Below are 57,671 nucleotides of genomic sequence, written 5' to 3' on the forward strand. Positions count from 1 at the left end.
GTGCGCTAATGCTTCTCTAAATTTATAATTTACGATTTTCTCTTCAATCAGGTCGGGATAACCTTTCAATTCATCCAGAATTTCTTGGTCGTAATCAAACCATTCGCCTCTTTCTGGTACTTTTCCATCATAATATTTATGCGTCAATACTACGGCTCTGTTGATGAAATTACCGAAAATAGCCACTAACTCACTATTATTGCGAGTTTGAAAATCTTTCCAAGTGAATTCACTGTCTTTTGTTTCTGGTAGAGTAGCAGCTAAAGCATATCTCAAAACATCCTCTTTGCCTGGGAATGCTTCCAAATACTCATGCAACCAAACCGCCCAGTTTCTACTAGTAGATAATTTATCCCCTTCCAGATTCAAGAACTCATTGGCAGGTACGTTTTCCGGTAAAATATAATCACCATGCGCATGCAAAATCACTGGGAAGATAATGCAGTGAAATACAATATTATCTTTACCAATAAAATGAATTAAGGTGCTGTCATCTTTTGGATCAGCTTGTTTCTTCCAGAATTTCTCCCAATCGTTCCCAGTATCTTTTGCCCATTGTTTTGTGGCAGAAATGTATCCGATTGGAGCATCTAACCAAACATATAATTTCTTTCCTTCAGCTCCTTTAAGTGGTACATCAACTCCCCAGTCCAAATCTCGTGTCATGGCTCTGGCTTGCAAACCTTGATTTAGCCAAGAACTACATTGTCCGTAAACATTTGATTTCCATTTTCCTTTTTTGCCTTCAACCAACCATTTTTCCATCCATTCCTGATATTTGTCTAATGGCAGAAACCAGTGGGTCGTTTTCTTTAATATAGGTGTTTTTCCACTCAGGGTAGAAACCGGATTAATCAAATCGGTAGGGTTCAAAGAACTTCCACATTTTTCACATTGATCGCCATAAGCTCCAGGATTATTACATTTTGGGCAAGTTCCTGTGATATATCTATCAGCTAAAAACTGATTGAATTCTTCATCGTAATATTGTTCACTTTCTCGCTCCTCAAACTCACCTTTCTCATAAAGTTTGGTAAAAAATTCTTGTGAAAGCTCATGATGAGAAGGTTCTGATGTCCTATGATACATATCAAAAGCAATCCCGAATTTTTCAAAAGTCTTTTTATTGAGTTCGTGGTATTTATCAATAATGGCATTGGGCGTAATGCCTTCTTTCTTAGCTCGAATGGTGATGGCAGCACCGTGCTCATCACTTCCACACATAAAAGCCACTTCTTTTTTGCGCAATCTTAAGTAGCGCACGAAAATATCAGCCGGCAAATAAGCGCCTGCTATATGTCCAATATGTAAAGGTCTCATTGGCATAAGGTAATGCCGCAGTAATGGTATATCTATTATTCAATTTTTGCATTGCTTGTAATTTGTGGCAAATATAGGAAAGTTAGGAGGATTTAGAACAACAGAATGAAGGTCTTGAAGGTTAGGCTCATTACTTTTTTGAAATTTAATTTTCAAAATGAACTGATTAAGACTTTTGACTTGCTGCGGGAATATTTTATTAGGAATTACTTCTATATTGACTTAAATACTTAATTTCCCTTCAATTTCTTTCCCTTTTTCAGAATACCTTTTTAAATTCAGCATCCTTAATAAAAAAGCTTAAATAAAGACAATACAAAACATCGATATGACAACGAAATTATTTGAAATAAATAAACTATTAGTAGCGAACAGAGGTGAAATTGCAATACGTGTGCTCCGTGCTGCATCGGAACTTCGAATTCGAACGGTAGCCGTTTATACTTACGAAGATCGCTATTCACTCCATAGATATAAATCAGATGAAGCTTATCAAATTGGGAAAGATGATGATCCGCTTAAACCTTATTTGGATATTGAAGAAATCATCAAACTTGCCAAGCATAAAGGCGTGGATGCCATTCACCCAGGTTATGGATTCCTTTCAGAAAATGTAAAATTAGCCAGAAGATGTAAAGAGGAAGGAATCATTTTCGTAGGTCCTGAGCCTGAGGTAATGAATGCTTTAGGTGATAAAGTAAGAGCTAAAGATATCGCTATAAAAGCCAATGTACCAATCATTGAAGATAGTAAAATTGATTTGGTAGATACGGAAACCGCTTTGCAAGAGGCGGAAAGAATTGGCTATCCGATTATGGTGAAAGCTGCTGCCGGTGGTGGGGGCCGTGGGATGCGGGTTGTCCAAAATAAAGACCAATTAAAAACCGCTTTCTCAGATTCTAAAAGTGAAGCAGGAAATGCTTTTGGTGATGATACTATTTTCTTGGAGAAATATATTGACCATCCTAAGCACATAGAGGTGCAAATCATGGGTGATAATTATGGTAATATTGTTCATTTGTACGAGCGAGATTGCTCGGTACAAAGAAGATTTCAAAAGGTAGTAGAGGTCGCGCCATCTGCAAATCTCTCTGAAGCAACACGAAATAAGCTTTATGAATATGCTTTAGCCATAACACGAGAGGTAAATTACAATAATGTTGGTACAGTTGAATTTTTGGTGGATAAAGACGAGAATATCTTCTTTATTGAGGTAAATCCAAGAATTCAAGTAGAACATACCATTACAGAAGAAATTACAGGAGTTGATATTGTAAGATCTCAAATTTTAATTGCAAAAGGCCATGCATTAGACGACCCTAGAATTTATATTCAAAGTCAGGAAGATGTGACATGCAATGGTTTTGCTATTCAATGTAGAATTACGACTGAGGACCCTGAAAATGGATTTAAACCAGATTATGGAACTATCATAGCCTACAGAAATGCTGGAGGTTTTGGTATCAGAATAGATGAAGGTAGCTCCTATGCAGGAGTTAATATTTCACCTTTCTTTGATTCCATGCTAGTGAAAGTTTCCTCTCATGGTAGGACGTTGAAAGGGGCAGCACAAAGATTAAATAGGGCATTACGTGAATTCCGAATTAGAGGGGTGAAAACCAATATCGGATTCTTAGAAAATGTAATTTCTCATCCTACTTTTTATAATGGGGAATGTACAGTTAAATTTATAGATGAGAATCCAGACTTATTTATCATCACGCAAAAGTTCGATAGAGGGACAAAAACACTTCGGTTTTTAGCGGATGTAAGTGTAAATGGACATCCTGATGTTAAAGTGAAAGAAGCTAATAAAACTTTCCGTCATCCAAGCATCCCTGATTATGATAAATACGGAACCTATCCTAAAGGGACAAAAAATATTCTTACTGAACTTGGTCCAGAGAAATTTGCTGAATGGTTGAAAAAGGAAAAGGCTATCCACTACACGGATACTACTTTTAGAGATGCACATCAGTCTTTATTGGCAACTCGAATGCGTGGTCTGGATATGATGAAAGTAGCAGAAGGCTATGCCAAAAATAATCCTGAAATTTTCTCTATGGAAGTTTGGGGAGGTGCCACATTTGATGTTTGCATGCGCTTTTTACATGAAAATCCGTGGGAGCGTTTAGCGAAGTTCAGAAGGGCAATGCCTAATGTTTTACTGCAAATGTTGCTGAGAGGCTCGAATGCTGTGGGATATAAAGCCTATCCTGACAATTTGATTGAAAGATTTATAGAGAAATCTGCTGAAACGGGAATAGATATTTTCAGGATTTTTGATTCTCTCAACTGGTTGGAGGCAATGAAAGTCAGCATCAAAACAGTAAGGGAAAGAACGAATTCCATTGCGGAAGCAGCCATTTGCTATACTGGTGATATTCTAGATCCTGAGCAAAAGAAATACACACTTGACTACTATATAGACTTTGCAAAGCAACTTGAAGGTGAAGGAGCGCATATTATTGCTATAAAAGATATGGCAGGTTTATTGAAACCTTATGCAGCAAAAGAATTGATTTCCGCATTGAAATCTGAAATCAATTTACCGATTCATTTGCATACCCACGATACATCATCTGTGCAATCGGCTACTTATTTGCAAGCTATTGAAGCTGGAGTAGATGTAGTGGATGTAGCATTGGGCAGCATGTCAGGATTAACTTCTCAGCCTAATTTCAATTCTGTTGCCAGCTACATGCAAGGGCATGAACGCGAGCAGAAATTGAATATCAATTCATTAAATGATTATTCTACTTATTGGGAATATGTAAGAGAATATTATTATCCATTTGAATCTGGCTTAAAAGCCGGAACTGCCGAGATTTACGATAATGAAATCCCTGGTGGACAGTATTCAAATTTACGTCCACAAGCCAATGCTTTAGGCTTGGGCAATAAATTTGAAACGGTTAAGAAAAATTATGCTCTTGTTAACCATATGTTTGGAGATTTGGTAAAAGTAACACCATCTTCTAAAGTAGTAGGAGATATGGCGCTTTATATGACTTCTAATAATTTAACACCTGATGATATTTTTGAAAAAGGGCATACACTTTCATTCCCTGATTCAGTGGTAGATTTATTCCGTGGTGAATTAGGCCAGCCAGTGGGTGGTTTCCCTGAAAAATTAAGTAAAATCATTTTAAAAGGTGAAAAGCCATTTACCGATAAGCCAAATAAGCACCTAGAGCCAATAGATTTCAAAAAGGAAATGGAAGCCTTCAAAAAGAAATTTGACGGGCATGATGATGAAGCTGATTTATTGGCATACTTACTTTACCCAAAAGTATATGAAGATTTCTATAATCATCAACAGAAATTTGGTGAAGTAGGCTACATCCCGACTTTAGCATTTTTCTATGGTATGAAAAATGGGGAAGAGATTTTGGTAGAAATATCCGAAGGAAAAACCATTATCATCAAATTGCTTTATATCTCAGAACCTAATGAAGAAGGGCTGAGAACCGTTTCTTTTGAATTAAATGGGCAAACTAGAAGGATTCAAATAAAGGATAATGCTGCTAAGGTCGATAAAGTAACCAACAAAAAGATTTCAAGTGAAAATGAAATTGGAGCACCGCTTCAAGGAAAATTGGCATCTATCAAAGTGAAGCCTGGAGATGAAGTTACTGAGAACACGGCATTATTTGTAATTGAAGCCATGAAAATGGAGTCTTCCATAACGGCTCCAAGGGCAGGTAAAGTAAAAGAAGTCCACTTAAAATCAGGTGATATGGTGCAACAAGATGATTTGGTGGTGAGCTTGGAGTAACAATTTCTTGAAATATAGGTATAATAGAGGAGGTGGTTTAAAAAAAGCTTCCTCCTTTTTAATTTATACTTTGCTTGCGCAAGCGTCTCGCTTGTGCAACTATATTTAGTATGTGTTTGATATTGAATTGACCTATTTACTAATTACAAAACTAGAACTAAAACTTTTTCACCATGCACAAAGACCCATATAAAATTGTAAAAGAGCTTGACAGTAAGAAAGGAAAGCTTAAATATTATAGCCTTGAGGAATTACAAAAGCAAGGTCATGCTATCGATAAACTACCTTTTTCCATTAGAATTCTATTGGAAAATGCGGTAAGAAACTTTGATGATTTTGCCATCACCAAAGAAAATGTAGAAACCCTGCTCAATTGGAAACCCGAACCCAGTGATAAAGACATCCCTTATAAGCCTGCTCGTGTTTTGATGCAGGATTTTACCGGAGTTCCCGCAGTTGTGGACATTGCTTCCTTAAGAGCAGAGGCAGTTAGAAAAGGAAAAGATCCGAAAAAAATCAATCCATTGATTCCGGTTGATTTGGTGATTGACCATTCAGTTCAAGTGGATTATTTTGGAACCAATTATTCTTATGCAAAAAATGTGGATAAAGAATATGAAAGAAATGGCGAGCGTTATCAATTCTTGAAATGGGCTCAAAAAGCTTTTGATAATTTCTCTGTTGTCCCTCCAGGCATGGGAATTTGCCACCAAGTAAACTTAGAATATCTAGCAAAAGGCGTAATTGACAGGGATGGATACGTATTTCCCGATACATTAGTCGGTACAGATTCTCACACTCCCATGGTCAATGGAATTGGAGTTGTAGGCTGGGGTGTAGGCGGAATTGAAGCAGAAGCAGCAATTTTAGGTCAGCCTATTTATTTCATCATGCCTGAAGTAATCGGTTTGAAGTTAACCGGAGAGTTGCCATTGGGTACTACTGCCACGGATTTGGTTTTAACCATTACGCATTTATTAAGAAGCCATGGAGTGGTAGGGAAGTTTGTGGAGGTATTTGGTCCAGGTCTGGATAAATTAACTATTCCTGATAGAGCTACTATTTCCAATATGTCGCCTGAGTTTGGTTGCACAGTTACTTATTTCCCAATTGACGACCAAACACTTTCCTACATGGATAAAACCAATCGTTCTCAAGAACAAATTGATTTGGTAGAGAAATATGCAAAATCCAATATGCTGTGGAGGGAGAATGAAGATAAAATCAATTACTCAACAGTCCTTGAACTTGATTTAAGTACAGTTGAGCCAACAGTTTCCGGTCCAAAAAGACCACAGGATAAAATATTGGTAAGGGAATTTGAAGATAAATTTAAAGATTTACTTAAAGAGGAGCATGGTCGCCAATACATAGATGTTTTTGAAAGACCAGTAAGCAGATGGTATTCTGAAGGAGGTTCTCAACCCGTTCAGCAACCTGAAAAAGTGGATGATGATGTTGCTATTGAAGAAGGCGATAGCAATGGCTTGAAAACAGTAAAAATTAGGACTCATAATGATGAGTTTAGCTTAAGTGATGGTTCTATTGTGATTGCCGCCATTACGAGTTGTACCAATACTTCTAATCCAAGCGTAATGTTAGGCGCAGGATTGGTTGCCCAAAAAGCTATAGAAAGAGGTGTTGATGTGAAGCCTTGGGTGAAAACTAGTTTAGCACCGGGTTCTAAGGTGGTAACCGATTATCTGGAAGCTGCTGGTTTATTAGATGATTTGGAAGCATTGAAATTCCATGTGGTAGGTTATGGTTGTACTTCTTGTATTGGAAATTCAGGTCCTTTGCCACCGCATATTGCCAAAGCCGTAAAAGAAAATGATTTAGTGGTATCTTCCGTACTTTCAGGAAACAGAAACTTTGAAGCCAGAGTTCACCCAGATGTAAAGATGAATTTCTTGATGTCTCCTATGTTGGTTGTGGCTTATGCCATAGCAGGTAGAGTAGATATAGATTTAAATAATGATCCATTAAGTTATGATGTTAATGGAGAACCAGTTTACCTGAAAGATTTATGGCCATCTCAAGATGAGATTTTTGAAGTGATGCGAAAAGTGCTTTCGCCTGATTCTTATAAAAAGAATTATGGCGAGATTTTCGATGGTAATGAGCAATGGAGAAGCATGACAGCGCCTGAAACTGAAGATTATGAATGGGATGATAAAAGTACTTATATCAAAGAAGCTCCATTTTTCAAAGGGATAAGTGCAGATGCAGAAGACTTTGAAGATATTAAGGAAGCTCATGTTTTATTAAAACTAGGTCATTCCATTACTACTGACCATATTTCACCAGCTGGAGCATTTGCGGAAGATAGCCCTGCCGGTAAATACCTAAAAGGTAGGGGAGTAGAGAAAAAAGACTTTAACTCCTATGGGTCTAGAAGAGGAAATGACGAAGTGATGACACGAGGAACTTTCGCGAATGTGAGAATTAAGAATCAGTTGGCTGAAAAAGAAGGCGGTTATACGAAGCATATCCCAAGTGGCGAGGAAATGACGGTATTTGACGCAGCTGAGAAATACAAAGAAGAGAATACTCAATTAGTTGTTTTAGGAGGTAAGGAATATGGAAGTGGTTCTTCCCGTGACTGGGCCGCTAAAGGTACATACCTCTTGGGAATTAAAGCAGTAATAGCAGAGAGCTATGAACGAATCCACCGAAGCAATTTAGTTGGGATGGGGGTATTGCCATTGCAATATGCTGATGGAGAAACCGCTGAATCCTTAGGTTTGGACGGTTCTGAGAAATTTTCAATTAGTGGAATAAGTGAAGGCTTATCTCCTTCTAAAAAGCTCTCGGCAGTAGCCAAAAAATCAGATGGTACGGAAGTAAAGTTTGAAGTATTGGCTAGACTAGATTCTCAAATTGAGGTGGAATACTATAAAAATAAAGGTATTCTGCAGTATGTATTGAGAGATTTTTTAAGAAAATAATTGAGTTTTAAGTAGTAAGTATTAAGTAAAACCGATTTGATGAGTTATTTATCAAATCGGTTTTTTTTATACAGTAGTTTTTATAAACCATTCCAAACAATGGGACTTCCATTAGGTTTTCCTTTAACCTATGACAAGCCCAAATGAAATCAAGAAACCGATCGCCTTGGTCTGGCTAAAAAGAGATTTAAGGCTGGAAGACCATGCACCACTTCAAAAAGCATCAAATATCGGTTTACCAACTATTATATTTTATGCTTGGGAACCAAGTTTATTAGCATCCTCTGATTTCAGCAATCGGCATTGGAATTTTATCGCTGAATCCTTAATAGAAATGCAAAGTAAATTATCACAACTTGAAATGTCACTTATTCAAGTTCATACTGAAGTCATTGACTTTTTGAAAGCCGTACAAGAAAAGTTTGATATTAACTATTTATTCTCTCATGAGGAAACTGGATTAAAAATAACTTATGAGCGAGATAATGCAGTCAAATTCTTTTGTGAAAATCAAAATATAGAATGGCAAGAATTTCAGCAATTTGGTTTACAAAGGGGTAGGAAAAATAGACAGGATTGGTCAAAATCCTGGTATGAATTTATGTCAAAGCCAATTATCAATATTGATCTTAATGATATAAAAACCATTCATTTAAATGAACTACCTGGAATTAAACTCATTAATGATTCTAAAGAACTAAATATTTATAAAGAAAAAGGTATTGCGCAAACTGGTGGGACTGCCCAAGCCTATAAATATTTAAACAGCTTTTTATCGGACAGGCATTTTGGTTATAATAAAAATATTAGTAAGCCGGCTGAAGCAAGAAAATCCTGCAGTCGCTTATCTCCTTATTTAGCTTATGGAAATATTAGTATGCGAGTGGTTTTTCAATCCATGATTAGTGCAAAAGAACATGGTAACAAAAGTGCTTTAAATAATTTTGGATCTCGCTTGCGATGGCATTGTCATTTCATTCAAAAATTTGAAATGGAAGATCGCTACGAATTTGAAAATATCAATAGGGGATATGATAGCATCCGCCAAAATGAAAATGATATTTTATACGAAGCTTGGGAGAAAGGAGAAACTGGCTTCCCGTTGGTTGATGCCTGCATGCGATGCGTAATCGAAACAGGTTATCTCAATTTCAGGATGCGGGCTATGCTGGTTTCATTTTTAGTGTATCATTTGTGGCAACCCTGGAAAAGAGGCTCATTGCATCTTGGAAAACAATTTCTTGATTTCGAACCAGGAATACATTATCCTCAATTTCAAATGCAGGCTGGTGTGACAGGTATTAATACTATCAGAATGTATAATCCTGTAAAACAATCCATTGAACATGACCCAGACGGTGTATTTACTAAAACTTGGGTGCCAGAATTGAAAAATCTTCCTGCAGCTTTTATACATGAACCCTGGAAATTGAACTTTATAGAGCAGAAGGAATTGAATTTTGAACTAGGGAGAAACTATCCCAGTCCTATAATTGATTTAGAAGATGCAGGAAAGAAGGCTAGAAAAGTCATTTGGGATATGCGTAAAGCTCCAGAGGTAAAAAAAGAATCTAAAAGAATTTTGGCTAAACATACAGTTGCGAACCGAAAACCATAATTTATTGGCAATCCGAACAGCTGGTTACATTCGTTTATTTAACTTTAGGATTTATAACCTCATTCGCTATTGAAAAAATTAGCCAAACAATTTTACGATAACTTTAATGAGAAGGAATTTCGCTTTATGCTTTATGCCGTTTGGCTCATTAGCATTGCTTTTTTTATTGCTCAATTCCCTAAGCTTTCGGTGGCTTTTGAATTTGAAAAATTCTTTGCGGATGATAATGAAGATAAAATTTTCTTTGAAAAGCATGTGGAGAAATTCGGTTATGACAATGATTACTTATTAGTGGCCATTGAACATCAGCCTACTGTTTTTGATACTAATTTCTTAACTAAAATAGAAGAGTGGGAAAATGAGCTCAATACTATTTCTGGATTAGTTAGCACTCAATCAGTTTTTGATTTAAAGCATTTAATCAAATCTCCATATGGAATCACAGCAATTCCTTTACTGCATACTCAAGATTCAGATAAACTCAGCAGTGATAGCTCTAGAATAATGAGGCATCCACTTTACAGCAATTTTATTTCAAAGGATGCAGCCTCACTTATTATTCAGATCAACCATAAACATTTTAAGTCACCTCAAACTGAGCAGGATTTTTTCAATTCTTTAAAAGTGAGTTTGAAGCAATCTGATATAAAGGATTTCCGATTAGTAGGAAAATTAGTTGCACAGAAAAGTTTTATCGATCACATCCGTTCGGATTTCAGTGTGTTTTTAGGGCTAGGAATTGCCGTAACTATCATTTTGCTTCTGTTTATTTTCCGCTCTTTTAACATCATGCTATTGCCTCTTTTGATGAGTATATCATCCTTGATTTATTTGTTGGGATTTATGGCTATGCTGAAGATAGAATTAAGTATTCTAAGTGTATTAATCCCGCCTATTATCCTTTTTGTTTCTACTTCTGATGCCATTCATTTAGTCAATGCCTATCGGCAAAATGAAGAAAGGAATTTCTTAAAAAGATTAAAAGGTGCTATAAAAAAGGTGCTCTCGCCCACCTTTTTGACTTCCATTACCACAGCTTTAGGTTTTTTTAGTTTGTTGATTTTGCCAACTCAACCCATCCAAGAATTAGGTGTTTTTGCAGGCTTAGGAGTTTTGATAGCTTTTTTTGTAAATTTCTTATTTGGCCCACTTTTGATTAGAAGAAATTACAGGAGTCAAAGCATTAAATTGCCTTACAAGCAATGGACCGTAAATTTAATCAAGAATAGACGAGCAGTATTTATAGTTTACTTTGCACTCATAATCGTTTCTATTTTTGGTTTATTACAGCTTAAAACGGATGCCTATCTTCTAAAGGATTTACCAGATGATTCTCAAGTCAGAAATGACTTTGAGTATTTGGATAAATCTTTTGGCGGTTCTAAACCCTGGGAAATGGCAGTTTTAACTATGGAAGAATCGGAAGATATCTTTGATTTTAATTTTCTAAAAGAAGCTTTAAAAATCGAGTTGTATTTGAAAGATTCCTTTGGGATTGAGAAGTTACTTTCGCCTTTAGATATAGTGAAATACGCTAACCAAATTGATAAAGGCGGAGCAAATCAATTTTACGAATTTCCAAATAAGGAGGATTTTGAACTACAAAAATCCATTCGAAATCAATTAATCAATAGGGGAGTAGCAGATGGAGTGATGGATTCTAGTAGAAAATATGGCCGGTTTGCAGGGTTTATTCCAGAGTGGGGATCAGATGATACGCAAAACCGGAATCAAGAATTAGAATCATTTATTGATAATGAGATAAATGAGAATATTTTGAAAGCTCAAATTACGGGGACTACTTTTTTGATAGATAAAAGTAATGAAAGTCTTTCCTTAGAGCTTTTGAAAGGATTGATATTGGCAGTTTTTATGATAGCAATTGCTTTGGCTATTTATTTTAAGTCATTTAAAATGTTGTTGATTAGTCTGTTTCCCAATTTCATTCCATTGCTATTCACAGCTGGAATTATGGGTTTTATGGGAGTCCCTTTAAAATTAACAACTGCTATTATTTTTGTAGTAGCTTTTGGAATTGCAGTAGATGATACTATTCATTTCTTAGGTGCCTATAAAAAGCAAAAGGCCAAAAGTCCAATCTGGCGTATTATCAAAACTTTTAAATCAGCAGGTTTGGCAATTTTGATAACTTCAGTTTTAATAGTTGGAGGGTTTATTCTCTTCACTTTATCTTCCTTTGCAACAACCTTTTACTTAGGTCTATTCTTGTCTTTGGCTATGCTTTTTGCCTTATTAACAGATTTAATTTTGTTGCCTTTGTTGTTAAAGTAACTTTTTCCACTCTATTTATAAACAATTTGTTTATTAGTTGAATATTTTGAATTAAATACCTATTTTTAAAATGCTATCAACTATATATTATTTAGACGAAAATTGTTTTCAATAGAGAATAGTTTGATAGGAGTTATTTTATCAGGAAAATTTAAGCTATTGAAAAAAATTACTATACATCTCTTTCTATTTGCTTTTCTTTTTTGTGCTTTTAATCAATTAAATGCGCAAAAACTTAATGAGGTTAAAATATCTATAACAAAAGATAAAGTTCCTGCCATTGATTTACTTAATGAATTAGAAAAGCAACACGGAATAGAATTTAGGTATAAATATGATTGGTTAAAAGATATAAATCTTACTGTGGATACTAACCAAATGCCAATCAGAGAATTTTTTAAGAACTATTTTTCTGAAATAGGAATTTCTATAATGTTTAGGGAACCAAACTATTTTATTTTTTTGAAAGATAGTCCTAAGAAGATTGAAGTTGATTCTGAATCTTCAAGCGAAAAATTGGAGGTAATTACTTTAGGGAATATTGAAGCTGAAACTACAGAAGCAACTTTGTATGGAACAGTCAAATCTGCTGAGTCTGGTGAATCTCTTCCAGGAATCACTATTTTTTCTGTAGAAGAAAATAAAGGAACAGTATCTAGTAGCAATGGTAAGTATAATTTAAAATTACCTGTTGGTTTTCATACCCTAAAATTCCAATCATTAGAAACTGGTACTTTTGAAATATCCTTAATTTTAAATTCATCGAGTAGCTTAGATGTTAAATTGTATAAAGATTTTGTACAATTAAATGAGGTAGTGGTTACGGCAAAAGCAATGGATGAAAATATTTCTCAAACTGTTACAGGTGTAGAGCGCATGACTTTAGAGGAGATTGAAAGAATGCCAGCCTTTTTGGGAGAATCAGATGTAATTAAAAGTATAACTTCTTTACCTGGAGTAAGTCTTACAGGAGAAGCATCGGCTGGTTTTAATGTGAGAGGTAGTGGTGTTGGGGAAAATTTGGTTTTATTGGATAATGGCACACTTTATAATTCTTCTCATTTATTTGGCGTATTCTCGGCTTTTAGTGCTGATAATTTAGGTTCTATTGAATTATTTAAAGGAGCCGTACCCGCCCGATTTGGAGGTAGAATTTCATCAGTGCTAAATATGGAGATGAAAAGCGGTAGTAAGCAAAAAGTAAGTGGTAACGGTGGCGTAGGAGTCATTTCATCAAGATTTAATATTGAAACACCTATCATAAAAGATAAAAGCTCGATCCTGACAGGTTTTAGAGTTGCTTATCCGAATTATCTAATTAACTCTATTAATAATTTTGATTTAAAACGTAGTAGTACTTTTTTTGGCGATTGGAGTTTGAAATATGATCATTCAATTAATGAGAATAATAAAATACTTTTAACAGCTTATACCAGTAGAGATGAATTTACAGTAAGCAATGACGTGAGTTATGAATACAATAATATTGTGGGTAGTATCCAATGGAATCAAAATATCAACGAAAATTTGAGTTCTAAGCTTAACTACAATTATAGCCAATATAATTATACTCTTAATGAGGAAACAGAAGATCAAATATCTTATGGATTGTATTCTGAAATTGAAAATAATAAGTTGAATTATGAATTTGAATACTTAGGCTTTGATAATAATTTTATAGAATTTGGATTTAATAGTGTGTTGTATAATATTCAGCCAGGGAAATTTAATAATGAGGATATTAATTCTATACTGATAGTTAATGATTTAACTAATGAAGAAGCTATTGAATCAGCCGTTTATTTAAGTGATGAGGTTAAATTTAGTAACGATATTTCAGCCTCTGTTGGAATTCGTTATTCATATTATACAGGTGGAATGGATTCACTATCCACCAACTTCGGAGGTCTTGAACCCAGAGTTTCCTTAAATTATAGAATTAATTCAAAAAGTTCTATAAAAGCTGGTTACAGTAAAATGAGACAATATATTCATTTGATATCTAATACCGCTTCCGTTACCCCAGTGGATATTTGGAAATTAAGTAATCAAGAAATATTGCCAACTGTGGCTGATCAATTTAGCATAGGGTATTTTCGAAATTTTGATTACAATAACTTTGAAACTTCTGCTGAGTTATATTACAGAGATATTGATAATCTTATTGAATATAAAAATGGAGCAAATTTATTTGCTAATGATGAAATTGAGAATGAATTAGTTCAAGGAAAAGGAATAGCATATGGAGCTGAATTCTATGTAAAGAAAAATTCCGGAAAATTAACAGGATGGTTAAGTTATACCTATTCTAGGTCATTGATCATTGTGGATGGCGAAACAAATGATCAGACTATTAATAATGGAAGACCATTTCCGACTAATTTCGACCAACCTCATAACCTTACTTTTTTTGGTAACATTGATTTAAGTAGAAGATTTGATATCTCTGCAAATTTCCAGTACAATACTGGAAGACCAATTACATATCCTGAGTCAACTTTTGATTTTAATGGAATTAGAGTTGCAAATTATTCAGATCGTAATCAATATAGAATTCCTGATTACCATCGATTAGATTTGTCATTTCATATGGCAACTTCTTTGAAAAAGAAAAAGAATGTAGAGGCTGATTGGACACTGACACTTTACAATGTATATAGTAGAAGAAACGCCTATTCAGTGTTTTTCCGAAGTTCAGAGTCCTTAAGGGTACTTAATTCTTACAGGCTTTCCATTATAGGTCAGATTGTACCAGCACTTACATATAATTTTAAATTCTGAATTGATGAATGGAAAGCTATTATTTATAATCTACGTATTTTCTTCTTTGTTAATTTCATGTATTGATCCTTTTGATGTTAAAGTTCAACAACCAAATGCAGATGAATTGATCGTAGTAGATGCTGTTTTAAACCAGGAATCAGCAGTTCATTCTATTATCTTAAACAGGCCTTCTTCCATTAATCAAAATTCAGGTTACAAGAGAGTATCAAAAGCAATTGTTGAGATTATTGACTCAAATAATGCATGTTTTGAATTTACAGAAACTTCAAATGGAAGATATAGTATTGATTCTTCCATGTTTAAACCAATATTAGGTGTTCAATATTCATTGAAAATTGAATTGCCAAATGGTTTGGTATATAAATCAGAAGAAGAGGAACTAAAAGAAGTAGAACCTATTGATTCTGTATGGGTATTGCCTGAAAAAACATCTTTTTTAGCAGGAAGTAATGTAACAGAAGGAGATGTCATAAATATATATACCAATATTACCACCAAAGATGAAAGTATTTTTAATCAATATGAATATGAAGGCACCTTTGGATTTGAGTCTATTTACCAGGGTAGTGAGGTATGTGATGAATTTGGACCAATATTACATTCTGCAAGAGAAGAACTCGTTTGTTTTAGAAGCGAGAAAGTAGATTTACCACTGAATATTCTATCAACAGATAATTTAAAGGATGACAATATATTAACTCAAAATATACTAAGTATTTTGCCCGATAGGAGGTTTTTTATCGGTTATAGTTTATTGATTAAGAAAAAAAGACTATCGGAAAACTATTTCAACTATTTGGACGAAATTAAAACTCAGAATGAAGTAAATGGCAGTTTATTTGATCCTCCTCCGACTCCTATAATTGGAAATATCAGTAATCAACTTGACGATAATGTTAAAGCCTTAGGTTTTTTCACACTCATATCAGAAACAAATAAGAGAATATTTATTTCTAAAGAGATACTTAGAACAGAAATCAATCGATTTAGCTTTGAAAATTGCAGTGATAATTTTGAAGAGTTTTTTAACCCATTTGACCCAGATGCTATTATCCTTGAACAAAATATTAGAAGACCAGATCCCATTTGTTGTGATTGTAGGTTATATCCTGGCGCTACGGATCAGATACCTGAATATTTCCCTCCTTTAAACCAAGATAATTGAAAATATCAATAAGATGAAAATACAAAATTTTACTTACCTTATAATTTCTTTGATATGTTTATCATCAACATTTTCTTTTGCATCTTTTAATCAGCCACAAACTGAAAATCAAAAACATGAAAAAGTCTTTTTGCATTTAGATAAGAATTATTATTTCAGTGGGACAGTGATAAGATATAGTGCTTATGTGGTGGATGAAAAGACACACAAGCCCTCAAATTCTAGTAGTGTGTTAGATGTTCAAATAATTGATTTAGATAATAATGTTGTTGCATCTCAAAAAGTGCTATTAAAGAATGGGAAGTCAGCGGGAAAACTGGAATTGGAAAAATCAATCCCAACAGCTAATTATTTGTTAATAGCTTACACCAGATATAGTGATAACAATAATTATAAAAATTCCTTTAAACAAAAAGTAAGGATTGTAAATCCAAAAGATGAAATTTCATCATCTATTCAAAATAACTTTAAAGCTGATTTTTATCCAGAAGGGGGGCAATTAATTGGCGGCCATCTTAATTCTGTTGCTTTTAAAATTAACAAATTAGATAATGATTGGAAAGGGGTAGTTGTATCTAATTCAGGGGATACAGTAGCCTTAATAGAACCATATAAATTGGGCTATGGGCATTTTTCTTTATTTGTGAATAAGAATTCAAGTTATAGAGCAAAAATTGAAACAAATGAAGGGCAATATGAATTTGGATTACCTAAAGTTCAAAATGATAAGGTAACTGGCAGAATAGTCAATTTTGAATCCGATACTTTGACTCTAATCACTAACATAGGAATAGATTTTTCAGGAAATCAAATAGGAATGTTAGTTTACAATAATGGAGAAGTCATTCTTGGAACAAAGCAAATTGTAAGAGGAAGAAGAATGATTTTTAAAGTTCCTAAAAAGTTGCTAAGAAAAGGATTAAATACATTATATCTCTATAATGAAGACCAAGAAATTCTATCAGAACGTAATTATTATAAAAATGAAAAGAGAAAAAGCAATATTGAACTTAAAATAAACCCTAATGAATTTAAAAAGAACGAAAAAATTTCACTTAAAATAAAATTAGACACATTAAGGACTCAAGCATTAGTTTCCAATGCTTCCTTCAGTATTAAAAATTTAGATTATTTTGATACAACTCAGAATAATGATATGAATATGTATTTTAATATGTTTTCTTTTTTAAATATTCTAGACCCGAGTTCTGAATTAGAAGAATTATCTCAAGATAATCTTTTTACTGATATCTATTTGAAGACAAAATCAACGGGAATTAAAAAAGTTAATGAATTAATGGGGCAAGAGGAAAGTGTTTCCACTTATAATAGTAAAGATTATTTTACAGTTTCGGGGACGGTAACAGATAAAAATTCGAATATCCCTATTCAAGATTCGGTTATTTATTGTTCTGTTCTGGGGCAAATACCTCAATTTTATGCAAGTAAAACAGATGATCAGGGAAGATTTTACTTTCAATTAAGATCTTTTTTCGGAGAATCAGATGTCGTATTGAAAGTAGCGAATGTTGATGAGAAGCAAAATAATCTTAAATATGAACTTGATAATAATATCATCAAGGTTGAGCAATTTGGTTTGGATGATGATTTTTCCATTAATGAGGATAAGTTGGAAGATTATCTAACTTATCATAAACAAAATGAATTGATTTCAAGAGTTTATAATGCTTCATCCACACAGGTATTGGAATTGGAAAATCAGAAAAGAGCAACAGGATTTTTCCCAAATTATTCGGATTCTAAGGATTTGACAGAATATGAATTTCTAAAAAACTTCCAGCAGCTATCTAGAGAACTTTTACCTGGATTAGCAATTAAGAATGAAAAAGGGGTAGAAAAAATCTACTTGAGAGAAATAGATGATTCAGGTCGTAATTCCTTTATAGGTAGATTTGAAAATGAGCCTTTGTTTTTGATAGATGGGTTACCTGTATTCAATAATAATTTTATTCTAAATTATAGTACAGCGAAAATTAAGTTTTTAAGTCTGATTAATAAAAGATACTTTATTAATGGTGTTTTTCAAGATGGAATTCTAGAATTGGGTACTCGTGATTCAGATTATTATAAAATGAATAATACCAATCATCATTGGTTTACTTTGCAGGGATTTTACAAGGAAACAAATAAATTAAATCCTGATTTTACAGAAATTAATGAAAATGATAAGTTGCCCGATTTTCGAGATGTTCTTTATTGGAATAGTAATTATAAAATAATTTCTGATGAAGAAAATGAAATCAATTTTTCTACTTCTGATGATATTGGAAGTTTTTTAATTGAGATGCACGGTATTGATCAATTTGGAAATATTTATCATCATAAAAATACTATTATAGTTGATTAGTGATGTATTACTAAGTTTCTCTTATAAGTATGATAAAAAAGATTCTTGTTTTAGTGTTTGTTTCAACAATCTATTCATGTATTGATCCATTTGAAGTCGATATTTACGATGAAAATGCAGGTGGTCAATTGGTGGTTGAAGGAATTATAACTAATAAACAAAACGTACAAATAATTAGGATAAATAGGTCAGCACCAGTTGGAGGATTCAGTGGTTATGAACAGGTTGAAGGTGCAAGTGTTTCAATTAAGGATGATAAAGGTAACTGTTTTCAATTATTTGAATCGAGAGCAGGAGTTTATATCACTGATACTACCGAATTTGAATCTAAAGTTGGGCGTTCCTATCAATTAACTATTGTTTTAGAGGATGGTGTTGAATATATTTCTGATTATCAAGAATTAAAACCAGTGACTCCAATTGACAGACTTTGGGTTAGAGGTGAAAGAGAACCCTATCTGGCTGGAAGTGTAGTCACTGAAGGAGAGTTACTAAATGTATACACAAATGTCAATGTTGGTGAGCAAGCTGATTATTTAAGTTATGATTATGAAGGAGTGTACGAACTGAGATCTTTTTTGCAAGGTTCATCATCATGTTGGGATAGTATTGAAATGGCTCCTTCTGAAATACTTCCATTGACAGATGAAAGGAGATGTTTCAAAAATCAAGATGTTTCCCTTCCATTAAACATATATTCTAGTGTTGATTTGGAATCTGGGGAAAATATTAACCAGAAAATCTTATCGATTTCCCCTAGTCGAGTATTTTATTTTGGCTACAGTATGGTGGTCAGAAAATATAGTTTAACAGAAAGCTATTTTAATTATTTGGACGACATTAAGGAACAAAACAGTTATGGAGGGGATCTTTTTGCACCACCTCCAACGGCCATAGTGGGTAATATTCATGAAAATGGAAATGATGAGAATCGAGTTCTAGGGTTTTTTACTGCTGTAAATTCCACTAGTAAGAGGATTTTTATTGATAATCAGGTGTTAAGGGATCCAATAAGAGACCCTCTTAATAGAATGGCTTGTGTAAATGCTTTCCCAATTGAAGACCCACCTCCACCACCACCATTTTGTTGTGATTGTTTATTGGTTGAAGGTGCTACAGATACTAAACCAGATTTCTGGCCGTATTAATTGTAAACCAGTACCTTAAATTCTAATAAATGATTTATTAATTTGATTAATTTTAATATGGTGATGAAGTAAGAACAGCCTATTTCTTGTCCTTACTATCCAAAATGATAGTGACAGGACCATCATTCACTAAGCTAACTTTCATATCAGCACCAAATTCCCCGCTTCGTAGTTTGGTAGGAATCTCCATATCTAAAGATCTTAGCATTTTTTCATAAAGCGGAATGGCAATATCTGGTTTTGCAGCTTTGATATATGATGGTCTGTTTCCTTTTTTGGTGCTCGCATGCAAAGTAAATTGGCTTATAAGCAGAATTTCTCCTTCTACATCTAATAAACTTTTATTCATTACGCCATTTTCATCATTAAAAATGCGCATATTAATGATTTTGCGATTTAGCCATTCAATATCTTCCTCATTGTCTGCTTCTTCTATTCCCAGTAAAATCATTAGACCATTTTGGATTTCTCCTTTAACCTCATTTTCAATAGTCACGGAAGCTTCTGATACTCTCTGAAGTACTGCTATCATTGTCCTATCTTTTCTATTTCATCTGATGGAATAACTTTGAATGTGTCTTTGCCATTATTTGCCGTTTCAAGCATTGCATTTGCAATTGTTTTAGCATGAACTGCAGCATATTTCTTTAATCGAACCTGAGAAAATGAAATCAAATTTATCGGCAAACCATAATGCTGCTTTTTCCCCTGCTCTCTTTTCTGCTCTTTCTCCTTCTATAAAAGAAGGTCTGTATATAAAAGCTTTATTTAATTTCATGGCTTTTATAGCCTCCTCAACTTCGCCCTTTACTTTATTATAAAATATGAAGGATTTGGAATCAGCTCCCATAGCAGAAATAATATGATAAGAATTGGCATTATTCTCTCTTGCAATAGCTGCTAAACTAGCAGGATATTCGAAGTCAACCTTTTTGAATGCTGCTTTACTGCCTGCTTTTCTAATGGTGGTGCCCAAGCAACAGAAATAATCATCAGCTCCTAATAAGGAGGTTTCTTTTTCCAGATTGTCGAAATTTTCAATGATAATTTCTTTTAATTTTCCGTCATTACCCCCTAAACTTCTTCTGCTTAATACTTTTACTTCAGTGTAATTTTCATCTTCTAATAACAAATCTAAAAGATGACCTCCAACCAATCCAGTTGCTCCTGCGATAAGTGCTGTTTTTGCCATTATTTTATGTTTTTTATCAACTGCTTAAATTCTTGAGAAATCGTTTGATTTTTATCAACCGCATACCATTTATGGATGCTTTCAATAAATTTAGGTTGGTCAAGATCAGGCTTTTCTTTTGCCTCCATTACCATATTTTGAACTGGTTCTGGCCTTGGTCCCCATGTAGCTATATCATTAAAATTTTCATCCATCATTATGAGAATTGGAATTGAACGGGCACCATTGGTAAGATATTGATCCATAAGTTCTGGGTGCTCATCTCGCATAATAAATTTCAAATCAATTGTTGAATTTTCATTAGCTAATTTTGCAATGAATGGTATGTTTTGGGCAGCATCTCCACACCAAGCTTCTGTGATTACCAGCCAATTCATTTTTGGTATGGAATTTATTAATTTTAGTAGTTCATCGTCAAGATTTATTTTTTTATCCCACCTGTCCATCCTTCTATCATTCATAAAAGTATAATTTATCATTGCTTCTGAATGATTTGAACCTGTTGTCTTATTTTCACCTAGCAGTGATTTAATTAAATTCCTATACGAAGGATAATCAAGTCCTTTAGAGAAGGCATTAATTTTTGTAGAGTCAATCGAAATTTCTGTCATTTATTTGCTTTTCTTCTTGATTACTCTCCCAAGCCATGAATTGTTGCAATTCTTGACCTAAATGATTGTAAAGCCAGAGAATAAGGGAAGCATCATCTAAATAGCCTGAAACAGGTATGAAATCAGGAATAATATCGGTAGGCGTGATGAAATAAATTAAAACACCAACTGTGTAAAGCATGCTTTTAAGTGAAATATCTCTATATTTTCCTTTTGTGTATGCTTTTACTAATCTAATTAAGGTAAATATTTTATTCTTTAGCTGAGAAATCTTTTCAGATGCTTTAGCCCGACTAGTTAATGTTTCTTTAGCCTCAGTTATGAGTTTATTGCTAAGACGCCTATCAGCTAACACTCTGGAAGCTCTCTTAAATGCATTTTTATAGTTCAATCTTTTACTCATCCTCCGATTCTCTCAATTTTTTATTTTTTTGAAGTGGCATCCATATATACGCAAATAAAGTATATAAGGTAAATGCACCAATCAAGATTAAATATAAGTCGTGCAGTAGATTTTTATAAATAAATAAAGACCAAGCAATTACCAGACTTACAATGCCAACCCATAATCTTATATTGTTAGCTTTTATTTGACTACTTTTATGTGGATGAATCATAATACTTTTTGATATTTAAACGTTCGGTAAATTTACATTATTTGAATCGATTTTGCTTTTCCATATGAAAAAACTCTACTTCATATTCTTATTTTTGATGAGTGTTATAGTACAAGCTCAAATTGAAGACCCGAAAATTGAGGAAACTAATAATAAATCTAAAGCCAAAATAATAGTTTACACCAAGACGGGAGAGATTTATAAAGGGTTTTTTATTAGCCAAAATAAAGATTTTCTTGAAATAGAGACAAATAGCGTTGGTACTATCAAAATACCTACACAAAGAATTAAAAATATTGAATCCTTAAATGAGGATGACCAGCTTCAAGAGACTGATGAAGACGAGAGATTAGAACAAATTAACCCAGTTAGATATATGATAGGTACCAGTGCCTTTAACTATGAAAAAGGTGGTAATTATCTGCGAAATAATCCTATGACTTATCATAGAGGAATTAGTGATAATTTTTCTATAGGAGTTGGTACAAGCATTTGGGGCATGGTATTGAGAGTACCTATTATATATGTGAATCCTCAATTCACTAAACAGCTTGGTAAAAATATACACTATAAAATTGGACTTGATGCTTTTGCTGGGGCATCTTTAGAATCTGCAGAGGCTGCTGGTGCTGCTATATTAAATACTGGAGTAACTTTTGGAGAACCAGATTTAAATTTAACTGGAACCATTTATTATGGAGCTATAAGCGATGTTCAGAGAATAGATCCTTTTTATTCTTTAGCTGGAATGGCTCGTATATCAAAAAAGTTAATGGTAGTTTCTGAGGGTTTTTATATACCTACAGAATTTGATGGGAATATAAGTTTCCTGTTTTACGGTGGAAGATATTTAACCGAGACAGCAAGTTATGATTTGGGATTTTTCTATAATCAAGAAATCACCGAGTTTATTCCCTTTGGTATTCCATTTATAGCAATAACAGTTAAATTATAAATATTTAAATTAATGAATTTTATGAAATTTTTAACTACAATAATTCTTACACTCTCCCCAATTTTATTATTAGCCCAAACCCCTAAAGAAACAATCAACCAATTCATGGATAATTGGCATAAAGCAGCAGCCACTGCAGATGAAGAAGTGTTTTTTGGAAGTATGACGAAAGAAGGCATCTATTTGGGAACAGATAAAACAGAAAAATGGACAAGAGATGAAATGGCTGAATGGGCAAATGAATACTTTCAAGAAGAATCAGCCTGGTCATTCACTGCTACTGCTAGGGATATTTATTTTTCAGAAGATGAAAAAACTGCATGGCTCAATGAAAAACTGGATACTTGGATGGGTGTTTGTAAAGGTACTGCTGTATTGGTTTTAAAGGCTGAAGGGTGGAAAATAGCCCTTTACGATTTATCTGTAACTATAGATAATGACAAAATAGATCAGTTTCTAGAGCTCATTAAAGAAAAATGAATTTGGGAGAATGATTTTTGATTTGTTTATAAGAATTAATGAGGTCTATTAAATAGAACTGTAATATTAATCTACCTAATACTTAAAACTTATAACTTCCTATTTTAAAATTCCCTTTGAATCTCATTTTTAAGGAAACTTAATCCGTATTCAATAGTGTCGACCTTTTTGTCGAGAGAGTCTTTGTAAATCTTTTTCACCAATTCTATGCTTTTGGCTTCCGGGTCTAATCCCTTTGCAGCTTGGTTCACGACCATAATTAATTCTTCTTTGGCGTTCTTGATGATTTTCCATGCTTCATCGCTCATATAAACCTGCTGCGATAAATTGTGATTGAATTCTTCACGAATTTCATTAAGGAGTAAATATTGTAGTTCTGCAACATTCATGTCATTTTTTTGAACTCGCTTTATGATTTGATCTGGTGAAATTCTTTCCAAAAAGAGACTCATTCGTTCATAGGCTTGCAATCTTATGGGCAACACTATTTCTTTGTTCTTGGCTTTAATTTCAATGAATTTGCCTTCATTTTGCTTTTGAAGCATCGTTTTTACTGTTAAATACATTGCGTATAAAACGATTCCTGCAGGTATGATAATTTTAATTAAGTCCCAAATTGGTTCCATATAGCTATTTTTTCTATTATGATTCTCAAATTTAGTTAATTTCGCAGTAAATAAAAGGGGGCAGATAAGGCAAACTTTTGTTTTGTGTCATTCGTTCTTGAATAAAATTCACATTATATGATTCCGGTTAAGATCTCAGAAGAAGCAATAAAGGAAGTTAAAAACATCATGGAAAATAAGAATATTCCTGAGGGATACGGCTTACGTGTCGGAGTTCGAGGAGGTGGTGGTTGTAGTGCTGCTGGTATGAATTATATGTTGGGGTTTGATAAACCGAAGGAAACTGATAAAACCTTTGAAGCGGAAGGTATACCAGTTTATATTGACAAAAGCCATGTCATGTATATAATTGGAATGGAAGTTCAATTCCATGAAGGTAATGACGCTAGAGGCTTTATATTTGTAAACCCAGAGACTGAAGAAGAACTAAAGTAGATCTGAATCAGCAAGAGCTCTTCTGTGGGTAGTGATTAATAGCATATTGTTAAGTAATCTTTAAGATATTCATATTCACGTTAGATAATTGTGAAATCCACGTTAAAACAAGGTTAACTGACTTTTTTTAATTCTTTTCTTGAACCTATAGACTCAAATTCTACAGTTCCCACCTAATTTGGGTTGATTGAAGGCGCATCACGTAAGAAATCTTTTATGGAGATTGTTATTTTGAAGGAATTATTCTCTTTTTCTAAATAACACTACATATGTTTTTTAGGCTCTAGGGCTTAGTATGTTGCAATTATTTGAAGGTTAGCAGGTAGTGTTTGTGTACATATGCTTTTAAATCAAAAGTAAGGTTTTTCGATTAATTAACGGATAGGGGCTATAAATGAAATTTATATAGCTCTTAAAATCATTCAAATAGGATTTTTTGTATAAAAATTATAATAAAAAAATTAATAACTAAATATAAAGTAATTTGTTCAATTCATTTTTGTCAATTAACATAAATATACCTTATATTAGACATTTAACAATTTTATAACCTAAACAAAATATGATGAAGAAACTATTACTAATGCTAAGTTTCTTCCTGATTGCCTCTTATTCGTGGGCACAGGATAGAACGGTTTCTGGTACAGTGACTGATAAAGACGGTTCCTTACCAGGTGTGAACGTAATTGTGAAGGGTACTACCAATGGTACTACCACAGATCTAGATGGTAATTACAAGTTTTCAATTCCTGCGGATGCCAAAACACTTGTATTTACTTATATCGGTTATGAGAAAACCGAAATTGAAATTGGTTCAAGATCGGTGATTGATGTGACATTGCAACCTGATGTTCAGCAATTAGGTGAAGTTGTTGTAACTGCAATGAACATTACTCGTGACAAAGCCTCTTTAGGTTACTCACAGCAGACCTTAGACGGGGACCAAGTAAGTAAAGTGAAGGAAACTAACTTTATTAATTCCCTTTCTGGTAAAGTATCTGGTGTGAATGTACGTCAGAATAATACGATGGGTGGATCTACTAATATCACGATTAGAGGTAATTCATCTTTTACTAATAACCAACCTCTTTTTGTAGTGGATGGAGTTCCAATTAGTAACGAAACTAACAACTCTGATGCACAGCAAGCTGGTGGTTATGGATATGACTACGGTAACCCTGCAGCAGATATTAATCCTGAGGACATCAAGTCAATGTCAGTACTGAAAGGTGCTGCAGCGACTGCACTATATGGTGTTCGTGGACAAAATGGAGTAATTCTAATTGAAACTAAGAAAGGAAAGAATGTAAAAGGTCTTGGAATATCTGTTAGTAGCGGATTGACTGTTGGAAGTATTGATAAAAGTACTTTTGCTGAGTACCAAGATAAATATGGTGCTGGATACGGTCCTTACTATGGTTCTACAGGCTACTTCAACGATGGAGATGTTGACGGAGATGGTACTCCAGATTTAGTAGTACCTACTACTGAGGATGGTTCATATGGTGGGGCATTTGATCCTTCATTGAACGTTTATCACTGGGATGCATTTGTTCCTGAGTCTGATAACTTTGGACAAGCAAGACCATGGGTAGCAGCAGAGAATACTCCTGTAGATTTCTTTGAAACGCAAAATACTTGGAATAACTCTGTTTCATTATCTGGTGGTAATGAAAACACTAATTTTAGATTGAGTTATACGAATGTGAACGAAAAAGGAATTCTTCCTAACAGTACGCTTAACAAAAACACAATTAATTTTACTGGTGGTACGAAATTGTCAGAAAAATTGAGTACTGATGTTCTTTTTCAATATAACAGACAAGATGTTGTAGGTAGATACTCTACTGGTTACAGTGATAACTTAATGTCTCAATATAGACAGTGGTGGGAAACAAACGTAGATGTTTATAAACAACGTGATATTTACAACAAAACAGGTAAGAATTATACTTGGAATGCAGCAGATCCATTCACTGATCCGTTGACTCCTATTTACTGGGATAATCCGTATTGGACTAGATATGAAAACTATAACTCAGATGTGAGAGATAGAATTTTGTCTAAAGTGGGTGTTAACTATAAAATTAACGACTGGTTATCATTTGCTGGTAGAGCTTCAATAGACACTTACTTTGAAACTAGAGAAGAAAGAAGAGCAGTAGGTAGTGTGCCAACAGCTTTTGGTGTTCAAAGAAATGATGAATCTTCTGGTTACCAAGTAACTAACATTCAAAACACTGAGTATAACTTTAACGGTGTGTTAAATGCTAATAAAGATATCTCTGATGATTTGAATATTGCAGGATTGTTAGGTTTCAATATGAGAAAAGAAAGATATGATTACAGTCAGCAATCAACTAGTGGTGGCTTAGCTGTAGCAGATCTTTATGCATTATCTAATTCAGTTAATCCTAATCCATTCCCTTTTGAATACTTATGGGAAAAAGAAGTTTACGGATATTTCGGAAACGTAAATTTAGGATTCAGAGATTTCTTGTATTTCGATGCTAACTATAGAACGGATGTATCTTCATCTTTGCCAGTACAAAATAACCAATATGATTATTATGCTCTTGGTTTAGGTTTTGTATTTAGTGAAATCGTTGATCTTCCAGGTATTGACTTTGGTAAATTGAGAGCTAGTTACGGTACTTCTGGTAACGATACAAGAGCACTCAGAGTAAACGATGTTTATAATAGAGTAAACAATTTCCAAGGTGGTATTTTAACCACATTGCCTTCTGTAAAAAACAACAAGAATTTGCAGCCGGAATTGACAACTGAGTATGAGATAGGGTTAGAATTAACTGCTTTAAACAGACGATTGAACTTTGATGTAGCGTATTATAACAGAGAAACTGCAAACCAATTGTTAAGTGTTCAGCTTTCAAGAGCTACTGGTTTCTCTTCTACATTTATCAACTCAGGTGCAATCCAGAATCAAGGAGTTGAAATTGTATTAGGCGGTGACATTATCAAAAATAATGACTTAACGTTTAATTCAACTGCTAATTTCACTTTAAATAGAAGTGAAGTATTGAGTTTAATAGGTGATACTGAGAATTATGTATTTGCTTCTTACCAGTCTGGAGTTACCTCTAACGCAACGGTAGGTGAGCCATTTGGTGTCTTGAAAGGTACTGGTTACCAGTATATAGATGGACAAAAAGTGATTAATTCAAGCGGTTATCCTGTGGCAGTACCAGATCAAATTATTGGCGACCCTAATCCAGATTGGACAATGGGTATTAACAATACTTTGAGCTACAAAGGATTAAGCTTAGGATTCTTAGTTGATATACAAAAAGGTGGTGATGTGTACTCTTTAGATATGCACTATGGTAGAGGTACAGGATTATATCCTGAAACTGCTGCATTGAACGATAGAGGTGTTCAAGTAAGAGAGCCTGTTGCTGATGGCGGTGGTTTCAAGTATGAAGGAGTTACTGAAAGTGGAGAACCTAATGAAGTTTACGCACCTGCTACTGACTATTCTGGAGCTTTCTATTGGGGTAATTCTTCAAGACAGCCAAATCAAATGACTGTTTATGATGCATCTTCAGTAAGACTTAGAGAAGCATCTTTAACTTATACTTTGCCGAAAAGCTTTGTAGATAGTTTTGCTCAAAGTGTGAATATCTCTTTCGTTGGTCGTAACCTATGGATAATTCATAAAAATGTACCTTATGCTGATCCGGAATCTGGTTTAGGAGCTGGAGCTGCACAAGGATTTTTAGTAGGTTCTTACCCAACTGTTAGAACTACTGGTTTAAAACTTGATATAACATTTTAATGAACAATATTATGAAGAAATTATTTTTATTATTTATAAGCTTCACAACTATTGCGTTTTATAGTTGTGACGATCGTCTGGAAGAATTAAATACGGACAAGAAGAATCCTTCTGAAGTAGATCCGTCTTCCTTATTTGCGCGTGGAATGAAAGAGACTTTCGATAATGTAGAAAGTGCTAGTGTGAATGATAATCCTTTTAGATTATATGCACAATACTGGTCTCAAACTACTTATCCTGAAGAAAGTCAGTATAACTTAACTTCACGAAGTATTCCAGCTAATTTCTGGGAAAATATCTACAGAGATGTATTATCTGATTTAGATGAGTCGAAAAGACTGATCAATATGGAAATTGAAGCAGGGAATTTCGCAAATACACCTGAAGCGGTGTTCAGAAATCAAATTTCTTGTATTGAAATATTATCAGTTTACAACTACACTTTATTAGTAGATACTTACGGTAATATCCCTTATTCAGAAGCTTTGGATGTTGAGAATATCAACCCAGCTTATGATGATGCGGAAACTGTGTACAGAGATTTAGTTGAAAGACTTGATGCTGCTGTTGCTGCTTTTGATAATTCAGCAGTTGCATTTGCGGGTGCTCAAGATCCTATGTATAATGGAGATGTTAGTTCTTGGACTTTATTTGCAAATACTCTAAAACTTAGAATAGGTATGAGATTTGCTGATTATGATCCTGTTTATGCTGAAGACTTAGTGACTGATGCAGTGAGTGATGGTGTATTCACATCAGCTGCAGATAATGCGTCTGTGCAATACATGACTGCTGCTCCTAATACTAATCCTGTTTATGCAGCGATTGTATTGAGTGGTAGAAATGACTTTGTGATTTCTGATGTATTAGATGAAACGTTAAATAGTTTGGAAGATCCAAGATTGAAGACGTATTCTAGAGCGCCAGTTAATTTTCCATTTCCAATTAATGATAATGGTACAGAAGACGATGCAGATGATGATTTCCCAATGGATTCAACATTAGCTTACGGTGTTTTTGCTACCTATACTAATGTGGATGGTGAAGATTCAGTTGAGACTTATTTACCTGCAAATACTACGGTAGAAGCAGAGTATAGTGGTAGATTAAAAGTATATAAAGGTGGTACTTACGGAACAGCAAATTCTTTTGTTTCGAATTCAAAACTAAGTAGCCAACTTTATAATCAACCTACTTTCCCTGGTACTTTGATAGGGTATTCTGAAACTCAGTTCTTATTAGCTGAAGCCGTTGAGAGAGGTTTCGCAGTTGGTGGAACTGCTGCAGCTTACTATAATGCAGGTATTGAAGCATCTTTCGATTTCTGGGGAGCTGAAGGATTTGACGATTATATATTGCAGCCTGAAGTTGCATACCTTACTGCACCAGGAACTTATCAAGAAAAAATTGGTAAGCAATTATGGATCGCATTATTTAATCAAGGTTTAGAAGCTTGGGCTTCTTATAGAAGACTTGATTTTGGTGTACTTCAGCCTTTACCAGGTGATGCGCAAGTTTCAGTTCCAATGAGGTTAATTTATCCTTTGGAAGAAGATCAGTTGAATGGTCAAAACAAGCAAGCCGCAGCTAGCGCTATAGGTGGAGACGAAGTTACTACTCAGATTTTCTGGGATGTAAATTAAATTTCTATATCCTAAGTAATTTAGGTTTAAAGGCTGTCTTTTTGAAGGCAGCCTTTTTTTTATGTCATTTTCTTAATGTCTTAAATTTTTTAAATGTAATTTTTCATACTACTTTTATGCAAAATATTATATTATGAAGAATTACTACCCCGCATTATTTGCACTGCTTTTACTCCTTTCTGTGCATTTATATACTGATTCATTTAGATTTGAAGCTGCTCAAGAGGAAAAGACTGTAGCTAACATTTGGTCAACAAAAAAAACTAAAATTAAGTCTGGAAAAGATGCTTATATGAAGCCGGATGGATATATTGAGTATTTTAATTCTATTACCAAATCAATTGATGAAACAAGCAGTTTGTATAAACCTGGATACCAGTTTCAGGAGCTTCAAAAGTCTTTAACTAATAAGGCTTTGGCACGCTCTCAATCCTTGCCTGCTGAATTTGAATCAAGAGGCCCTGGTAATGTTGGTGGCAGAACAAGAGCAATAGCTGTTGATCCTGATGATGATTCCAACTGTACTTGGTTTGCAGGAGCAGCTAGTGGAGGGATATGGAAAACTACAGATTGTGGAGATTCTTGGGTAAACATATCTCCTGATTTGCCTAATTTGTCAACTAATTCTATTGCGCAGTCGCAGTCAAGTCCGGATGTAATTTATGTTGGTACTGGTGAAGTGTTTGCTGGTAACAGTACCTTTGTAAGAGGAAATGGAATTTATAAAAGTACAGATAGAGGTCTTACGTGGGAGTTGCTTCCCTCTACTATTTCAAATGTTGACTACCTATCGGTCAACAGAATTGCTGTAGATCCCAAGGATGATCAAGTAGTAGTTATAGCCACTAACACTGGTGTTTTCAAGTCCACCGATGGAGGAGCTAGCTGGAGTAAAACCTACGATGCGCCTGCAGGTGGTTCTGTTCAGGATCTGCAAGTCGATCCAGTTGATTTCAGTATTCAATATGCAGGTGTGAATAGCTTAGGTATTATTAAGTCTACAGATGCTGGAAACACCTGGAATGTTTCATCTACTGGTATTTCAGAAGGTGTTCGTTTCGAGATTGGTGTGGCACCAAGTAATCCGGAAATTATTTATACTTCTACTTTTTCTGGGGAAAATACATTGTTGTATCTCTCAGAAGACAGTGGTGAGAATTGGGTTTTAGTAGATGATCCTGATTATGATACGAACTTCTTGGGTGCACAGGGCTGGTATGATAATACTATTGCTGTAAATCCTTATAACCCTTATGAGGTGTTTGTGGGAGGTGTTAGTGTTGGTAAATTCACCGTTGATCCAAATAATATAGGAGAAACTCCTAGGCAATTTAATGGTGTAGACTTTGAAGAAAGCACTTTATTTGAGCTGGTTAGTTTTGAAGCAGATTTTAATGGAGGGTCTCTTGACATAGCAAGTGGAACTGATAGTCCTTCACAAAACCCAGTCACCGTTGAGATTAGATTCGGAGAAGGTGTGCAGCAAATGGCGCATCGTTATACCGTGCCTAATGGAGAAACATCAGGGGTTCCTATTTCAGACTATATTTATCAAGACTATGTCGAAGTTCCATTCGAAATATGGGACATTGAAAATGATAGGCAATTGATGGTGTCTTTTAGAGACCAACAAAATGATGGTGAATTCAATCTAAATAAAAGAAGCGAAACCGATGATCAACTGTCAACAGCAAGAGAATACGTTTATATTCATGATGTTGAATATAATGCTTCTGCTGCAGATGAAAATATAGCCGAAGATGGGGCAATTGAATATGCTAATATGTATTTCTTCTGGCCTGTGTTGGCAGAAGCAGCATCTTGGAACCCAACTGCCTTAGTCAATTCTGTAATGCGTATTAATTTTGGATCTAAGTTTATTGCAATGGCTGATGCTACGGCTGTTTATGATGCGTACGGAGACTATGAAGGACAAAATACGAGTAATCTTCATCCAGATCATCATCACCTTACATTAATTAAAACAGACGAAGCTTCTAAGACTTTTATGATTGTCAATGGTAACGATGGAGGCTTAGGGATATCAACGAATAATGGAGAGAGAATAGATCAAATCACGAATGGCTATGTTACTACACAGTTTTATGGTGCAGATAAGAAACCTGGCGAAGAAAAATATATAGGTGGAATGCAGGATAATGGTACCTGGGTGTCCACTGGAATAAGTGTTGATGAATCTAATAATTATAATGCTGTAATTGGAGGAGATGGCTTTGAAGTAATCTGGCACTCAGAACATCCAGAAAAAGTAATCGCTGGTTACCAGTTCAACGGAATCCAAAGATCCATAAATGGCGGTAGATCTTTTACAGCTGCTACTTCTGGGATCACAGATGGTCCTTTTATTACTAGATTAGCAGGTTCTTATTCAAGTCCGGATGTGATATATGCGATTGGACCAACTGGAGTATATAAAAGTAACGATTTTGGTGGTAGTTGGAATATGAAAGTTATTCCAGACGAAACCTGGGGTGGCCTTGCTAGTGCTAGTGATGTTGAAGTGTCTTTGGCAAATAGTAAAATAGTTTGGGCCGGTGCCGGTATGGCAAATGGTATTTTAAATCTTTTTGTTTCAAAAGATGCTGGTGAGACATATACAGCAGTAAATAATTATTCCCCAGACCCAAGGGCTAATTACACTGGTATTTACACACATCCCAAAGATGAGAATACAGCTTATGCTTTATTTGGCAAGCCGAATTTCCCTAAAGTATTAAAAACTACTGATCTTGGGCAAACTTGGGAAGATATCTCTGGTTTTGAAGGGAATGAAAATGGTAGTAGTAGGGGATTTCCTGATGTGATTGCACATAGTCTACTTGTAATGCCATTTGATACTGATATTATTTGGGTGGGAACTGAAATTGGAATTTACGAATCAATGAATGGAGGACAGTCTTGGAATATTCGAAGTGATTTTCCTTCTGTTTCAGTTTGGTCAATGAAAATTGTTGATGATGAAATAGTAATAGGTACGCATGGTAGAGGAATTTGGACTGCTACCCTCGAACCTTTGTTTTACTCTAATATTAAATTCGCAGAGTTCAATTATGAAGGGTATGGAAATGCTAAAATGACTTTTGACTTTCCAGTAGAGTATGAAGAGGTTCAGTTGATGATAAACAATCAGGAGGTGGAAAGTTTAACTAATGTGAACGCAGGGGAAACCACTTTTGAATTGTCTGATTTTCATGAATTTGCTGGGGCAAATGTTAAAATTGTGGGTACACTAAATGGTGAGTTGATTGAATCAAGAAACTTTAATACCCCTAATCTTGAATTGCACTGTAATTGTTTCGCAAGAGAGTTTTGGTGCTAATGGAGATTATAAGGTGAAGTTAATATTGGAGAATAATGAGCCCTTTGATAAAATAGAAGTTTTATTTAATGACGCATTAGTCTTCACTGATGAACAACAACTATCGGTGGAAGATGAAAACAGGATTATACAGTTTGATTATTCTGAAGTGAACAAGAATTCGTTGGAAATTAAAGGCTACATCAAGGATACTGTTTTTTCAACTCTTAGTCAAACCACTTTAGTTACTTCAGCTCCTGATGCGAGTAATGAGCTGATAGCGATATATCCTAATCCCACAAGTGATATTTTGAATATTAACAATCTCAGTGGTGATATACGTAATTTAACTATTTATAACTCGAATGGCCAGTTGGTTCAGAAGCATTCCTTAACAGATGACAGTAATGTGATTAGATTAAAGTCTTTGGAAGCTGGAGTTTACTTGTTACAACTCCAAGACGATAAAGGAAAACTATTAACCAAAAGGATAATTAAAGAATAATGAAGATATATTATATACTGGGTATAGTTTTGTTATCCTTAGCGGCTTGTACGAAACCAAAAATGGATTCCCGTAGTATCGATTTAAGTATTTACAAAATGGCCTATGCATCTTTAAATATTGATGCGGTAGACTTTATTTATAATGATGATCAAAGTTACGTTTTAGGGATTTATAAGGTAGACGAATCTTCTAGTAAGCCATTGACAACGAAGTATGTTGTTCTTGATGTGGAAAATGAGTCAATTGTGGTTAAGAATAGTGTTGTAGGTGGGAATGTGAAATGGGTTTCAACGTACGAAATTGAGATTATTGATCCCCCTGGTATTATGAAAGATGATGCTGAGACTTTAGAAGATTACACTACAATCCTCAACGTAAAAACAGGTAAAGAATCAAAAAAAACAGCTGATCGTTTTTGATCAGCTGTTTTTCGCTATTTTAAAAACTGGCTTGTTTCCTGAATAATTTTTAGGAAGGTAGGAGGGAGAGTTTCCATTTCCCAAGGATGTTTAGCTCCAAATACATGGTTTTCATTTTCGAAAATAATCAGGTTTGTATCTTTTTTCCATTGTTTAATTTGGTGCGCCATGGAAACTGGCAGCGTCTCATCTTTAGTTCCATGAAAAGCTAATAAGGGTTGTGTTATTTCCCTAATGGCATTAGGGATAGATAATCTGTCCTTATTTTCAATAACATCATGGTATAATTGTACATATAGTGGCATTTGCTGATTAGTTCTCTTATTTTCTATAAACTGTACTCCTTCCTTTTTCCATTCCTCTAAAAAGCTCTTAGGCCATCTTTTAGCCAGATCACTAATTGCAGCAAGTGTTATCACCTTTTTTATTCTAATGTCTTCTCTAGCTTTTAATAAGACTAATCCACCTCCTCTGCTGTGGCCCATAAGATTAATTTGATCTAGATCAATTTCCTCTGGAGGCAATACAGACTTTTCAGAAAACAAGTAATCTATACTGTCCGCTAAATCATCTAATTCAATAGTGAAATTATTATTTCCGAATGCTTCTAAATCTGCAAAATCAGTTAATTGTTCTTGAGTAGTACCATTGTGGCTCAAATTTATTTTCATAAAGATGAAGCCTTTCCTTGCAAATTCTTCTGCCATCAAGTTAAATACGCCCCAATCTTTAAATCCTTTAAAACCGTGAACAAAAAGGATTAACGATTTCTTATTTTGATTAGGAAGGTACTTTATGTCTGCCGTAATTGGCTTATTATGGACCGTACTTGTAATAATTATATTTTCTTGAATCATTTTGTTTGATTGCATTGCTTAGATATTCATTTGGTAGTAATATTGCACACGCATGGCCAGTAAAATTAAAGAAATACAAAGACCAATTGCCAATGAAATGGCAGAATTTGAAATAAAATTCCGTCAATTCATGAAAAGTAAAGTTTATTTGCTTGACAAGATCATGGGCTACATTGTCAAACGGAAGGGGAAACAAATGCGACCTATGTTTGTATTTCTATCAGCAGGTATTCATGGCCAGATTAATGAAGCTACTTACAGAGGTGCTGCTTTAATTGAACTGTTGCACACCGCCACACTAGTCCATGATGATGTTGTAGATGATGCCAATTATAGGAGAGGCTTCTTTTCTATCAATGCCTTATGGAAGAATAAGATTGCAATTCTCGTTGGCGATTATTTGCTTTCCAGAGGCTTGTTACTTTCTATAGACAATGAAGATTTTGATTTACTCAAGATTGTTTCGGAGGCAGTTCGAGAGATGAGTGAAGGCGAGTTACTTCAAATTGAAAAAGCAAGAAAGCTTAATATCACAGAGGATATTTACTATGATATTATTAAGCAAAAGACCGCGTCATTAATTGCATCATGCTGTGCTGTAGGTAGCCGATCTGTTACCAAGGATGATGAAGTTAGTGATAAAATGAAGCTCTTTGGAGAAAAGGTGGGGATGGCTTTTCAAATTAAAGATGACCTATTTGATTATGGTACTAATGACATTGGAAAGCCTCTAGGAATCGATATCAAAGAGAAGAAAATGACATTGCCCTTAATCTATGCGTTAAATAATTCAGATAAGTCTGAGCAAAAGCATATCATTAAATTAATTAAAAATAAAAGCGATAAGAATTCAACGGTTAAAACAGTGGTTGACTTTGTGAGAAGGAAGAAGGGTATTGCTTATGCAGAGGAAGTAATGCATAATTACTATGATGATGCAATGAAGATAATTCAAGACTTTCCTAAGTCTGAATATAGGCAATCATTAATTGATTTAGTGAAGTATACGATTGAGCGTAAAAAGTAGTAGATTAGTTTAATTTAAATCGCTGAGTGTGAGAATTCGCTTGAGGTTTTTCAGAAAAAAGCGATTTTGTGGCGGGCCATACTTTTCCAAAAGTTTCGGAATGTCTGTAATGATTTAGGCAATCTTCATTTTCCCATATACTGTATGTGCTGAATATACAAGGATGATCTTTGTCCTGCCAAAGTTCTAGGTGCTTGCACCCAGTCTGGTTTCGAATCGCTTCTTTATTCTCCTCGAATATTTTTACGAAATCTTCAATTTTATCTTCTTGAAAAGTCATTTTTACTATTCGAATTAACATAAGCAGCTTATCAATTTAAAATTGCCCCAAATAATTAAGCGACCTTTAGTTTATTTCTAGGTTCTTAATTATCTGGGACAGATTATTATTCTTTTGATTATTTTCTTTTAATCACTTTTTCAACTGCTGCAATGATATGAGCAGCATCAAGGCCATATTTTTTCATTAACTCATCTGGTTTTCCACTCTCACCAAACTTGTCATTTACGGCAACATACTCTTGAGGAGAAGGGTTATGTTGGGCTAATACTTGCGCCACTGCATCTCCTAATCCACCATTTCGCTGATGCTCCTCAGCAGTTACCACACAGCCGGTTTTTGCTACTGACTGCAAAATTGCTTCTTCATCAATAGGTTTGATAGTATGGATATTGATAAGCTCCACACTGATTCCTTTTTCTCTTAAGATAGCCTCTGCTTCAATTGCTTCCCATACTAAATGGCCGGTGGCAAAAATGGTGACATCAGTTCCTTCGATCATATTGATCGCTTTTCCTATTTCGAACTTCTGATCGTCAGCTGTAAAAACTGGAACTTTTGGTCTACCAAATCTTAAATAGACTGGCCCCTCGTGCTCCGCGATAGCAAGAGTAGCAGCTTTTGTTTGATTATAGTCACACGGATTGATTACCGTCATATTAGGAAGCATTCTCATCATACCTATGTCTTCTAGTATCTGATGAGTGGCTCCATCTTCTCCTAATGTAACTCCTGCATGAGAAGCACAAATCTTCACATTTTTTTCAGAATAAGCGATTGATTGACGAATTTGGTCATAAACCCTTCCTGTTGAGAAATTGGCGAATGTCCCCGTAAAAGGAATTTTACCTCCGATGGTCATTCCTGCTGCCAATCCCATCATATTAGCTTCAGCAATTCCTGTTTGAAAGAATCTATCTGGAAATTCTTTCTGAAATGCGCCCATCTTTAATGAACCGATTAAATCAGCGCATAGTCCAACTACCTGATCATTTTTTCTCCCTGCTTCTAGTAGCCCATCGCCAAAACCTGAACGCGTATCTTTTTTTTCTGTAAATGTAAATTTAGTTTCTGCCATCTTGCTCTAATTAGTAAATTTTAATATTTAGGGTTTGCCCTGACTGTATGTTAAATTCTTTTATTTGGGTGTATTTACTTCCCATTGCTCTATCTGAGCGAAAAACATATTTATATTTTCCAGGTTGTATACCAAAACTGGCTTTCCCACCTCTTAAATCCAATTTTTTGATCCAAGTTTGTTTTCCATCTGAATCAATCGAATATAGACTCCCGATTCCTTTGCTACTGTAATTAATATTAACTCTTCCTGGAGCTGGGATCTCAATATTTTGAGTTTTCCCTTGCATTATAGTAATATTATTGATTTTGATTTTTGGTAGCGTAAGAATTTCAATATCGTAGTTTCCGATTAAATATTTGTCTTCCGATCTTAATGACTGTGTATTAAGTATCTCGGCTTGGGATGATTTTCTAACAAGAACTTGTACGTCTTTATCATATTCGGACGTGTTTTCCTGTATTACTTTTAAAGCGCCTTGAGGTGTTCGGATTTTAATGATATTATGAGTGCCACCCTTGAGAAAGACATCCCGTTTAGCAACTGGTGGGACAGTGTTAACCACAACATCATAGCTTAAGACAGGATCTACTTCTACTGTGTCAGGTTGGCCATTTTGATCTCTGTAGTGTATAAAATCAAATTCTGATATCCCAGTGAATGTATTGATAAAGGAAACATTTACATCTGTCTCCACTGGTCTACCTCTCTGATCTAATAGTTCGACACTGGCCGTGGTTTCACTTAATGATTGATTTAAAATTCCATTCAGGACAGTTCTGAATGCATTAATATTTTTTGCGTTAAAATATTCCCCCATACAATCGAATTCGGACGCAAATTTTTCTTCCATACCTAAACCAATTACAAATGGTCGTAAGAAGATATCTTTTTTCTGTAGCGCCAAAGAAACTGCACAGGGGTTGCCATCACAGGATTCTATACCATCAGTAATAATGATGATGATGTTTCGGTAATTATTGTCTCTGGGAAAGTCATTTGCAGACTGTTCCAATGAATAAGCAATCGGGGTAGTCCCTTTTGGGTAGATATATTTTAATCGATCGATGATGCGATCATTATTATTTGGTGCAAATGGGATCTCTAATTTGGTATCCTTACAATTGCGCTCTTTGGCCGGTGTTAAGTGTCCATAAGGCCGTAATGCTAGTTCAATTTTATCATTTACTCTTAAAGAATCTACCAAATCAGTCAATACTCTTTTAGCAGCATCTATTCTTAGTTCATTTCCCCATGGTGCCAGCATGCTACCCGAAGCATCAAACAAAAATAGGATCCTTGTTTTTTCAGGGATACTTTGTTCCACTCTTTGCGATTTTGCACTGTGCAAAGCAAAGAATAGAAGCAGAAATGATATGATAATTTTATTTTTCATTCAGTCAATGTAAGCGTCAAGTGTATTCTTGACGCTTTTAATTGTACTTTAATAATCCCCTAATGTTTCTTCCAACTGAGAAAGGGCATCAGCTAATTGATCGTCATTTGGTGCAACACCATGCCATTTATGAGTACCAACCATGAAGTCAACTCCAAAGCCCATTTCAGTTTTCATTAAATTTAAAATTGGTTTTCCTTTTCCAGTTAAGCTTTTTGCATGTTCTAAAGATTTCACGATCTCCTCCATGTTATTTCCATTGCTTTCAATAACTTCCCATCCAAAAGCCTGCCATTTAGCTTTTAAGTCTTTCAGATCCATTACTTCTGTTATAGGACCGTCAATTTGTTGTCCATTATAATCAACAGTAGCAATAATATTATCCACTTTATGATGGGCTCCATACATGGCGGCCTCCCAGATTTGACCTTCTTGTAATTCACCATCACCCATTAGAACATAAACTAAATTATCTTCATTATTTAGTTTTTTGGTTTGTGCAGCGCCTAATGCGGCAGATAAACCTTGACCTAATGAACCAGATGCAATTCTAATACCAGGAAGGTTTTCTTCAGTAGTTGGATGTCCTTGCAAACGACTATCGATTTTTCTGAAAGTGTTTAATTCTGATGTTTCGAAATATCCACTTCTAGCTAAAACACTATACCAAACAGGAGAAATATGACCGTTGGATAAGAAGAATAAGTCCTCGTTTTTGGCATCCATGTTGAATTCAACATTATGCTTAAGAATGTGAAAATATAATGCTACAAAAAAATCTGTGCATCCTAAAGAGCCTCCTGGATGACCAGAATTAACTGCATGAACCATCCTAACGATGTCTCTCCTTACTTGAGAAGCTATTTTTTCAAGCTCTTGAATGTTTGCCTGACTTGCCATTGATTATGAATTTAAAATTTGTGCTGTATGTTCTTTTGTTTTTACTTTCTGAATGATATCCTCAATCTTACCTTCTTTATCAATAACAAAGGTAGTGCGAAGTGTTCCCATATAGGTTTTTCCGTACATTTTTTTCTCACCCCATGTACCATATAAATTATGGACGGTATGGTCTTCATCTGCAATTAAAGGAAAAGGTAATTTTTGCTTCTCAATAAATTTTTGATGTGATTTTTCTGAGTCCTGACTCACTCCCAAAACTACATATCCTTGTTTTTGAAGCTCTTCGTAATTGTCTCTTAAATTACAAGCCTGAGCAGTGCAACCAGGAGTATTATCTTTAGGATAAAAGTATAGCACTACTTTTTTACCTTTAAAGTCACTCAATTTTATTTCATTACCATCTTGGTTCTTAGCATTGAAATCAGGTGCCTTATCTCCTATATTCAGTTCCATATTATTTATAATTTAGTGTTATAATTGGTTTCGTTTCCAGCATTATCCTTGACTGTTATTATTAAATTACCAGTCTTGGTAATTTCTTCAATAGGCCAATCTATCCAAATCAAATTATCTTTTGGTTCATATTTCATTAGAATCCATTCACCATTTAAGAATGCTTCAAATGATTTAATACCTGATAATTTATCATCAATTATATAACCATATTTCTTTTTACTCTCTTTTACTAATGGAGGAGTTGTATCTGTTAAAATGGTATAATCAGCTAAATCTCTTGTGCTGAATATCAATTTTTCATTTTTCCATTCACCACCAGTGAATGAAAAATTACCTGAATCATCTGTTTTGTAAACATGACTTTTATCTTGATTGTAGTGCTTTTTGCTAGGCATTAATTCAATTTCTATTGAACTTTTCAGTGGGGAAGTGATAGGCCCTAAGGAAAAAACTTCAAGTGAGTCTGTTGATTTAATTTCATAAGCTGTTTCCAAGTAAAGTGTGTCAAATAAAGAATATGGGCTAAATTCAATGTTCATTTTTTCAGTTGATATAGCTTTACTTTCCTTAGGTATTATTTCATGAATTGATTGCAAGTTCATGCCTTTATCACAATTTAACACTGATTCTGGTATACCTTTTTTTAAATCCCATAAATATATTGCCGTGGTATTTAAGAAATAATTAGGCTTTAATGATTCTATCTCTCCATTAAGGTTTAGGTTTAGTTCTTCACTTTCATCTTCGCAATTGTAATTTGTAAATACTTTAAGGATATCACCTTCTATTTTATAATCGATCTCATCTAATTCAAAATCTATTGACTCCTTAATGAATTTATCGCCTTCTTTTCCTTGAATTATTAATTCTAATGTACTCATATTTTCATAAGGGTCGTACATATTAATTTCTATGTTGTATGTTTTTCCATTTTCAATTTTAAGTGTTCCATCTTCATTTAGGGTCTCGTAAAATTTCAGCCTATTACCATCATCTATGTATAATTTATGATATCTGGGGCCTTTCACCTTCTTCACATCATATGGGTAATGAACCAAAATATGTCTTTGTAAACTAAAACTCATTACATCAATATCTTGCTTGAAATGAGTTTCACCATTTACTTTCATTTCAATAATACTAATCCCATTTTTATTAGCTGAACCATTCAGTTTGTCATGTCCCCATAGTTCAAGCCCAATGTTTCCAATTGCTTTAACAGTGTCTATGGCCTTATAATTAAAGCCATTTCTATTTATTCTGATATCGGCCCAGTCATATTTATTGAATACCCTAGCGTTAATATTCATGGGTCTTATGGCAAAACCTTGTAAAATAGGAGGGATATTATCTCTTACTTCATCAAAACCGTAATGCAGGGGGTTTAATACTCTTTGCTGAGAATCTCTAATTTCAAAATGAAGATGAGGTCCCAATGATCCGCCTGTATTTCCTGACAATCCTATCACTTCTTGCGACTTAAAAGCGAATTGGTAGGGCTTTGGGAATAACTCTATTTCAAACTTTTGATTTTTATATTGTTCTTTTTTAACAAATTCTTGAATATCTGGAGCAAATTCTTCTAAATGAGCATATACCGAGGTATTCCCATCGGGATGTAACATATAAAGTGCATTTCCATAACCTGAGGATGAAACTTTAATTCTTGTAATATAACCTCTTTTAGTAGCGTGAACAGGTTCTCCAATTTTACCACCTGTTTTTATATCAATTCCTGCATGAAAATGAGAAGACCTTAATTCGCCCATAGTACCTGAAAGGAAGTTGCTTTTATTTGGTCGGATTGGAAAAGTATAAGGGTCAGAGTTTTGAGCTAGCACCCCTAGAGGTAAGCTGAGGAAAAATATAAGTAATGTTATTTTGTTTTTATTTAATCTCAAAATCTAATAATTTTTGGTTTTCTATGAATCCTTCCAATTTGTCACCAATAGAAACTGGCCCTACACCTTTTGGCGTACCTGTAAAAATAATATCTCCAGTCTTTAAAGTGAAGAATTTGGATAAATAAGAAACTATATAATCTATTGAGAAAATCATCATAGATGAATTTCCTTCTTGTTTAAGTTGATTATTTAGCTTCAATGAGAATCTAATATCTTTCAAATCCTCAAACTCTTCTTTCTCAATCCACTTTGAAACAGGGGCAGAACCATTAAAGCCTTTGGCAATGTCCCAAGGTAAGCCTTTTTCTTTGGCTTTTGATTGTAAATCCCTAGCAGTAAAATCTATTCCTAACCCAATTTTGTCATAGTATTTGTGAGCATGTTCTTCTTTTACGAATTTACCTTCTTTACAAATTCTAATAACTAACTCTACCTCATAATGAATATCATTACTGAAAGGAGGATAATAGAATGGATCGTTGTTTTTTAGAAGAGCAGTATCTGGCTTGGTGAAAATTACAGGCTCATTAGGGCGCTCATTTTCAAGCTCTTTAATGTGTTCTACATAATTTCTACCAATAGCCAATATCTTCATATGAGGAAATTTTATGCAAAAATATGTTTTCTTTTAACTATAAAAATGAAAGCAACGTTAAATATTAAAGAAAATCTTTTAGATTGTATTTAAGAGGTTTTAAACTGTAATTTTACCATTCAAATTTTAAACAAACTGGTTATGAAAAAAATATTGAGCTTATTAATTCTTGTAACTGTCTTATTGGCCTGCAAGAAGGTTCCATTGACTGATAGAAATCAATTTAATGTAATTCCCAATAGTCAATTGAATTCCTCCAGTTTTTCTTCATATGATCAAGTTCTGAAGGAAAGTAAATTATCATCAAATACTGGTCAAACTGAGATGGTTCGAAATGTTGGAAATAGAATCAAGAATGCGGTGGAAGTTTATCTAAAGGAAAATAAATTAGAAGACGCCACTGAAGGCTTTAAATGGGAATTTAATTTATTAGCTGAAAATATAGTGAATGCATGGTGTATGCCTGGAGGTAAAGTAGCTTTTTATGAAGGTATTTTACCTGTTTGTAAAGATGAAGCAGGAATAGCAGTAGTGATGGGCCACGAAGTTGCGCATGCTATTGCTAAACATGGTGGAGAGCGTATGAGTCAAGCATTAGCCCAACAAGCAGGTGGAATGGCATTAAGTATTGCCCTTCAGCAACAACCAGAACAAACTCAAGCTTTAGCTATGGCAGCTTATACAGGAGGGAGCACAGTTTTGGGTGTTTTACCATTTAGTAGATTACACGAATCCGAAGCTGATGAATTGGGTATAAAATTTATGGCATTAGCAGGTTATGATCCTGCCGAAGCTCCAAAATTTTGGAAAAGAATGAAAGCACAATCAGGGGGAGCTCCACCAGAATTTTTAAGTACTCACCCTAGCAGTGATACTCGAATTAAGGATTTAAATAAATTACTTCCTGAAGCTAATAAGTATTATGCCAAAAGCAATAAAGCGACAAATAATGTTATTCCAAATCTAAGTAATATCTCTACTTCAACTACTGAAAAAAGTGAAGATAAAAAGAAATTGAAAATGAAAATTGGAAATTAATATGGAACAAAATTCTGATTCTAATAATAAAGGCACATCTAGTTAGTTGTGCCTTTATTATTTAACTATCGTAACAAATCTAATTGACTAAGCGAATGGGGTCTGTTTGAATAGTGTTACTTTTATTTCCTGCTCTATCTAAAATATAGACTTCCAAATACATAGGATAATCCCTAAATATGGCTTGAAAGCCAACACTTTTCATTTCATAAGTTAAAGAACCGTTTAAAGGTCGCTCATAGCTTTCTGTATTTAGGATAGGAAACCTACCATGAAAAGATTGATAAAAGCCTGGTTCTGTTTCCCATTCAAATTGTATAAAATCATTTCTTCCAGGTGGTTGGTAATAAAAATCTACATATATATTAAAGTGGCGTTCATTAAAACGAACTAAGATAGTATCATTCACCAATAATGTATTGTTTATTATAACAGAGTCGGAGGCTATGTAATAATCATAAAAATTAAATTCTGGTAATTCTGGAGAGCTGCCAAAATATATTAACTCCCTTTCCTCATTTAATGGAATATCAAATAGATTGTATGGTTGATCAATTTCACTGTTTCTCAATCCTAAATCGCCATCACCATCTTCAAATGAAATACTCACACTGATTACATCTTGATTTAATGGCTGTCCACTGGCTGATGTATCAGTTATTTGACTGAATTGGATGTCTTCAAATTCGATTGAAGGCACATCTTGAAACTCTGGTGGAGTTGGACATGCCGTAAGGATTGTCAAAAATCCTATAATTATAATAGAATTAAATATGAGATGCCGTGCCTTATTTTTAATATTGTAGTGCATAATTATATTCAGAATGTCAGAAAGAGAACGCTTTTTAAAGCAATTTGATGCCCTAAATGTTGAAAATTTTCAGGATTTTGCTTTAGCGCTTTTCCAGTACCAAAGTAAATACAATTTAGTTTATAAAAAATATATTGATGCCTTAAATATCAATTGCAGTTCAATTGATGATTTAAGGGCTATTCCTTTTCTTCCTATTGAATTTTTTAAGCAACACAAAGTGATCACCCAATTTAAAGATTTTATAAATCATGCAGCGATTTTCGAAAGTAGCGGAACGGGTTCAGGAATAAGCAGTAAACATTATGTTCCCGATTTAAATCATTATTTAAATCATGCTCAGAATATTTTTGAAAGTCATTATGCTAAGCTTGAGGATTATGTAATATTAGCACTTTTACCTTCTTATTTAGAGCGTAAAGGCTCTTCTTTAGTAGCTATGGTTGATGATTTTATCAAAAAAACCAAATCTCCAGATTCAGGTTTTTATTTGTATGATTTAAAAGAATTGATTAAAAAAGTGGAGAAACTTAAAGCTAATTCTAATAAGAAGAAAGTAATAATATGGGGTGTGAGTTTTGCTCTTTTGGATTTAGCGGAAAATTATAAAGTTGATTTTTCTGATTGTATAGTAATGGAAACGGGAGGGATGAAAGGAAGGCGGAAGGAAATTACGAGAGAAGAATTGCATGGGATTTTATGTGAAGGCTTAAATGTTAATACAATTCACTCAGAGTATGGAATGACGGAATTATTATCTCAAAGCTATAGTAAGGGTAAAGGTTTATTTACACCTTCTAAAAGTATGAAAATAATGGTCAGAGAGGTAAATGATCCTTTCGATGTCAAATATGCAGATAAAAGGAGCGGGGGTTTGAATGTAATCGACTTAGCCAATATTGATAGTTGTGCTTTTATCGAAACTCAGGATGTCGGATTGGTGAATGAAGATGGAAGCTTTAAAGTGTTAGGTCGTTTCGATAATTCGGATATCAGGGGATGCAATTTGATGATGTTTTGAGTCTAGTCAGTATCAAGTAGCAAGTATCTAGAAAATTACCTCAACACCCCAAAATTTCCAAACCTCAAAACCTATAAACCCAACAACTCCTTAGCACTTTGAATAGCTGATTCACTAGGGTTTTCACCCCCAATCATTTTGGCAATTTCTAAGGATCTTTCGTTTTCATCCAACAACTTGATTTTGCTGACGGATTTATCTGCAGAATTATCTTTGTAAACAAAATAATGTTGGTGTCCTTTGGCTGCAATTTGCGGTAAATGACTAATGGTGATAACCTGGTGGTTTTCAGCCATTTTCTGCATCATGTTTACCATTTTAATGGCAACTTCCCCAGAAATACCAGTATCAATTTCATCGAAAATGATGGTAGGCATCGCAATTTTATCTGCCATTATATATTTAATGGCAAACATTAAACGTGAAAATTCACCCCCTGAAGCTACATTTTTCAAATTCTGAGGAGCCACACCTTTATTGGCACTAAATAAAATTTTGATATCGTCTATACCGCTTTTGTCATGTGGTTTTGCTTTATTATCAATTTTAACTACGGCATCTTCCATTCCAAGGCCTGCTAATAAAGCACGCAATTCGTTTTCAAGTTTTTCAAAGTGTTTTATTCTTTGCTTGCTTATCTCCTTTGCTTTTTTATCCGTTTCTGCATAAGCTTCATCAACTGCTTTTTGCAATTTCAATTCACTCCCCTCAGCATCTTGAACGGCTAATAATTTATCTTCTAAATCTGTTTTTATTTTAAGTAAATCCTCAACTGAGTCAACATGATGCTTTTGTTGCAAAGAATAAATAAGACTTAGTCGTTCTTGTGTTTGTTGTAATTCTTCAGGTTGGTGTTCAAATTCATTAGCTGTTATTTCCAGTTCTTTTGCTATATCCTGAATTTCAATAAAACTGCTATTTAATCTTTCGGATAATTCTTGAAAATTCTTACCATAAGATTGAATGGCTTTAAGGCTTTCAGTTGCCTGATGTAAGTTATGAATGGCGGCAAGTTCCTGCCCGTCTACAAGCTGGTAGGCTTCAGTTAATTTAAGTTTAATCAACTCGCCATTTTCTAAGACTTCTAATTTCTCCTCTAATTCCTCCTGTTCGCCATTTTTAATTTGTGCTTTGTCTAATTCATCAAAAAGGAATTGATTGAAATCCTTTTCTTGTTGCATCTGAGCAGCACTTTCTTTAAAACTTTGTAAGCTATTTTTAGCTTTTACATAAGCCGAAAATGCGGATTGATAATTTTTAAGGGCTTCAATTGTTCCCGAATAAGCATCAATAATTCTTAATTGGAAATCTTGGTCACCTATTAATAAAGTTTCATGCTGAGAGTGTACATCCATCAGATGATTCCCAAGATTCTTTAGAATATCTAGAGTAACTGGCGTATCGTTTATAAAGGCTCTTGATTTTCCGCTAGCACTTATTTCCCTTCTAATGAAACATTCCTTATCATAATCTAAATCTTCTGACTCAAAAAAGGAATTTAGGTTATACTCTCCAATATCAAATATTCCCTCAACAACACATTTAGTATCGGAAGAGTAAAGTACTTTTGTGTCTGCTCTTTTTCCCAATAATAAACCTACGGCTCCTAACATAATAGACTTTCCTGCCCCTGTTTCACCTGTAATGGTGTTAAGGTTTGGAGATGGGTTTATATTAAGTTCTTGGATTAAGGCGTAATTTTTAATCAAAAGCTTTTGAAGCATATTGGCACTAGGTTTTTATCGCAGGGCTAATTTACTTAAAATTTGTGGATAGTAAATTCTTTCTCATTCAGCATTAAGAAAAATTTTACTAAATATTAAAAATGTTAACTAGTAGGGGATTTACACCGTTTATTTGATCATGACCTCATATCGGTCAGAATTTGCAGGAGAAATATCTCTCATGATTTCATAAGCTTTTCTCCTTAAAGCTAAATCGCCTTCAGTAAAAATCTGAACAATTTCATCTGCTTTTGATCTAATTAAAAGCGTTATAAATTGTGAATTGGGATTAAGTTTGTAGGCTTTTTGTATATTTTCTAATGCTTCTACAATAGCTTTCCGAGCCTCTGCTGGATCTTTTTCCATCTTATCTAATCCCTTTCTATAGTACAAATAGAGACCTTTTCTTACTGGTTCTAGTTGAGAGTTCAGGGCAGATTGAACCAAAGAATACCTGCTTTCCATACTACCAAATTGCTCCCATCCTGGTTTAAAACCTTGCTGTTGTGCTGATCTTGCAATGTTTAAAGCTTCTTCATAATATCGCTGTCCTCCTAATTCAGAATAGGAGTCATAATCCATTCCCAATAAGAAATTTGCATAAAAGGCTAAAATACTTACCAAGTTTTCATTAAAACTATTTTGGGTATAAATTAGGGGTTGAGATTCAGTATAATCAAAGAGTAAATTATTTTCTGATTCCGCTATTTCAATCATGATGGACTCATAATTACTATTATAGACTGGCCTAAATAACTGTATTTGCATTTGTGCCTTATATCTACCAGTCCTTGGGATATCCCTTATGTTGATTGCCATTACACCCTTTAGCCTTTCGAAAAGCTCAAGGTCTTCTTCTATCCATTTAGTTTCATTAATGAATTGTCTAAAAGCATTTTCCATATCTCTGAATACTCTGGTTTCAGAAGTGTTTGCAGAAGATGCATCTACCTTAATTTGAAAAAATAAATCTTGAGCACTAAGAGAATTGAAGGCAAAAATTGATATAAAAAGGGTTAGAATGATTTTATTCATTTCTCAAGTTATGGATTTGATTCAATATAATTTTTGCTACTTCTGTTTTAGCTAATAATTCTGATTCTTCTACTAGTCCTTTTTGACTATAGATTTTCACCTTATTTGTATTATGTCCAAAAGCAGCATTTTTATCTCTAAGACTATTAAGAACGACTAAATCGAAGTTTTTATTTTCCAGTTTCTTAATTGCATTGGCTTCTTCGTTTTCAGTTTCTAATGCAAAGCCTATGTTGAGTTGGTGTTTTTGTTTCTTTTTTCCTAAAGACTTGGCTATATCAATGGTCTTTTCCATCTCTATCGTCATGTCTTCGTCTTTCTTTTTTATTTTTTCTTTAGCTATTGATTTTGGTCTATAATCAGCAACGGCTGCTGCAAATACGGCAATTTCTGCACTATTATAATGTTTTTTAGCTTCTTCATACATTTCTTGAGCTGACTTAACTTTAATCAAATTTGAAATACCTGAAGGAGGCTCGAGTGAAGACGGGCCAGAAATAAGTGTGACATCTGCTCCCTGATTTACAAATTCTTTTGCAATTGCATATCCCATTTTTCCAGATGAGTGATTGCCTATAAATCGTACTGGGTCTATAGCTTCATGTGTTGGACCAGCTGTAATGATTACTTTTTTATCTTTAAAGTTTTTTTTTAAAGACAAGATACTTTCAATTTCTTTTACTAAAACTTCAGGCTCTTGCATTCTGCCTTGTCCTTCTAACCCACTAGCTAATTCTCCAGAAGCAGCCTGGATAATGGTATTACCAAAGGATTCAAGCTTTTTGAGATTTTCAATAGTGGTAGGATGCTGATACATGTCCAAATCCATAGCAGGAGCAAAAGCGATTGGACATTTAGCTGAAAGATAGGTTGCTAACAATAGGTTATCGCATATACCATTTGCACATTTTGCAATTGTATTTGCTGAGGCTGGAGCGATTATTATTAAATCTGCCCATAAACCTAAATTAACATGATTATTCCATTCACCAGTTTCGTTTTTAACAAATCTTGAAAGAACTGGCTTTTGGCTTAGAGTACTTAAAGTAAGTGGTGTGATAAATTCTTTCGCATCATCAGTCATGATGATTTGAACTTCAGCACCTGCTTTAAGCAACAAACGGGTTAATATTGCAGTTTTATAAGCTGCAATACTACCCGTTATTCCTAAAATTATTTTTTTACCTTGGAGCATTTCCAGGCTTATTTATCCTCTTCTTCTCTTTTTCGGTAGTAAACTTTACCTTCTAAGAATTCTTCCATTGCCATAATTGTTGGCTTAGGCATTCTTTCATAGAATTTAGAGATTTCAATTTGCTCTCTGTTTTCAAATATTTCTTCAAGATTGTCAACAGTTGAAGCAAATTCAGCTAGCTTATTGCTCAACTCCTCTTTCACAGTACTTGAAATTTGACGAGCTCTTTTTGAAGCTACCACAACTGTTTGATAGATATTATCTGTATCTTTTACCAATTCAGCAGTGTCTCTAGTTGTTATTGATGGATTTGCCATATTTATTTATGAATTTAATTTTCTAATTTGATCTAAACATTTTTCGTAAATGTCTTCTGCTTTTTTTGAATACTTACTGTCTTGGTAAGTTTCTATAAAATTTTCGTAAAACGCTATTGCTTCTAAGTATCTTTCTTTCTTAACAGAGTAAATACTTACTTCTGCTAAATTAAACATTGCTTCAATTTCTAAATACTGGATTTCTTCAGTAAACTGAGATCCAGGGAAATCATCTTGAAAATTATCAAATTCTACCAAAGCAGCTTTAAGATATTCTCCAGTCATGAATTTCTTCAAATCATAATATAGTAAAGCTTTTTCATAAGCTTTTCGTTCCAATTTTGATCGCAATTGACTTAACGCTGCATCTGCCTTAGGGACGAACTCAGAATTTGGGAAAAGGTTTATAAACCCTTGTAAAGCTGTAATGGCTTCTTTTGAAGAAGCTTGGTCAAGGTTATATCTTGGAGAGTCTTGAAATAAAGAATAACCAAACATAAATCTAGCTTCTTCAGCAAATTGACTTCTGTTAAAAGTATCATAAAAAGTTTTGAAATAATGAGAGGCTAATAAATATTGTTCTTGGTAATAGTATGTATAACCATAATAGAAATTAGCAATTTCTGCTTTTTCAGAACCTTTAATAATAGGCAATATCTGTTCCAGAAGAACATTGGCTCTATAATATTCACCTTGCTCATAATAATTTATAGCAGCATCATATTTTTTTTCCCAGTCATCACTTTTTCGTAGCTTTCTAAAGTCGCTACAAGCCGTGATTAGTACTGTTAAAAGAGTAAGTAGTATTAAATTTCTGTACGAATTTCGCATAAGGGTGCAAATATACATTTGTTTTGTGGAATGAACAATTTTTATTGCTAACGAAACGATTTAGCAGAGATTGGATGAGAGATTATTTTTTTACTATTAATTTTCTTGTGGCTAATCCTTCATCTTTTATGGATAGAGTATAAAAGTAAACACCTGGGTTAAGATCTTCAGTGTTTATATTTAATTTATTTTGATCAGGACTTAATTCATAAGTACTTACAATGCTTCCTAATACGTTTTGAAGTGTTATTTTAGCTTCAGACTCATAAGAAGATATTTTATATTCCATTATAGCATTCTTTACTGCAGGATTTGGAAAAAAGCTATTTACAACGATATCACCTTTTTCGAAAAATATATCTTTAGTGTTTTTTTCAGTTACTTTTAATGATATTTCTTTCTTCACTGTATTGTCTATATTCAAATCTATAAATTCTAAATAAGCAGTAGAGTTGAAATTAGAGAGTCCACCATTAAGCATGATTTTTATTTCGTTTGAAATACTATTTGCTGGGAGCTTAATGATTATTGGTTGATTTTTTTTGCTACAATTATCATCATAACAAATTACGAACGTTGTTCCACCTTGAATCTTATCAATATTTTGTTTGATGCGTATAGATTTTTCAGTGTTACTAAAATTTTGAATTTTAAACGTTTTTGTAGTAGTTTTTTGAAAGCTTGTAATAATTTCATCGTCTAAATCTTTAACCAATATATCCTGTGACCACAAAGTAGTGGTAAAGATTATTGAAAATAATAGGGTTAAAAATACTTTCATTAGACTTTAGTAATTTGACTAGTAAAAATAGGATTTAATTATTATAAAGTCTAATGATTTACTAAAAAAATAAAGTCTAAATGTAATAAATTATTACATCTGGCGTTCAGCGAAATTTAGTTTTCTTTTTCAAGTTTCGTTTCATCTGGTAACACAGGTTCTTCTTTTTCAGAAACTACTTTTTCGGTAGGGGTATATTTGCCTAAAACATCTATCATTTCAGGTTTTTTTTCGATTTGCCATTTAAAATCTTTCAGTCTAGTTTCTGGTTCAGCTATTTCATGGGGAGGTATAAACCTACCTTCAGGATCAGTATAGAAAGTAATATCATTCATTTCGCCATTTAGAAATTGAATTTTCATTGAGCTACACAAAACTTTATTCATTCCTATTAATTCTAAGGTTTCTTCATCTACTGCAAAATAGATACTTTCTCCATTTCCTTCCACCAATATTTTATCCATTTGATCATTCTTCAGATAGGCGGTCATATTTCGGCCTTTAATCTGATTATAGTTTTTTACAGTATCTTGATTTATGGTAAAAGCCTTATTTCTCATGTTTAATTTATCCATCTTTCCATTTTTGATTTCCATGGAGATAGTATCAGCAACAATTTGATTTCCTTCATTCCATAAAATAGGGTCATTATAAAAGAAAATCATGGAATCTTGCATGATATAGGCCATAGAATCGGAAACTCCCTGCATATCAGATTTGTAAATTTTAACATTATTATATGCTAATAATCTACTAAGTGAATCATATTCTGAATCAATTGAAATTAATGTATCAGCTGTAAGGTATAGCGTATCGTTATCCACCGCCTGTTTTAGTACAGGGTTTCCCCAAATTTTGGTAATCCCTTCCTCTTTTTTAGTAGCAGCCTCGTCACCCAAAATAATGATGTCATTTTCTTCTGAAATAACTTTTACATTTCCTTTTGCTTTAGATTCTTGAGTTAAATCGTCAAAGTAGAGATCATCTCCAAATATTTCATATGATTCTGTAGTGATCTTACCTAAAGTATATTGTGCATTTTTTTTATCTGTGTAAAATTTACCTCCCTTTTTTGCATCAACCACTTCGCCATTTTTCATAATAGTTTTTGTTGGTCCATATGTGGTAGCGATTTTAGTGGTTCTATGATAAAAAAGTGTATCTGTTAATAATTGATATTCGGGGTTCGTCAAATCAACATCCTTGTAGAATTTGATTAGGTCTTCTGCATTTACAACAAATCCCTCATCAGCAATCAAAGTAGTTTCATCATCCACTAGTTTTCCTCCGTTGAAAAAATGACCGTCTTCAGATGTCATAAAGTAGTCTAGATAATTTGTGGTCATACGCATGTCTCCGTCATCATAAACCACGTCATTTCTTAGTTCCGCTTTATTTTCGTCAATATAATAATTCAGTCTTTTAGAGGTGATGTCAATGGTGTCATTCTTAGTGATCACTACATCTCCAAAAACAATCATAATCCCTTTTTTGTCATAATAAAGTGCAGAATCACCTTTTATTCTTACATTTTCCTTTTCAATATCGAACCAGACTTTTTCAACCAATCGGGTAAAACTATCTTTTCCTTTATTGATTGTTTCGGAATATCCTTCGGAGCCATATTTCACGCCATTTTTCTGTGCATTGACACTGAATGATAAGATTAGAAAGAAACAAAGGATTAAAATTCGTTGGAAGTTCATACATTTACTTTTGATTGCTTTTTAATAGCAAATTCTGTGCAAATCTAAGTAATTTCATAAAGAAATATGTTAAGCGCGTCATTTTTAGAATTTATTAAATCAGAAAACCTTTTTGAGAAGAACGAACATTTGCTATTAGCAATTAGTGGTGGGGTTGATTCTGTTGTTTTAGCGCACTTATTAAGCCAAAATAATTTCCGTTTTTCATTGGCGCATATGAATTTTCAATTACGAGGAGAAGATTCCAATAAAGATGAAGAATTTGTTAGGGAATTGGCAACCCAATTAGGTGTCACAGTTTTTGTCAAGAAAGTTGAGATAAACAAAGATTCTGGTTCTACACAAATTCAGGCCAGAAATTTGCGCTATACATGGTTCAATGAATTAATGGCTAAACATTCATTTGATAAGCTTCTGACTGCACACCATGCCAATGACTTATTAGAAACAGCACTCTTGAATTTAAGCAGAGGGACGGGTATAAAAGGATTGAGAAGTATTTTACCAATACAGAACGGAATAGCAAGACCTTTACTTTTTGCGGAGAAGTCCGATTTGCTGTACTTTGCAAAAGAAAATTCAATCATTTGGAGAGAAGATAGCTCAAATGCATCTGAAAATTATAGCAGAAATAAAATTAGGCATCATATAATGCCTCAATTATTGGAGCTCAATCCCAATTTGTTGTCTGGTTTTCAACAAACAGTTTTACGGCTTCGTGCAACTGAATTAGCATGGGAAGAGAAATTAGGGGGAATTTCTAAAAAGTATTTCACTTTTAAAGATCAAGTTGTTGAAATAGATAAATCAATATTAAGCATACCATATGCAGTAGTTTACTTTTCGGAATTATTGTCAACTTATGGTTTTGGTTTATCGCAATTGCAATCATTTGATTTTAATAGAGTGGGTGCTCAATTATTTAGCCCAACTTGCGTTTTAAGCATTGATAGGAACAATATTTTGCTTTCTAAAATAAGTGATGATGAGCATTTTAAATTCTTTTCGAAGAAAATTGAGATTGAAGAGAAAAAAGTAGAAACACCTTTTGGAACTTTGAAACTAAAATTAATAAATAATAATAAAGAGATGTGTTTTGATGAAAATCAAAATGTAGCATTTATTGCTTCCGAAAGTTTGAAAGAGCCTATTGAAATTGATTTGTGGAAAGAAGGCGATAAAATTCAACCGATAGGAATGAAGGGTAAGAAAAAAATTAGTGATATATTGATTGATCAAAAGATTCCTTTACCCGATAAAAAACGAGTAATGGTTTTAAAGTCAGGTGGAGAAATTGTTTGGGTTATTGGACATAAATTTTCCGACCCATTTAAAGTTAAAAAAGACACTACAAAAATTTTACGAATAGAATATGAAGGTTCTTAATCCATTTAAAAAGACATATGACCATAAGCAAATGGTGCTTTTTAAGTTTTTGAAGGAGATCAAACTTTTCGAACAGTTGAGCTTCGAACAACTATCTCACTTTATACCTTTCATGCATATGAGGGTTTATAAAAAGGATGAGGTTGTTTTTTTTCGAGACGATCCAAGCCATGCATTATATTTAACGCAAAGGGGAGAAATATCATTGACTATTGACATTCAAGATAGATTTGAAAGTTTGGGTATATTAACAGAGAATAAATCCTTTGGAGATAATGCCTTAATTCCTGATGCAAGAAGAATTTATAATGCCGTAGTGGCTTCTGAAAAAGCTCAAATTTACGTAATTCCCCAAATTAATATTTTTGAAATATTTGATCATTATCCTAAAATTAAAGCGAAAGTATTAGAGTCTTATACACAGCAACAAAATGATTATATGGCTCGTTTATTTTCAACTTATAAGACCAATTTCGGCTTTTTCGATTTAGGTCATGTATATGGGAAAATGTAAATAACTTTTTATCAATTTATGCTATTCTAGCCTGTGAAACACTTCAGGAATCTCCAAAAGAATAGCATTATTTTTTGTACTTTTGTGAGCGAAATTAAGATTGTTTAACTTATAAAATAAATAAAATGAAAGTTACCGTAGTAGGAGCTGGTGCAGTGGGTGCAAGTTGTGCCGAATACATTGCCATCAAAAATTTTGCAGAGGAAGTAGTATTGGTTGATATTAAAGAAGGTTTTGCTGAAGGCAAAGCCATGGATTTAATGCAATGCGCTTCATTAAATGGATTCGATACTAAAATCACTGGAGTTACAAATGACTATAGCAAAACAGCTGATAGTGATGTAGCTGTAATCACTTCCGGTATCCCAAGAAAACCAGGGATGACTAGAGAAGAATTGATTTCAACCAATGCTGGAATCGTGAAACAAGTAGCTGAAAATTTAATTAAGAATTCACCAAATGTGACCATCATTGTGGTTTCTAATCCAATGGATACTATGGCTTATTTGGCTCACAAAGCAACTAGTTTACCAAAAAACAAAATCATTGGTATGGGTGGAGCTTTAGATTCAGCTCGTTTCAAATATAGATTGGCTGAAGCCTTAGGATGTCCTGCTTCTGATGTTGACGGAATGGTAATCGGTGGTCATAGTGATACTGGAATGATTCCTTTGACAAGATTGGCAACTAGAAATAGTGTACCGGTTTCTAAATTCATTTCTAACGATAAATTAGAAAACGTAAAAGAAGAAACTAAAGTAGGTGGAGCTACCTTGACCAAATTATTAGGAACTTCTGCTTGGTATGCACCAGGTGCTGCAGTTTCTGCAATGGTTCATGCTATCGCAAATGATTCTAAGAAAATGTTCCCTTGCTCATGTTTATTAGATGGGGAATATGGATTGAAAGACATTTCTATAGGTGTTCCAGCCATCATTGGTAGAAATGGAATTGAAGAAATTGTTGAAATTGAATTAGATGATGCTGAAAAAGCAAAATTGAATGAAAGTGCTGAAGCAGTAAGAAAAACTAATGGTTTATTGTAAGAAGTAATTTGATTTAAGATATATTGAAAGCATCTGTTTTTGTGGCAGATGCTTTTTTTATTTAATAGCTTAATCACTCCTCTGAATTAATACTTCAGATTATAAGATGTTTTTAACTTTAAATTTCTGTGATATTCAGTTTAATTTCTCGCAGTCTTTTGAACTGAACTTCAAATTAGATAACAAACTTATTCTCTTTGCGAAAACTTTGCGTCTCTGCGGCTTTGCGAGACCTTTTTAGCGTCAAGGACGTCTGCGGACGTTTAATTTATAGTAGTGAAAAGTTTGAGTGAAAACACCCCAAACGGGGAAAGCAAATATTTATAACGATTACCGAATTGATAAAAATAGTTTATTATGCCTGAACAACAACCCAATAATCCACTTCATGGGATAACACTTAAAGCTATTTTAGAGCATTTAGTAGAAGTTTATGGCTGGGAGGAATTAGGGGAAAGAATTAAAATTAACAGTTTTAATCATGACCCTTCCATAAATTCAAGCTTGACTTTTTTAAGGAAAACACCTTGGGCCAGAGAAAAAGTTGAACGGCTTTATGTCAAAAGTTTGAAGAAATAGATGTTCAGAAATTCTTCAATATTTTATGAATTTTAAAGGTAAATTATCATTTTTGAATAGGAACTATTGTATTCAAAATGATGTCATTTTCGCCAAAACCTATTTTATCCTTTCTAGTAATACTATTTTGCATATTTAATCTTCAAGCCCAAAATGTCTGGATCAATGAATTTCATTATGATAATACAAGTACAGATGAGGGAGAATTTGTTGAAGTTGTAATTGAAGATACCAGCTCTTATGATTTAGATTTATTTACTTTAAACTTTTATAATGGGAATGGTGGTGAATCATACGAATCTCATTCTTTAGCTACATTTACCGAAGGAAACACAGAAAATGGATTCACATTTTATTCTAAAGATATATCAGGAATACAAAATGGACCAGATGGATTATCATTAGATTATAATGGCACTTTAATTCTATTTATAAGCTATGGTGGTTCTTTTAGTGGAGTAGGTGAACCAGCAGATGGAGTTGATTCAGAAGATGTGGGTTTTGAAGAAACTGGTACAACACCAATAGGATACTCTATACAATTATCTGGAAGTGGAACAACTTATACAGATTTTGCATGGCAAAGTCCTACTGAAGCTACTCAAGGAAGTTTGAATGCAGTTCAAACTTTTGGAACTGCCTGTACTTCTCCTACTACGCAAGCAAGTTTTTCTACACCCTCTTCTGCTGAAATAGATGATAATCAAATCACCTTAAATTGGACTAGTGGAGATGGTGATGGAGTTGTAATTTTGGCAAAAGAAAATAGTGCTGTAAATGAAACTCCTCAAAATGGTATTCGCTATACTTCTGATGCAAATTTTAGCAGTGGGTCCGCTGATGAAATAGGATCAGGCAATTTTGTGGTTTATGATGGTAATGCTTCTTCAGTTCAAATTTCTGGACTGACCCAAGGCACTGAATATCATTTTGCTATTTTTGAATATCATACTAATGACCAATGCTACTTAGCCAACAGTGAAACGATTGTAATAACGACTACTAATTCTTTTGATGATGATAGTGAAATTAATGTTCCCATAACTCAAATTCCTTCCACTGATATTTCTTCCTTGGTCAATACTAAAGAAGATGCAGTAGAGGTTTTCAGATTTGATGTTTCCGATCAAGGCAGTGGTGATGGAGAACCTACTTTGCTCAATACTATT

At 33.9% G+C, this 57,671-nt stretch carries 45 protein-coding genes and 1 pseudogene (2 of these 46 running past the window's edge); 24 read left to right on the top strand and 22 right to left on the bottom strand.

Annotated features, from left to right (window positions below):
- A pseudogene (gene metG, locus ABWH96_RS09060) lies at positions 1-1,372 on the bottom strand (methionine--tRNA ligase) (it extends 696 nt beyond the left edge of the window).
- Positions 1,373-1,648: 276 nt separating this feature from the next.
- Here metG and ABWH96_RS09065 point away from each other — a divergent pair.
- The 8 genes from ABWH96_RS09065 (at position 1,649) to ABWH96_RS09100 (ending at position 19,421) form a co-directional block, all read left to right on the top strand.
- Positions 1,649-5,098 (top strand): pyruvate carboxylase, encoded by a 3,450-nt coding sequence (locus ABWH96_RS09065; protein ID WP_375581134.1) that lies wholly within the window; start codon positions 1,649-1,651, stop codon positions 5,096-5,098.
- Positions 5,099-5,271: 173 nt separating this feature from the next.
- Positions 5,272-8,046: an aconitate hydratase AcnA gene (gene acnA / locus ABWH96_RS09070; RefSeq protein WP_375581135.1), complete on the top strand. Its 2,775-nt coding sequence runs from the start codon at positions 5,272-5,274 to the stop codon at positions 8,044-8,046.
- A gap of 130 nt (positions 8,047-8,176) precedes the next feature.
- Positions 8,177-9,664 (top strand): deoxyribodipyrimidine photo-lyase/cryptochrome family protein, encoded by a 1,488-nt coding sequence (locus ABWH96_RS09075; protein ID WP_375581136.1) that lies wholly within the window; start codon positions 8,177-8,179, stop codon positions 9,662-9,664.
- Positions 9,665-9,733: 69 nt separating this feature from the next.
- A complete protein-coding gene (locus tag ABWH96_RS09080) occupies positions 9,734-11,956 on the top strand; it encodes an RND family transporter (RefSeq protein ID WP_375581137.1) in 2,223 nt (740 codons plus the stop codon).
- Between the two features lie 159 nt (positions 11,957-12,115).
- Positions 12,116-14,737 (top strand): TonB-dependent receptor domain-containing protein, encoded by a 2,622-nt coding sequence (locus ABWH96_RS09085; protein ID WP_375581138.1) that lies wholly within the window; start codon positions 12,116-12,118, stop codon positions 14,735-14,737.
- 4 nt (positions 14,738-14,741) lie between these two features.
- Positions 14,742-15,905 carry a DUF4249 domain-containing protein gene (locus tag ABWH96_RS09090; RefSeq protein ID WP_375581139.1) on the top strand — a complete coding sequence of 388 codons (1,164 nt, stop codon included), beginning with the start codon at positions 14,742-14,744 and terminating at the stop codon, positions 15,903-15,905.
- Between the two features lie 13 nt (positions 15,906-15,918).
- Entirely contained in the window at positions 15,919-18,273 is a 2,355-nt protein-coding gene (locus ABWH96_RS09095) for a hypothetical protein (protein ID WP_375581140.1), read from the top strand.
- A 29-nt stretch (positions 18,274-18,302) separates the two neighbouring features.
- Positions 18,303-19,421 (top strand): DUF4249 domain-containing protein, encoded by a 1,119-nt coding sequence (locus ABWH96_RS09100; protein WP_375581141.1) that lies wholly within the window; start codon positions 18,303-18,305, stop codon positions 19,419-19,421.
- 79 nt (positions 19,422-19,500) lie between these two features.
- Here ABWH96_RS09100 and dtd read toward each other — a convergent pair whose 3' ends face one another.
- From dtd to ABWH96_RS09120, 4 genes are all read right to left on the bottom strand, one after another.
- Entirely contained in the window at positions 19,501-19,953 is a 453-nt protein-coding gene (gene dtd / locus ABWH96_RS09105; protein WP_375581142.1) for a D-aminoacyl-tRNA deacylase, read from the bottom strand.
- 90 nt (positions 19,954-20,043) lie between these two features.
- A complete protein-coding gene (locus ABWH96_RS09110) occupies positions 20,044-20,613 on the bottom strand; it encodes an NAD-dependent epimerase/dehydratase family protein (RefSeq protein WP_375581143.1) in 570 nt (189 codons plus the stop codon).
- Entirely contained in the window at positions 20,613-21,224 is a 612-nt protein-coding gene (locus ABWH96_RS09115; RefSeq protein ID WP_375581144.1) for a thioredoxin family protein, read from the bottom strand. Before ABWH96_RS09115 ends, ABWH96_RS09110 begins: the two co-directional genes overlap by 1 nt.
- Positions 21,205-21,627: a YkvA family protein gene (locus ABWH96_RS09120; RefSeq protein WP_375581145.1), complete on the bottom strand. Its 423-nt coding sequence runs from the start codon at positions 21,625-21,627 to the stop codon at positions 21,205-21,207. The genes ABWH96_RS09115 and ABWH96_RS09120 overlap by 20 nt, the downstream gene beginning before the upstream one ends.
- Before the next feature lie 311 nt (positions 21,628-21,938).
- Here ABWH96_RS09120 and ABWH96_RS09125 point away from each other — a divergent pair, with 311 nt between their 5' ends.
- The gene (locus ABWH96_RS09125; protein WP_375581146.1) at positions 21,939-22,796 is read left to right on the top strand and encodes a hypothetical protein; all 858 of its coding nucleotides are present in this window, start codon (positions 21,939-21,941) and stop codon (positions 22,794-22,796) included.
- Between the two features lie 21 nt (positions 22,797-22,817).
- Positions 22,818-23,276, top strand: coding sequence for a nuclear transport factor 2 family protein (locus tag ABWH96_RS09130; protein WP_375581147.1), 459 nt, complete (start codon positions 22,818-22,820; stop codon positions 23,274-23,276).
- A 104-nt stretch (positions 23,277-23,380) separates the two neighbouring features.
- On the opposite strand, the gene ABWH96_RS09135 is transcribed toward ABWH96_RS09130, so the two are convergent.
- Positions 23,381-23,902: a hypothetical protein gene (locus ABWH96_RS09135; protein WP_375581148.1), complete on the bottom strand. Its 522-nt coding sequence runs from the start codon at positions 23,900-23,902 to the stop codon at positions 23,381-23,383.
- A gap of 117 nt (positions 23,903-24,019) precedes the next feature.
- Between ABWH96_RS09135 and ABWH96_RS09140 the strand changes: the two genes are divergently transcribed.
- The 6 genes from ABWH96_RS09140 to ABWH96_RS09165 all read left to right on the top strand — a co-directional run bounded on the left by ABWH96_RS09140 (position 24,020) and on the right by ABWH96_RS09165 (position 34,022).
- Complete coding sequence (locus ABWH96_RS09140) at positions 24,020-24,337, top strand: HesB/IscA family protein (protein WP_375581149.1); 318 nt, start codon at positions 24,020-24,022, stop codon at positions 24,335-24,337.
- A 562-nt stretch (positions 24,338-24,899) separates the two neighbouring features.
- A complete protein-coding gene (locus ABWH96_RS09145) occupies positions 24,900-28,133 on the top strand; it encodes a SusC/RagA family TonB-linked outer membrane protein (protein ID WP_375581150.1) in 3,234 nt (1,077 codons plus the stop codon).
- An 11-nt stretch (positions 28,134-28,144) separates the two neighbouring features.
- On the top strand, positions 28,145-29,776 hold the full coding sequence (locus ABWH96_RS09150; protein ID WP_375581151.1) for a SusD/RagB family nutrient-binding outer membrane lipoprotein: 1,632 nt from the start codon (positions 28,145-28,147) through the stop codon (positions 29,774-29,776).
- 133 nt (positions 29,777-29,909) lie between these two features.
- Positions 29,910-33,116, top strand: coding sequence for a WD40/YVTN/BNR-like repeat-containing protein (locus ABWH96_RS09155; RefSeq protein ID WP_375581152.1), 3,207 nt, complete (start codon positions 29,910-29,912; stop codon positions 33,114-33,116).
- Positions 33,073-33,600 carry a T9SS type A sorting domain-containing protein gene (locus tag ABWH96_RS09160; RefSeq protein WP_375581153.1) on the top strand — a complete coding sequence of 176 codons (528 nt, stop codon included), beginning with the start codon at positions 33,073-33,075 and terminating at the stop codon, positions 33,598-33,600. Before ABWH96_RS09155 ends, ABWH96_RS09160 begins: the two co-directional genes overlap by 44 nt.
- Before the next feature lie 62 nt (positions 33,601-33,662).
- Positions 33,663-34,022, top strand: coding sequence for a hypothetical protein (locus ABWH96_RS09165; protein ID WP_375581154.1), 360 nt, complete (start codon positions 33,663-33,665; stop codon positions 34,020-34,022).
- 14 nt (positions 34,023-34,036) lie between these two features.
- Here ABWH96_RS09165 and ABWH96_RS09170 read toward each other — a convergent pair whose 3' ends face one another.
- A complete protein-coding gene (locus tag ABWH96_RS09170) occupies positions 34,037-34,894 on the bottom strand; it encodes an alpha/beta hydrolase family protein (protein ID WP_375581155.1) in 858 nt (285 codons plus the stop codon).
- Between the two features lie 37 nt (positions 34,895-34,931).
- Between ABWH96_RS09170 and ABWH96_RS09175 the strand changes: the two genes are divergently transcribed.
- Positions 34,932-35,906 (top strand): polyprenyl synthetase family protein, encoded by a 975-nt coding sequence (locus ABWH96_RS09175; RefSeq protein WP_375581156.1) that lies wholly within the window; start codon positions 34,932-34,934, stop codon positions 35,904-35,906.
- A gap of 4 nt (positions 35,907-35,910) precedes the next feature.
- On the opposite strand, the gene ABWH96_RS09180 is transcribed toward ABWH96_RS09175, so the two are convergent.
- From ABWH96_RS09180 to ABWH96_RS09210, 7 genes are all read right to left on the bottom strand, one after another.
- The gene (locus ABWH96_RS09180; protein ID WP_375581157.1) at positions 35,911-36,186 is read right to left on the bottom strand and encodes a putative quinol monooxygenase; all 276 of its coding nucleotides are present in this window, start codon (positions 36,184-36,186) and stop codon (positions 35,911-35,913) included.
- Between the two features lie 118 nt (positions 36,187-36,304).
- Positions 36,305-37,264, bottom strand: coding sequence for a transketolase family protein (locus ABWH96_RS09185; protein WP_375581158.1), 960 nt, complete (start codon positions 37,262-37,264; stop codon positions 36,305-36,307).
- 10 nt (positions 37,265-37,274) lie between these two features.
- Positions 37,275-38,660: a VWA domain-containing protein gene (locus ABWH96_RS09190; protein ID WP_375581159.1), complete on the bottom strand. Its 1,386-nt coding sequence runs from the start codon at positions 38,658-38,660 to the stop codon at positions 37,275-37,277.
- A 48-nt stretch (positions 38,661-38,708) separates the two neighbouring features.
- The gene (locus tag ABWH96_RS09195) at positions 38,709-39,560 is read right to left on the bottom strand and encodes a transketolase (protein WP_375581160.1); all 852 of its coding nucleotides are present in this window, start codon (positions 39,558-39,560) and stop codon (positions 38,709-38,711) included.
- Between the two features lie 3 nt (positions 39,561-39,563).
- On the bottom strand, positions 39,564-40,016 hold the full coding sequence (gene bcp, locus ABWH96_RS09200) for a thioredoxin-dependent thiol peroxidase (protein ID WP_375581161.1): 453 nt from the start codon (positions 40,014-40,016) through the stop codon (positions 39,564-39,566).
- 5 nt (positions 40,017-40,021) lie between these two features.
- Complete coding sequence (locus ABWH96_RS09205; RefSeq protein ID WP_375581162.1) at positions 40,022-41,920, bottom strand: M23 family metallopeptidase; 1,899 nt, start codon at positions 41,918-41,920, stop codon at positions 40,022-40,024.
- Positions 41,907-42,518, bottom strand: a complete 612-nt coding sequence (locus tag ABWH96_RS09210) for a fumarylacetoacetate hydrolase family protein (RefSeq protein WP_375581163.1) — start codon at positions 42,516-42,518, stop codon at positions 41,907-41,909. The genes ABWH96_RS09205 and ABWH96_RS09210 overlap by 14 nt, the downstream gene beginning before the upstream one ends.
- 141 nt (positions 42,519-42,659) lie before the next feature.
- Between ABWH96_RS09210 and ABWH96_RS09215 the strand changes: the two genes are divergently transcribed.
- On the top strand, positions 42,660-43,556 hold the full coding sequence (locus ABWH96_RS09215; protein ID WP_375581164.1) for a M48 family metallopeptidase: 897 nt from the start codon (positions 42,660-42,662) through the stop codon (positions 43,554-43,556).
- A gap of 79 nt (positions 43,557-43,635) precedes the next feature.
- Here the strand turns inward: ABWH96_RS09215 and ABWH96_RS09220 are convergent, their stop codons facing one another.
- Positions 43,636-44,367 carry a hypothetical protein gene (locus ABWH96_RS09220; protein ID WP_375581165.1) on the bottom strand — a complete coding sequence of 244 codons (732 nt, stop codon included), beginning with the start codon at positions 44,365-44,367 and terminating at the stop codon, positions 43,636-43,638.
- Between the two features lie 13 nt (positions 44,368-44,380).
- On the opposite strand from ABWH96_RS09220, the gene ABWH96_RS09225 reads away from it, so the two are divergent.
- Positions 44,381-45,388, top strand: coding sequence for an acyl transferase (locus tag ABWH96_RS09225; RefSeq protein ID WP_375581166.1), 1,008 nt, complete (start codon positions 44,381-44,383; stop codon positions 45,386-45,388).
- A gap of 71 nt (positions 45,389-45,459) precedes the next feature.
- Here the strand turns inward: ABWH96_RS09225 and recN are convergent, their stop codons facing one another.
- The 7 genes from recN to ABWH96_RS09260 form a co-directional block, all read right to left on the bottom strand.
- Complete coding sequence (gene recN / locus ABWH96_RS09230; protein ID WP_375581167.1) at positions 45,460-47,112, bottom strand: DNA repair protein RecN; 1,653 nt, start codon at positions 47,110-47,112, stop codon at positions 45,460-45,462.
- Positions 47,113-47,241: 129 nt separating this feature from the next.
- Positions 47,242-48,147, bottom strand: a complete 906-nt coding sequence (locus ABWH96_RS09235) for a DUF4835 family protein (RefSeq protein WP_375581168.1) — start codon at positions 48,145-48,147, stop codon at positions 47,242-47,244.
- Positions 48,140-49,342, bottom strand: coding sequence for a bifunctional phosphopantothenoylcysteine decarboxylase/phosphopantothenate--cysteine ligase CoaBC (coaBC, locus tag ABWH96_RS09240; RefSeq protein ID WP_375581169.1), 1,203 nt, complete (start codon positions 49,340-49,342; stop codon positions 48,140-48,142). Before coaBC ends, ABWH96_RS09235 begins: the two co-directional genes overlap by 8 nt.
- Before the next feature lie 8 nt (positions 49,343-49,350).
- Entirely contained in the window at positions 49,351-49,659 is a 309-nt protein-coding gene (locus ABWH96_RS09245; RefSeq protein WP_375581170.1) for a DNA-directed RNA polymerase subunit omega, read from the bottom strand.
- Between the two features lie 6 nt (positions 49,660-49,665).
- Entirely contained in the window at positions 49,666-50,490 is an 825-nt protein-coding gene (locus ABWH96_RS09250) for an outer membrane protein assembly factor BamD (protein ID WP_375581171.1), read from the bottom strand.
- 82 nt (positions 50,491-50,572) lie between these two features.
- Complete coding sequence (locus tag ABWH96_RS09255) at positions 50,573-51,271, bottom strand: T9SS type A sorting domain-containing protein (RefSeq protein ID WP_375581172.1); 699 nt, start codon at positions 51,269-51,271, stop codon at positions 50,573-50,575.
- Between the two features lie 116 nt (positions 51,272-51,387).
- Positions 51,388-52,977 carry an OstA-like protein gene (locus tag ABWH96_RS09260; protein ID WP_375581173.1) on the bottom strand — a complete coding sequence of 530 codons (1,590 nt, stop codon included), beginning with the start codon at positions 52,975-52,977 and terminating at the stop codon, positions 51,388-51,390.
- Positions 52,978-53,043: 66 nt separating this feature from the next.
- On the opposite strand from ABWH96_RS09260, the gene tilS reads away from it, so the two are divergent.
- The 5 genes from tilS to ABWH96_RS09285 form a co-directional block, all read left to right on the top strand.
- Positions 53,044-54,363, top strand: a complete 1,320-nt coding sequence (gene tilS, locus ABWH96_RS09265; protein WP_375581174.1) for a tRNA lysidine(34) synthetase TilS — start codon at positions 53,044-53,046, stop codon at positions 54,361-54,363.
- Positions 54,350-54,877 (top strand): Crp/Fnr family transcriptional regulator, encoded by a 528-nt coding sequence (locus ABWH96_RS09270; RefSeq protein ID WP_375581175.1) that lies wholly within the window; start codon positions 54,350-54,352, stop codon positions 54,875-54,877. Before tilS ends, ABWH96_RS09270 begins: the two co-directional genes overlap by 14 nt.
- Positions 54,878-55,002: 125 nt before the next feature.
- Complete coding sequence (gene mdh, locus ABWH96_RS09275; RefSeq protein ID WP_375581176.1) at positions 55,003-55,923, top strand: malate dehydrogenase; 921 nt, start codon at positions 55,003-55,005, stop codon at positions 55,921-55,923.
- 357 nt (positions 55,924-56,280) lie between these two features.
- Complete coding sequence (locus ABWH96_RS09280; protein ID WP_375581177.1) at positions 56,281-56,502, top strand: VF530 family DNA-binding protein; 222 nt, start codon at positions 56,281-56,283, stop codon at positions 56,500-56,502.
- Positions 56,503-56,579: 77 nt separating this feature from the next.
- Positions 56,580-57,671, top strand: partial view of a T9SS type A sorting domain-containing protein gene (locus ABWH96_RS09285; protein WP_375581178.1) — the 5' portion only. Its footprint extends 2,115 nt past the window's final position; the window shows 1,092 of its 3,207 coding nt (coding positions 1-1,092); it begins with the start codon at positions 56,580-56,582; its stop codon lies off the right edge, out of view.

The organism is Marivirga tractuosa, assembly GCF_042140215.1.
Taxonomy (GTDB): domain Bacteria; phylum Bacteroidota; class Bacteroidia; order Cytophagales; family Cyclobacteriaceae; genus Marivirga; species Marivirga tractuosa_A.

Bases quoted from the DNA above. Each gene is read 5' to 3' on its own strand.
- bcp (WP_375581161.1), bottom strand. From the start codon at position 40,016: ATGGAACTGAATATAGGAGATAAGGCACCTGATTTCAATGCTAAGAAC.
- ABWH96_RS09270 (WP_375581175.1), top strand. From the start codon at position 54,350: ATGAAGGTTCTTAATCCATTTAAAAAGACATATGACCATAAGCAAATG.
- ABWH96_RS09215 (WP_375581164.1), top strand. From the start codon at position 42,660: ATGAAAAAAATATTGAGCTTATTAATTCTTGTAACTGTCTTATTGGCC.
- ABWH96_RS09100 (WP_375581141.1), top strand. From the start codon at position 18,303: ATGATAAAAAAGATTCTTGTTTTAGTGTTTGTTTCAACAATCTATTCA.
- ABWH96_RS09145 (WP_375581150.1), top strand. From the start codon at position 24,900: ATGATGAAGAAACTATTACTAATGCTAAGTTTCTTCCTGATTGCCTCT.
- ABWH96_RS09115 (WP_375581144.1), bottom strand. From the start codon at position 21,224: ATGACAGAAATTTCGATTGACTCTACAAAAATTAATGCCTTCTCTAAA.
- ABWH96_RS09255 (WP_375581172.1), bottom strand. From the start codon at position 51,271: ATGAAAGTATTTTTAACCCTATTATTTTCAATAATCTTTACCACTACT.
- ABWH96_RS09140 (WP_375581149.1), top strand. From the start codon at position 24,020: ATGATTCCGGTTAAGATCTCAGAAGAAGCAATAAAGGAAGTTAAAAAC.
- ABWH96_RS09190 (WP_375581159.1), bottom strand. From the start codon at position 38,660: ATGAAAAATAAAATTATCATATCATTTCTGCTTCTATTCTTTGCTTTG.
- ABWH96_RS09185 (WP_375581158.1), bottom strand. From the start codon at position 37,264: ATGGCAGAAACTAAATTTACATTTACAGAAAAAAAAGATACGCGTTCA.
- mdh (WP_375581176.1), top strand. From the start codon at position 55,003: ATGAAAGTTACCGTAGTAGGAGCTGGTGCAGTGGGTGCAAGTTGTGCC.
- ABWH96_RS09150 (WP_375581151.1), top strand. From the start codon at position 28,145: ATGAAGAAATTATTTTTATTATTTATAAGCTTCACAACTATTGCGTTT.
- ABWH96_RS09155 (WP_375581152.1), top strand. From the start codon at position 29,910: ATGAAGAATTACTACCCCGCATTATTTGCACTGCTTTTACTCCTTTCT.
- ABWH96_RS09065 (WP_375581134.1), top strand. From the start codon at position 1,649: ATGACAACGAAATTATTTGAAATAAATAAACTATTAGTAGCGAACAGA.
- ABWH96_RS09195 (WP_375581160.1), bottom strand. From the start codon at position 39,560: ATGGCAAGTCAGGCAAACATTCAAGAGCTTGAAAAAATAGCTTCTCAA.
- ABWH96_RS09130 (WP_375581147.1), top strand. From the start codon at position 22,818: ATGAAATTTTTAACTACAATAATTCTTACACTCTCCCCAATTTTATTA.
- ABWH96_RS09075 (WP_375581136.1), top strand. From the start codon at position 8,177: ATGACAAGCCCAAATGAAATCAAGAAACCGATCGCCTTGGTCTGGCTA.
- recN (WP_375581167.1), bottom strand. From the start codon at position 47,112: ATGCTTCAAAAGCTTTTGATTAAAAATTACGCCTTAATCCAAGAACTT.
- ABWH96_RS09110 (WP_375581143.1), bottom strand. From the start codon at position 20,613: ATGGCAAAAACAGCACTTATCGCAGGAGCAACTGGATTGGTTGGAGGT.
- tilS (WP_375581174.1), top strand. From the start codon at position 53,044: ATGTTAAGCGCGTCATTTTTAGAATTTATTAAATCAGAAAACCTTTTT.
- ABWH96_RS09120 (WP_375581145.1), bottom strand. From the start codon at position 21,627: ATGAGTAAAAGATTGAACTATAAAAATGCATTTAAGAGAGCTTCCAGA.
- ABWH96_RS09245 (WP_375581170.1), bottom strand. From the start codon at position 49,659: ATGGCAAATCCATCAATAACAACTAGAGACACTGCTGAATTGGTAAAA.
- ABWH96_RS09135 (WP_375581148.1), bottom strand. From the start codon at position 23,902: ATGGAACCAATTTGGGACTTAATTAAAATTATCATACCTGCAGGAATC.
- ABWH96_RS09225 (WP_375581166.1), top strand. From the start codon at position 44,381: ATGTCAGAAAGAGAACGCTTTTTAAAGCAATTTGATGCCCTAAATGTT.
- coaBC (WP_375581169.1), bottom strand. From the start codon at position 49,342: ATGCTCCAAGGTAAAAAAATAATTTTAGGAATAACGGGTAGTATTGCA.
- ABWH96_RS09125 (WP_375581146.1), top strand. From the start codon at position 21,939: ATGAGTGTTATAGTACAAGCTCAAATTGAAGACCCGAAAATTGAGGAA.
- acnA (WP_375581135.1), top strand. From the start codon at position 5,272: ATGCACAAAGACCCATATAAAATTGTAAAAGAGCTTGACAGTAAGAAA.
- ABWH96_RS09280 (WP_375581177.1), top strand. From the start codon at position 56,281: ATGCCTGAACAACAACCCAATAATCCACTTCATGGGATAACACTTAAA.
- ABWH96_RS09180 (WP_375581157.1), bottom strand. From the start codon at position 36,186: ATGACTTTTCAAGAAGATAAAATTGAAGATTTCGTAAAAATATTCGAG.
- ABWH96_RS09175 (WP_375581156.1), top strand. From the start codon at position 34,932: ATGGCCAGTAAAATTAAAGAAATACAAAGACCAATTGCCAATGAAATG.
- ABWH96_RS09220 (WP_375581165.1), bottom strand. From the start codon at position 44,367: ATGCACTACAATATTAAAAATAAGGCACGGCATCTCATATTTAATTCT.
- ABWH96_RS09170 (WP_375581155.1), bottom strand. From the start codon at position 34,894: ATGCAATCAAACAAAATGATTCAAGAAAATATAATTATTACAAGTACG.
- ABWH96_RS09260 (WP_375581173.1), bottom strand. From the start codon at position 52,977: ATGAACTTCCAACGAATTTTAATCCTTTGTTTCTTTCTAATCTTATCA.
- ABWH96_RS09235 (WP_375581168.1), bottom strand. From the start codon at position 48,147: ATGAATAAAATCATTCTAACCCTTTTTATATCAATTTTTGCCTTCAAT.
- ABWH96_RS09250 (WP_375581171.1), bottom strand. From the start codon at position 50,490: ATGCGAAATTCGTACAGAAATTTAATACTACTTACTCTTTTAACAGTA.
- ABWH96_RS09210 (WP_375581163.1), bottom strand. From the start codon at position 42,518: ATGAAGATATTGGCTATTGGTAGAAATTATGTAGAACACATTAAAGAG.
- ABWH96_RS09095 (WP_375581140.1), top strand. From the start codon at position 15,919: ATGAAAATACAAAATTTTACTTACCTTATAATTTCTTTGATATGTTTA.
- ABWH96_RS09090 (WP_375581139.1), top strand. From the start codon at position 14,742: ATGAATGGAAAGCTATTATTTATAATCTACGTATTTTCTTCTTTGTTA.
- dtd (WP_375581142.1), bottom strand. From the start codon at position 19,953: ATGATAGCAGTACTTCAGAGAGTATCAGAAGCTTCCGTGACTATTGAA.
- ABWH96_RS09165 (WP_375581154.1), top strand. From the start codon at position 33,663: ATGGATTCCCGTAGTATCGATTTAAGTATTTACAAAATGGCCTATGCA.